The sequence below is a fragment of the Streptomyces sp. NPDC092296 genome, assembly GCF_044755465.1.
Classification (GTDB): Bacteria; Actinomycetota; Actinomycetes; order Streptomycetales; family Streptomycetaceae; genus Peterkaempfera.
Genome location: NZ_JBIVRB010000006.1, coordinates 196,596 through 253,559, shown reverse-complemented (window position 1 = coordinate 253,559; position 56,964 = coordinate 196,596). Strand labels below are relative to the sequence as shown.

Genomic DNA, 56,964 nt, shown 5'->3' with positions numbered 1-56,964 from the left:
CCAACGTCGACCTCGGCCCACGCTGTGCACTGCGGCCCCGGTCAGGTCGAAGTCTCTGGCGACCTGACCGACCGAGCGGCCACCGCGTCGGCGCGGCTCAACGGTCTCGCCCTCGAACTCAGGCGTTGAACGAGCGGCGAGGACGCGGCTTTCTCTTCCCCATGCGCTCCATGACAGACATCTTCCTTCCGGGACCGAGGCCCCTGACCTCAGGTGTCCGTCAAAAGTGCCGATCATCCCGTCCAGGGGGTCATGAAGCGCTCATGAGGGCCGAACGCGAGCCGTCGTACGGTGGAGCGCAGCCCGTCCGCGCCGACGACCCGGGCGAAGGACTCGTGGCAGCGCGTGCCGCAGAAGGCATTCTCCGGCGGCGCCACCACCGCGCTGTCGCCTTCGACGATCTCCAGGGGCGCGGTGGCCAAGCGCACCTCCATGCCGTCCTCGCCGTGGCGTCGACCGGCCGTCCTGTTCCAGGGCGCGGCTTCCATGTCGTCGCGGACCATCGCCGTCGGCCGGCCGGGCTGACCGAGCCGGCGGTGGCCCCGACGGTTCAGCGCCCACGTGGTTCCCCGCTCGCGGTTGCGGGTGTGCAGGTCATCGAGGCCCAAGCCGGCAGCCGCGCTCCTGCCCTCGGGCATCAGGTCGATGAAGCAGCCACCGGTGCGGCGACGGGGTGCCCGCTCGGTGATCACGGGGGCCATCCGGCTTCGCGCAGTCCGATGGCCGTCGGACCTGCCCGCGATGCCGAGGCCCGCGACCAACGCACGCTCCCGCATGGTCACTCCTGGGCTCCGGCCGGCCGCCTGCCGCACGGCTCTCAGGCGGCAGGCGGCCATTTCCGGGGCGGGGACCTCCGGCGCCCGCACCGGAGGCGGAGCGGGCGCCGGGGGGCAGCGGTGCTACGGGACGAAGACGAGGCGCTCGCTGGTCCGCTCGGTCCACGCCTGCGCGATCTCGGCCAGCGGTACCGCGCGGGCGTGGACGTCGAGGGCGCCCTCGGTGACCGCCTCGGCCAGCTCCGGCAGCTCCGCGATGAAGTCGCGAGGCGAGACCGAGCCGATGCCGCTGCCCAGGATCTGCAGTTGCGCCGCCCGCAGCGCCGCGGAGGGGACAGGAGCGGTCGCACCGGCGAGGGACCCGATCTGGATCCAGGTCAGCGGGGCGGAGCGGTCAGCGCGGGCGGTGAGCATCGGGAGCATGGCACCGGCGGCAGGCTCGCCCCACACGAAGTCGAGGACGACGTCGACGTCGGCCGCGACCCCGACCTCGTCGAAGGTGATCGTCCGGTCCGCGCCGAGGGCCTCCAGCGCCTTGAAACGGGTGGTGTCACGGCCCACGGCGATGACCTGCGCGGCGCCGAACCGCTTGGCGATCTGGATCGCCATGCCTCCGGCGCTGCCGGTGGCACCGAGGATGAGCACGCGCTGGCCTTCGCGGAAGGCGATGCGCCGGCGCAGCGCCACCCAGGAGGACATGCCCGGATTCATCGCGGCGGCGATGCGGACCGGGTCGATGCCGTCCGGCAGGAGCACGCTGCGGCGGACGTCGATCACGGTCCGCTCCGCGAACGTGCCGAGATTCGTGTCGTCCAGGGCCGCGTAGCGAAGGCGTCCCGAGCCATCGCGCACGACACCGTCGACGCCGGGCACGAGCGGGAAGCCGCCGGTGCTGGAGTAGTGCGTACCGTTCGCCTTCGCCCGGGTCAGGTGGTGCAGGCCCGCCGCGAGGACCTCCACGACCATGTCGTGCTCGCCGGTGGCGACCGGATCGGGGTGCTCGCCGTAGGCCGGCGGAGCGTCGAACGAGGTGATGACCGCAGCATGCATGAGGGACTCCCACTCGGGTTCGTTTGTATTGCCAAGCGAATCCAGAGTCATTGGTAAAGCAAACAATGTCAAGTAGAGTGGTGCGCATGACCACCGACGACTCCACGGACGCCCTGATCGACGGACTCGTCCGCAGCGCGTTCCAGATCATGGGCGTACTCACCCGCATCGGCGCCGAGCACGACCTGTCCCTCACCCAGCTACGGGTCCTCGGCATCCTCCGGGACCGGCGCCCCCGCATGAGTGACCTGGCGGCCTTCCTCGGCCTGGACAAGTCGACCCTCTCCGGCCTCATCGACCGCGCCGAACGACGAGGGCTCCTGGCGCGCGCCGCCAACCCGGACGACAAGCGGGTCGTCGACGTCCTCATCACCGACGCGGGCCGCGCACTCACCGAACAGCTCTACCAGCAGTCCCGGGACGCCCTGGCTCCAGCAACAGGCCGACTCGACGCGGCACAGCGCCGACAGCTCACCCAGCTACTCGAACCCGTCCTGACCCCGCCCCTGCCGTTCACACCACGCCCCACCAGCCGACGCTGAGCGCCCTTCACGGCGCCCGCAGGAGTCACCCTCCCGCCCGAACGTGATACCGCTGGCTACGGTTCCCGCCGCCGCCCCTCGAACCACAGCACCATGCACCCAACAGCCCCGTCCGGCGCAGCTCCCGGGCAACTCTTCAGCGCTGCCGGTGTTCTGCACATCGGACGTCGGCAACCCACCGCAGCGGCTCGGGTGTGCCCGGGTCATCACCGACGAGGGTGCCCAGTTCGCGCAACAGCATCGACTTGCCGCTGTTGTCGGGTCCGATGAACACCGTCATCCCGTCCGACGGCGCCTGGACCACCGTCCCCTCGATGAGCCGTATCTCACCGACACCGAAGGAAGCGCCCACGACCCACCCCCACGGTCGGCCCGGCGCCGTTGCCGGGGTGGGCGACACCGCCACCCAAGGGGAGGGCCGACCCGGCAGTGCGGGGGATCTGCGATCGAGCTTCCGCCGGACGCCCAGAAGCGGACCGCACTGACCCGGCGTCACTGCGCAGCATCAGCTGGAGGCGCCGGCCTGCCGCTGCGCGGTGGTGTCAGGGTGATCAGCTCCTGGGGGCGGTCAGCCGTGGGGAGCAGGACGGGCGCGGGGCCGACGGCGTCGGCGGGGGCGCCGGGGGTGCGGGGGCCGGTCAGGCGCAGCACGCGGGCGGCGAGGACGGTGCTGCGGGCGGCGGCCGGGGCGTCACTCCGCCCCGGCCGCCTTGCGCAGCAGTACGGACCGCTCACGGGCGTTGCGGCACAGCCGGGCGGCGAGCTCCCACTCGGCCCGAGCCTCGGTGGTCCGGCCGAGCCGGGCCAGCAGCTCGCCGCGCACGCTCGGGAGCAGGTACGACCCCGACAGGCGGCCGGAGGCGGCCAAGTCGTCGACCATGGACAGCGCCCGCTGCGGACCGCTCGCCATGGCGACGGCCACGGCCCGGTTGAGCTCGACGACGGGCGAGGGAGCCACCCGGCCGAGCGCCTCGTAGAGGAGGACGACACGCTCCCAGTCGGTCTCCCGTACCGAGGGCGCCGCCGCGTGGCAGGCCGCGATCGCCGCTTGCAGGCCGTACGGTCCCAGGCCGCGCCCGACGGCCGCGGCCCGGCCCAGCGCGGCCAGGCCCCGGCGGATCGCCGACCGGTCCCACAGGCGCCGGTCCTGGTCCTCCAGGAGCACCGCCTCCCCGTCGGGACCGGTACGGGCCGCAAATCGCGCGGCGGTGAGCTCGCACAGCGCGAGCAGCCCGTACACCTCCGGCTCACCGGGCAGCAGGGCGGCCAGCATCCGTACCAGCCGGAGAGCCTCGTGGGCGAGATCGGGGCGCAGCAGGCGGTCGCCGCTCGTCGCCGTCGAACCCTCCGTGAAGATCACGTACAGCACGCTCAGGACAGCGGCGAGCCGCTCGCGCCGCTCTTCGGAGGGCGGCAGCTCGAACGGGACGCGCGCCGCGGCGAGCGTCTTCTTCGCCCGGGTGATCCGGGCCTGCACGGTCGGCGTGGGGATCAGGAACGCCCGCGCGACCTCCTCGCTGGACAGGCCGCCCACCACACGCAGGGTGAGTGCCACCCTGGCCTCGGGCGAGAGCACCGGATGGCAGGCCGTGAACATCAGGGCGAGGATGTCGTCGTCGACCCGGTCGGGGTCCCACGGCAGGTCGTCCGCCCGCCCGGACGCGGCCCCCGCGCCTGGGCTGAACTCGCCCTCCGCCAGCCCGCCCGCGAGTACGGCGTACCGCTCGCCCAGCGCCGACCTGCGGCGGAAACCGTCGATGGCCCGCCGCCGCGCGGCCGTCAGCAGCCAGCCCACCGGACTGGCCGGCGCACCGTCGCGCGACCAGGTGACCAGTGCCTCCGCCAGCGCCTCCTGCGCGACGTCCTCGGCGAGGGCGAAGTCCCCGGTGTAGCGGGCCAGCGCACCGACGATCCGCGCCGACTCGATCCGCCAGACCGCCTCGACGGCCCGCCGCGCCGACTCGGCGACCGGCGGGCCGTCAGCGGCCCCCGGCGTCAGAGCTGGCCGGTCTGCTCGCGCCACGCCCGCTCCTTGATGATCCACTCGTTGTCCTGGGGGAACTCCTCGATACCCGGCACCCGGCGGACCTCGCACTTCGAACCGGCGACTGCCGGGAGACGCCTGGCCCACTCGACCGCCTCCTCCCTCGAAGCCACGTCGATCACGTAGAAACCACCGAACAGTTCCTTCGTCTCACCGTAAGGGCCGTCGGTGACCACCGGCGTCTCACCACTGAAATCGACCACCACGCCCTGCGACGGGTCGTCCAGGCCCTCGGCGGCGACCAGCACGCCCGCCCGGATCAGCTCCTCGTTGAACCGGCCCACCGTCTCGAGCATCTCCTCGAACGGCGTCTCCATCATCTTCGCGACGGACTCGTCCGTGCCTCGCATGATCAACATGTACTTCGCCATCATCGCTCTCCTTCACAACAGGCCGCTTCCCGACCCGCTCCACCCTAGGTCGAACAGCACGCCCGCAGATCGACACAACAGTCGGACACAGGCCACCCCTCCCCGCCGGCGCCCCGCACCCACGCAGCCCCACACCACCATCCGAACCGATGAGTGTGAACCGCAGCACGCCGGCCCGGAGTCCCACAGGGGGTCGGCCGTCCCCTCAGTTCGCGGTAGGGGCGAGCAAGGCGGCGGCGGTGTCGGCGCAACCCCAGCAGAGGGTCACTCCGGCGCCACCGTGACCGTAATTGTGGACGAGCCGGGTACCGGGCAGGGTGCGGGTGTCGGCTTCGAGACGGATGCCGCCCCGGCGTGCCGGGCGCAGGCCGACGGGGTGGCCGAGGATCTCAGCGTCGCGTAATTCGGGTGCGAGTGCCGTACAGCGGGCGAGGATGGCGCGGGCGGTCGCGGGGTCGGCGGCGGTGTCCCAGCTGCCCTCGTCGAAGGTACCGCCCAGGACGACATCGGTGCTGCGGGGGTGGATGTAGGTGTATCCGGCGGGGTCGTCCTGGACGCGCAGGGAGGTGTGCAGGCCCGGGTTGCGTACCAGGAGGAGCTGTCCGCGCACCGGCTGGAGCGCCCCGTCGCCGCAGAGCTGCCGGGCGCCGAGCCCGCTGGCGTTGACGACGGCGGGTGCCCAGGCGCGGGCTTCGCGGAGGGAGTTGATCCGCTGCTGGACGAGTTCGCCTCCGGCGTCCAGGAACCGGCCGACCAGCCAGGGCAGGTACACCGGCATCTCCACCGTCGGGACGGTGAACTCCCAGCCGCTCGCGTAGGCGGGTGCCGGCTCGGCCGGCTCCAGCCGGCGCATGTCCGGGACTGCGGCTCCCCACCAGGGCGCGGGCCCCGCCTCCTGCCGGTGCGACAGCATGCGGGTGAGGCGCATCGACACGCCGGGAACCTCGTCGGCCGCCTGGCGGGCGAGTTCGGCGAAGGTGCGCGCGGACCACGCCGCCACCCGGTCGCCCCCGTCGAATCCGGCCGGGTACCACACGGCCGCGGCCACGGCGGAGGTGGTCGACAGGGGCTCGTCGGCGGTCACCACGATGACCCGAAGTCCTTCTTCCTGAAGGCGCAGAGCAGAGGTGAGTCCGATGACCCCGGCTCCGATCACCACGACATCCAGCATGAACTCCTCCTTCTCCCACGCCACGTGCGGGCGTCGAAATGGCTGTCTCCAGGGAAGCCGGTCGGGCCAGGAGGCGTCTAAGACCTGTTGTTCCGTCAGCGATAAGCGCGACTTATCATCGCCGGATGGACCTTCGTCGGATGCGCTACTTCGCCATGCTCGCCGAAGAGTTGAACTTCACCCGGGCCGCCGAACGACTGCGCATCGCACAGCCCGCGCTCAGCCAGCAGATCAAGGCCCTGGAACGGCAGCTCGGCACCCGGCTGATCGAACGCGACAGCAAGGGCTGCGCGCTCACCCCGACCGGGACCGTGGTGGCCGAGGAGGCCAAGCAGGTACTGGAGCAGGTGGCGGCGGCCGACGAGCGGATCGCGGCCGTGATCCAGGGGCGGCAGGGGCGCCTCAGGCTGGCCTACACCCGCTCCGCCCGCGGCGGCGCCGCCGACGCCCTGGTCACCGCCTTCCGTGACCGCTACCCCGAGGTGGCCCTCAGCCTGCAGACCGGCTGGACGACCCACAACGTCACCGAGCTCCTCGCGGGGCGGCTGGACGCGGCCTTCGTCCGGCCGCCGCTCGACGTTCCGGGACTGGCCTGCCGCATCCTGGCCGAGGAGGAACTCCTGCTGGCCGTCCCGGCCGACCACCCACTCGCCCGCGACCGCGCCCGGGTCAGCCGACGCCGCATCAGCGAGGAGCCGGTCGTGCTGTGGCCGCGCGAGAACGGCCCCGGCATGTACGACTTGATCACCGGTCAGCTCTGGCCCGACCACCCGCCCCGCATCGTGCGCCAGGAACCCGACGACGAGCAACTGCTGCTCGCCGTCGCGGCCGGCTACGGCATCGCCCCGATCCCCGAGGGCCGAGCCCGCGCCTTCCGCACACCCGGCATCCGCTTACGCAGGCTCTCGGCCCCCACCCCCACCGTCACCCTGGGCCTGGCCCACCACCCCCGGACCGCGTCAGCGGTCGTGCGGCTCCTCCTCGCCATGACCGCTCCGGAGAGCCCGTCGTGACCCGGTACGGCTCCCGCCAGGTCGGCTGCGGCAGCGCAGGCGGCTTCACCGCGGTGGAGCGCTGGAACCCCCAGGGGCAGGTGCCCCGGATGCCGGCCCTTGGGTCGGCTGCGGCTTGTCCACACAGGTTCACCGGCTCGGTTGGCACGTCTAGCGTGCTCCCATGAACGCTCACAGTGTTGCTCACGGTTTCACGTCGGTGGACACGCAGCCCCGGCCCGCTGAGTGGGTTCAGGTCCTGGACCGGCTGAGTGCGGAGCCGTTCTACGCCGCTTACAAGCAGCGGTTGCAAGAGCTCCTGCGTGCCGAGCCCGGCGAGCTGTTCCTTGAGGTCGGAGCGGGTACCGGGGACGCTGCCATGGCCCTGCGCTCGCGCAGTGGGGCCGAGGTCGTCGCGGTCGACAGCTCACTGACGATGATCGCGCAGGCACGGGACCGAGGACTGCCACGCGTTGCCGTCGCCGACGGGCACCGGCTGCCGTTCGCGGCGGGTCAGTTCGACGGCGCCTGGGCCGACCGGGTCCTGCAGCACGTCGTCGAACCGACCCGGGCGCTGGACGAGCTGCTGCGGGTGGTCCGCCCCGGCGGCCGGGTCGCCTTGGCAGACCCGGACTACGACACCCAGGTACTCGACATCGACGACCAGGGGCTCGCCCGCCGGGTGCTGCGCTTCAGGGCCGACGTGGGCCTGCGTAACGGCTCGCTGGCCCACCGGCACGCCGGACTACTCGCGGCCCGCGGCATCCACGACATCGTGGTGGAAGCCCGAACCCTGGTCGTGCGCGACCCGTCGGCGGCCGACAATGTCATGGGCCTGCGCACCTGGGCGCACACAGCCGCAGCCCGGGGCTGCCTCGACCCCGTGGACGCGGACCGCTTCGTGGCCCAATTCGACGACGCCGTACGCGCAGGTCGCTTCAGCTACGCCGTCACGTTCTTCCTCACGGCGGGCACGCTGCCCTTGTCGGACCGATAGCCAGCGGGTGAGGGCGGCATGCCGCGCTTCAGGCCACGGTGGGCGGCCGGTGAGCATGCGGCGGCCGATGAGCGTGGCGGCCGGTGAGGTACGCGGCACGGGCGGCCTGGGCATACAGCAACCCCCGGTGGTCCTCTCCCGGCTCCCGGGGTCTCAGTCGCCGCTTGAGGCTCCCCGGTCTCGGGATACCCCACTGGGGGCCTGGCCAGAGCCAAGGTTCGGGTCACGCGGTCCGGCGAACGTCTTGGCCGAAAAGGTGCGGCTCGCTCCGGTTGTCTGGTGTGTCTCCCAGCCTGCTCCCGGTGTGCTGTGAGTCAAGGACAGCCCGGAAACCGCCGGCGGCCGGCGGCCGACTGTGGAGGCAGCCCCGCCGATAGAGCGCTCTCAGCAGCTTGCGCGCCACCACTTGACGGGATCATGGCGATCCCTTTACCGTCCGTTGAAGAGAGCGCTCTCAGCCTGTGGTACCAAGCCCTTCCCCCACCCGAAGGAGAGCTGTGATCACCCCATTCCGCGCACGCCACCGCGGCTCAGCACGGCGGTGGCGCAACCGGCTGGCCGGCCTCGCCGTGGCCGGTCTCACCGCATCTATGCTGTACGGCACCTCGGCACCGGCGCAGGCTGTCCCCAGCCTGGTCTCGCAGGGCCGCAGCGTCTCGGTCTCCTCGACGGAGCAGGCGGGCACACCCGCTGCCGCCGCCGTCGACGGAAACCTGGGCACCCGCTGGTCCAGCGCCCCCGGCGACGGCCAGTGGATACAGGTCGACCTCGGCACCAGCACCACCCTCAGCAAGGTGGTGCTGAACTGGGAGACCGCCTACGCCAAGGGCTTCCAGCTCCAGACCTCCGACAACGGCAGCTCCTGGACGACCATCCGGACTGTCACCGACGGCACCGGCGGCAACCAGACCGTGGACATCTCCGGCAGCGGGCGCTACCTGCGGCTGCTGGCCACCCAGCGGGCCACCCAGTGGGGCATCTCGCTCTGGGAGTTCCAGGTCTTCGGTGAGCGGACCGGAGCACCCCCGGTGGTGGTGCCGCCGGGTGCCGTACGGGTGGCGGAGTTCCTCGCCGAGTGTCCCTTCACCCACCGGCTGCCGGACGACCCGATCATCTTCCCGAGCCTGCCCGGCGCCTCGCATATGCACAGCTTCTTCGGCAACACCTCGACCAATGCGATGACCAACCTGGGCGACCTGGAGAAGGGCTCCAGCACCTGCGACCCGGTGATCGACCTGTCGTCGTACTGGGTGCCGACGCTCTATGTCGACGACCAGCCCGTCGAGCCGACCGGCACCACCTTCTACTACCTGGGCGAGGGCGTCCGCGACGATGTGATCGCCCAGATCCAGCCCTTCCCCAAGGGACTGCGGGTGGTCGCCGGCAACGCCAAGGCGACCGGGCCGGACGACCGGACCATCTCCCGCTGGTCCTGCCTGCACGCCAACGAGGCGGGGGCGTCCCATGACTTCGTCCGCTGCCCGGCGGGCACCATGCTGGAGTCGTACCTGGACTTCCCGCAGTGCTGGAACGGCCGTGACCTGGACTCGCCAGACCACCAGAGCCACATGGCCTACCCGGTGAACGGCGCCTGCCCGGCCACCCACCCGGTCCCGGTGCCCAAGCTGCGCCAGGTGCTGCGGTACCCGGTCAACGGCGACCCGTCGCGGTTCCGCCTGGCCTCCGGTCCCGGCTACACCATGCACGGCGACTTCTTCAACGCGTGGCCGACCGACGAACTGGAGCGGCGGGTGCGCAACTGCATCAACCCGATCATCAAGTGCGGGGCCAACGGCAACCCGTGACCCCGGCGGCGCCCAGCGCCCCGGCGGGGCGGGAACCGGCACCCCGGTCCCGCCCCGCCTCCGGATGCACACCCGCAGGCACACCGACCCGTGAGGGGATCGACATGAAGGCCGTCGCCGCAGCCGTCCTGCTGCTCGCCGTCGCCACCGCGGGCTGCTCGGCCGCAGCCGGCAGCGGCGCTCCGGGGACCCCGGGAGCCTCACCGACCGGAACCGCCCGGACCGCCCCGGCTGCCCCGGCTGCCCCGGCTGCCCCGGCCGACTCCGCCGGGTCCGCGTCGGCCGGGCTCAGCCCCACCGACCTCGCCTGGGTCCAGCTGATGATGCCGATGGACGACCAGATCGGCGGGATGCTGGCCCAGGCCCCCGAGCGGGCCACCGACCCCGGCGTCCGCACGCTGGCCGCCCGGCTCGCCCCCGACTGCGCCGCCGAACTGGCCCGGCTGCGCAGCGTGTTCCGGCGCACCGGGCTGCCGGAGACCCATGTGCACGAGGGCCATGACATGCCCGGCATGCTCAGCCCGGCGGAGCGGGACGCCCTCCAGGCGGCGACCGGCCCGGAGTTCGACCGGCTGCTGCTGCGCCATCTGCGGGAGTACCTGGAGCAGTCCGCCCGGCTGGCCGGCTCCGAGCGGCAGGCCGGCGGCGATGCGGCGGCCCGCAAGCTGGCCGCGTCGATCGAGCAGGCCCGCCCCGCGCAGCTGGCTGCGCTGGAGCGGGCCGGGGGCTGACCCGCCGGATCGGGACGGAACCGGGGCAGGGCTTCAGCCGGGGCCGGCGCAGCCGGCGCGGTGGGGAGGTCTGCGCGGTCGGCGGCGGCGCACGGGCGGATGGTCCCGGTGTCCATACCGGGCGCGAGCCGGCTCAGCCGGGCGTCGGGGACGAGCGCGGGGGCGATCCGGGAGCGGGTGCACCCGGCGAGCATCCGCTTCTCCAGCCGGTCCACGCGCGCGACTGCGGTGGACCGGGTGGTGGCCAGGTCCCTGATCCGAACGGGCTCGGCCTTCTCGACCACCACGGCCGGCAGCAGGACGGGACGGCTGAAGACGAGGCGGGTCCGTCCGGCCCGGCGCAGCAGGCTCGCCAGGTCAGCGCGCGTGAGTCGGCTGGCCGCGCGGGACCCCGGTGCGGCGTGGCGAACAGCGAGGGCCTGCGGGCCGCTCAGTCCCCCGCGGGTGGCCGGCCAGGCGGTGGTGGCGGCTGGCCACGCCCGCGCGAGTACGGCGCGCAGGGCGTGGGCGTGTGTGATCACGCGAAGTGCCTGCGCCTCGGGGCTGCTCTCGACGACGGGCCGGCAGACCCCTCGGCGGACCAGGCCGGCGATCATCCGCGCATCGGCGCGGTCGTTCCTGGGGATGCCCATCGCGCTGCGGTGCCGGGCGGTGCCGGGCGGGTCGACGGGGACGACCGGCATCCCGGCTGCGGCAAGGGCCCGCGCGAACGGGCTGCCGGTCTCCTCGATCCCGGTGACGGTGGCCCTCCAACGGCGGGCCAGGGGCTGGAGCAGTGCCAGGTAGGCGGCGACGGGACCGGAGGGGTCGGCGTAGACGATGCGGCGCTCGGGCAGCAGGCGGCCGGCCTTGCCGAGCACTGCGACGTCGAGCCACTTGTCCGACCACTCGCAGCCCAGAAGCTCATCGAGAGCCACCCGGGCAGACGCCGAACCATCGCTGCCGGCTCCCCGAGGCATCCCGCATCCGCACCGGCTCCTCCGCCCTGATCTGGTCCCGCCCCACCGGCAGCGGGTGGCGTGCGGCGCCCGACCCGCAACCCTTGCCACCGCAAGGAGTCGCCGTGATCGACGCGGCGGTCATCTCCTCACTCCGGCACCGACGTCCGGACCACCCCTGCCACGCACACCTCCACGACCTCCTGCCGGACTACGCCAGCGCAATCCTCGGAGGGGACGATCACCAATGACCAGTCGCGTCGGCGGCGAGCGCTCGGGCTCCAACTGGAGGTGACGGCTGCCAGTACCCCGTGGTGGGGGCCGATATGCGGCGGTTCACTCGTCCGGGGAAACAGGCGTGTGGAGCGCCCTCTCATCTGATCTTCGCAGTGAGGATGGGGCATGTGGCGAGTGGGTCTCGCTCGCCTGTCATGCCATCAGGCGGGCGCACCTGCGGGCCGATGGGGCCCAGGTGTGCCGTCGTACCCGGCGGGTACTCGATCCGAGAGCGAGGCGGCGTTGTCCTCCGACATGTCCCGTACCAAGGTCTACAGCGACCGCAGGTATCTGCACTCCACGCTGGTGCGCCACGCCGGTACCACGGTGGCGCTGGCGCTGGCGGCCGACCGCCGGATCCACTACAGCGTGCTGGACCTGGACAGCACGCCCGCCGAAGCCGCGAAGGACGTGCAGGACCCGAAGGCGGAGCCGCGTCAGCTCGATGTGCTGAGCTGGGCGGACGACCCGAGCGAGCTGCGTTTCCCGAACGAGATCGCCAAGGTCGGCTTCGCCCTGCTGGGCGCCGCCCGTCTGCCCGCCGTGCGCCGCGGTACCCGGACGGAAGCACCGGCGGACGAGCTGCTGAGCCCGGCGGAGACGGACCCCTTCCTCTCCAGCACCGCCCGTCTCACCGCCGAGGCGCCCTTCCAGGCGCTCTCGGACGGCAAGTACCTCTACGTCTTCCGCCAGTCGGTGGCGGCCGACCACGAGGACGCACTGGCGCGCACCCGCGAGGGTACCTACACCGGGGACGCGGACAGCCCCGGGCTCCGGCTCGTGGACGGGCAGAAGGTCGGCCTGGCGGTCCACGCGGTCCTGTGCGACCGGTTCATCGTGGCGGGCCCCAAGCTGCTTCCGGTACCCGAGGTGCGTTACCGGCGCAGCCGGCACCGGACCATGCCGGACTCGGCCAAGGACAGCCTGGGCACCAGCGACATGGACGGACGGGACTTCCACGAGCCCACATTGGAGCTCGGCTTCCTGGGCAAGGTGACCGGCGGCCGCTTCGCGGTGGTACTGCTGCCGACCGAGGTCGGCGACCTGCGCCGCTGGCAGTTCTTCGTCGACAAGCCCGAGGCCGGGGTGATCGACGCGGTCAACGTCGAGCAGGGCAAGGACGGGCTGTTCCACACTCAGGGTTCGCGACTGTACACCAGCCCCGACGCCCGGTACCGCGACGCCGTGCTGGAGCGCTCGCCGGGCAGGTGTCCGTTCACGGGCAAGGACCTGGTGCCGGCCGAGAGCGGGGAGGGCTTCGCCGAGACCGCGCTCTCCTTCGACGGCAAGACCGGCCTGATCACGGTGGACGCCAAGGAGCCGCTGCCGCTCGGCGCCGGCCCCTACACCATGGAGCTCTGGCTGAGCCCCCAGGCATGGGGCAGCACGCTGCTGTCCGCCGCCGGCCAGGCAGGCACCACGTCCGGGCGCTGGCAACTGGAGCTGACGGCTGACGGCAAGCTGGCCGTGCAGCACGATGCGGACGGCGCGAAGACCGCGGTGACTTCCACGGTGGAGGTGCCGACGGGCGAGGGGGTCTACACCCATGTGGCCGTGGCGTACGACGGCACCAGCGCCACTCTCTATGTGAACGGAGTCCCGGGCGAGGCGGGCGCGCTCCCCCTCGGCGGGGGCGAGCGGACGCACCTGACGGTCGGCGCCCAGGAGGCCGGCGGCAAGGCCGCGGACTGCTATCGCGGGGTGATCGATGAGATCCGGATCTGGGACCGGGCCCGTACGGCGGCGGAGCTGGCCGAGGACCGCTCGTACCGGCTGATCGGTGACGAGCCGGGCCTGACCGGCTACTACCGCTTCGACGCGGGCTCGGGCAGTCGGGTGCTCGATGCCACCGCCCGAGCGGCGCACGGTGCGATGAGGGCAGGGGTGAGCTGGGTGACCTCCCAGGCGCCGATCGGTGACCACCCGGGGATGCGGCGGGAGAGTTTCACCGTCTCCGGCCGCACCGTCGCCTCCGGACTGTCCGCTCTGCTCTACCACCAGCAGGAGGACGTACCCGCCGGACACACCCAGCAGCCCGCCCCGGCGAAGAAGCAGGCCCGGGTGCTGGTGGCGTGGGCGTCAGCGAAGGAGGGCGAGCCGGCGCCCAAGGTCGCCACTCTGGATCTCGCCGTGGCCCGGGACGGCCGGCTCGCGCAGCTCCCGGACGTCCTCACCCTGGACGAACTGGGAACTACCGCGAAGGCGGTGGACGCGCAGCAGGTCAACGCCCTGACGGCCGAAGTCGCCGCGCTGAGGAAGAAGGCGGGGCAGGCCAGGGCCAGAGTGAACCAGGTCAAGAAAGACGTGGAGGGCTATGACGAACTGCTGCAAAAGGCCAGGAGAGTCCACAAGGCCCACACCGCAGAGGTGATGGAGGAGGCACGGGCGAAGAAGGTCGACCCTGTCGTCGACGGCGCTCGTATCCTGATCCGTTTCTCCTCCGCGGGGGACGAGGACGGCACCAAGCGGGGCAACTTGGCGCCAGCGCTGCCGGCTCCCGAGGGCAGGCGGTTGCTGACCTTCGTCTCCGGAGTGACCGACGAGACGGCCCAGTGGCAGTTCGTGCCGTCTGGCAACACGGCGGACGGCCCCATCACCGGCAAGCTGAAGCATGTGGGCAGCCAGCAATGGCTCAGGGTGTACCGCTGGTACGAGGACGTGCCGCCCATGGAACTGGGCCAGGAGTGTGATGACGCCCCCATCACCCTTGAGAAGAACGGGACCAGTTATGCGCTGTTCTGGCGCGGCTCCAAGGTCTGCGCCAGGCCGGAGAAGAAGGAGGGCGAATCGGTCTTGGTGACGTCCTGTCCCAGCGCAGGGCTGCTCACCGTCATCAAGGCGGTACCTGCTGTCGACCTCGCCGCGAAGGCGAAGAAGACCCTCAGCGAGCTGAACGCACTGAACGAGCGCCTGCTTGCCGCCCAGGCGGTGAAGGAGCGCAGGGGCACCACCTGGACCGGCTACGTCAAAGCCCAGCGCAGGCTGCAGGCCAAGGAGGCCGAACTCGGGGAAGCCACCGGCGGCACTCTGGGCCGCAGCACGCTCAGCCTGACGATGCCGCACCTGGGCCGCGACAGGTCCGGTCTGGGCCGGGCGGGCTGCCTGCTCGGCTTCGCCACCACCCGGGACACGCCGTGTCTGCTGGACAGCGGCTCGGGCCAGGTAGGGCTCTACTTCCGGGACATGGGCGGCAGGTTCACCGCCGCTTACTACGACACCTCGGTGGGCCGCGCGGTCAAGCAGTTGGCGGCGGGCGACAACGTCAAGCTGCTGCTGACAGCCGGTGACCCGGGCACCGACCTGGCCCGGGTGACGGCCACGGTCGAGGCCACCGGCAGCCCCCGAAGGTGCAAGCTCACCCTGACCGAGACCGCCGCCGACGGCACTGTGACCGACCAGGAGGTCTGGGACCTGCTGCCGCGTGACGTGGGCCGGGCCGCCGACGCACTCAACGGCGTACGGGAGACGCCGCAGGTCGTCGGCGAGGTCAAGTCTCTGGAGGGCGGCACGCTGACGCTGCACGCCGGGGCCGTACGGGCGCTGGCGGCAGGTGCGCTGCTGCTGGTCGGCGAGCAGCCGTACCTGGTGACCAAGGCCGTGAAGGCCGGGGCCACCGAGATCACCGTCGGGTCCGGTCCCAAGGACGCTCCGGAGGCAGTCGGCCGTGAAGTCGCGACGGTGCACCACTCGCCCCGGTTGGTGACGGTCAGCCGGGCAGGGGCGACCAGGGCCTTCGGCTCCCGACTGGTCGAGGCCGAGCCCACCGGCCGTACCGGCACCCTTGCGGACGGCACCGCGACCGACCTGGCGGACGTCAAGCCCAACCACTGGTGGGGTGACACCCCGGGCCGGGCCTGGGAGTTCGAGGACGGAGCCGAGCCGCTGGATCTCCCGTACAGTCGGTTGGCGGGGGCCGCCGCAGCGGACGACCTGACCATGGAGGCGTGGGTCAAGCCGGCCGCGACCACCGACCTGGCCCGGATCATTGATTTCTTCTCGGAGAAGGACAGCAGGTACGCGCTGGCGCTCGGGAAGAGCACCGACGGTCGGCGGCCGGTGCTGGCCTTGGTGGGCAACCAGTCGGTGACCACCGAGGAGACGGTGCCGGACGGTGTCTGGACGCATCTCGCCGCCTGCTTCGAGCAGTCCTGGGCACTGCGCTTGGCCGGGCGTTCCTCAGCGGTGGCCGAGCACAGTGACGCGCTCAACCTCACGGGGGACTGCACCGTCGAGATGCACGTCCAGGTCGACAGCCTCACGGGCTACCAGGGGCTGATCTCCAAGGGCCGGCTGAAGGGCGGCCGGGAGCACGGCGTGCCCTTCCAGCTCGGGGTGGACGAGAGCGGCCACCTGGTGCATTCCGTCGAGCTCGCCGACGGCACGGTGCGCACCCACGTCTCCACCGGCACCCTCACCGCGGGCGAGGCGCACCGCATCGCGGTGATCCGCAAGGCGGGCCAGCAACTCGTGGAGAGCAAGGGCAAGAAAACCATCACGTACACCGAGGACGGCAAACCGGTCAGCCGCGAGGTGGACGTGATCGACTCGATGCTGCTGGACAAGTGGTACGACATCGCGTTCTCCATCGACGGCAAGGCGGCCGGCGAGCTGCGCGACCACGACCTGGTGCCGGCCAAGTCCAGCGGCCCGCTGGAGCTGGGCTGCGGCTGGTCTGGGGCCGACCCGCAGCACCTGACCGGCACGGTGAGCGAAGTGCGGTTGTGGAACCTGGCCCTCGACAAGGCCCGTCTCGGCAGCGGTGCGCGCGGTGACGAGGGCCTGGTCGCGCACTGGCGGTTCGAGGAGAACGGCGGTAACACCGCGGCCGACGAGACGGGCTCGCACACTCTGCGCCTGCACGGCGCGACCTGGACCAAGAACCCCGACCCGCTCGGCTCCACCTTCCGCGTCTACCTCAACGGCCGCCCGGTCGTGGTGAAGCCGAGTACAGACCCATCGGGTCTGCTCCGGCGGGGCGGCGCCTGGCTGCTCTGCCTGGGCGGCCGGTTCGGGTGGCGCGACGCAGCCAGGCAGGCCCCTTACCAGATGTACCGGGGCGAGCTGGAGGAGGTGCGCATCTGGCGTACCGTCCGGACGGAGGAGAACATCCTGGACAACCTCTTCGGACGCCTGCGCGGCGAACGGGAGGACCTGATCGCCGCGTACTCCTTCGACGACGCCTCCACTGAGGCCGACTCCAGGCAGATCACCGACAGCGGCCCTCGCGGCCTGCACCTGAAACTCCCCAAGGACGCCGCCAAGCGCCCCACCCCCGTGCTGTCCACCGCGCCCGTCTCCGGAGACGCGGCCGAGGTGCAGCCGGTCTTCGTCAAGACCCCCAGCCCGTACCTGGCCACCATCCAGGGCGCTCCCGCCGTGGCCGAGTACGCCGACCTGCAGCGCGACCACTACGGGCGCAGCAGCGGCGCGCTGAAGCGGGTGTACGGCTACGTGAGGGACGGTGCCTGGCATCTGGTCACCGGGTACAAGGTGGGTGACCTGGTCTCGGAGTGGGTCGCGCAGGTGCAGTTCGACCCGCAGATCACCGGCTACATCGAGGGTGCGCCGCCGGTGCCCTCGGAGAACCTGATCGCCACCAAGAGCCCCAAGCTGTTCAGCTACATCGACGCCACCAAGGTGGAGTTCGAGCGGGCCGACAGCGTGGTCAACACGCTCTCCTCCAGCCGCGAGCGCAGCGTCACGGCCGCGCTGGAGCTGGCGGTGGGCAACGAAGCCTCCGCCGACTCGCTGCTGATCAGCGCACCCCTCGGCTTCGGCATCGCCAAGCCGATCGTGGAGGGCGGCTTCGACTGGGGCGTGCGGGCAACGACGGAGTTCGCCAACGCCTGGGGCAATGAGACCGAGGTGTCCCAGGGCCGGCAGACCGGCCGGCTGACGGCCGTCGGCCTGTCCGGCGGCTGGGAAACACCGGACGCGGACAAGCAGCTCAATGCGGACAACGGGCGCCGCTTCGTGCCCTCCAACACCGGCTACGCCCTGGTGCAGTCCGAGACGGCCGATGTCTTCGCGCTGCGGCTCGCGCACAACCGGGCGCTGGTCTGCTACCGGATGCTGCCCAACCCCGACATCCCCCGCGACTGGAACCTCATCCCCTTCCCGATCAACCCCCGCTACACCAAGCAGGGCAGCCTCGACGGCTCGGTCGGCCAGGACGAACACGGCAACCGCGTGATGGAGGAGGAATACCAGGGCCTGACCACGGGCGGGGAGCTGAGCTACTTCAAACCCCGCGAAGCCTATGCGCTCAAGCGGCGCATCATCGAGGACCAGCAGCGCCTGCAGACCTTCTATGACGCCGTCTCCACCGAAACCCACCAGGCCGACCCCACCACCGAGCGGGCCCGGCAGATCCTCTCCGGCGTCATCGGTCCGATCAGGGACCCGGCCCAGCTGGACGGAAAGACGAAGCCGGCCGACGCACAGGCCAAACGCAGCCTGGTCAACACCTACGTCTGGTCAGCCGACGGCGGCTTCTTCGCCGAGACCACCGAGACCATGGACTCCGTCACCGAAGTCACCACCGGCAGCTACCAGCTCTCCGGCTCACTCTCCGGCTCGGTGGGCAGCGGAGTGAAGATCTTCGGCGTCGGCGCCAACGTCCAGTTCGACGCCTCCGTCGGCGGCGGCATCGCGGTGACCCGCACCCGCGGCAAGGAATCGACCCGCTCCTTCAGCCTCAACATCACCTGCGACGTACCCGGCGACCTGCAGAAGTACGACGCCAACGGGGACCCGGTCTACGACAAGGAAGGCGCGGCGGTCGAGGTCCCGGGCCGCGTCGACGCCTACCGGTTCATGACCTTCTACCTCGACGCCGACACCCAGAACTTCGAAGACTTCTACGGCAAAGTCGTCGACCCCCTCTGGCTCGGCGGCGACAGCGCCCACGCCGCCGCACTGCGCCAAGCCCAGCAGTCCGACAGACGGCCACCGTGCTGGCGGGTACTGCACCGCGTCACCTACATCAGCCGCACACTCGCTGACAACCCCGGTCAAGGAGCCTCGGCCCTGGACAAATCGATGGCCAAGGAGGACATCTCCAGCAACTACGAACTCATCCGCCGGATCGACCCCTACGTCCGCGACCACACCGCCGACCGCGGTGACCTGGCCACCTCCGTCAAGGAAGCACTCGCCACCCAGCTCCCCGGCCTCCTGCCGCACACCGAGCAGGTCACGGACTACCTCGCCCTGTATTACGGGCTCGACCAGTGACCGCCCTTGTCACCTGAGGCCACCGAGGCCGTAGGCGGCGCCGCCCGGAGGCTCCGGGCGGCGCCGTCATCATCCTCACCTGAGCCGTCACCGGTGCGGCGAGCCGATGACATTCGGTGACCACGGATTGCCAACCAACCAGCTGTACGTTTGACAACTACGCAGCACCACGTCCGTCGGACCAGCAACAACCCGCGTCGCTGTCTGCCGACAAGGCTGCGTGGTCACACCGGCCGGAAACGGCCCGGCCGGCACCTCCTCCACCGTCGGATCGGCGGCGGTCGCCGCGCCGCGTCCAGGGGAGCCGCAGCGCGCCGGGCACGCCGGTGGCTTCCCACTCGCCGGTGGCGGGGTCGCGTTCGAACTCCCGCCCCAGGCGGGTGTGCTGGCGGGTGTGCAGGCGGCCGATGTGGCGGTAGAGGTCCTGTCCGCCGCTGTCGAAAGCCCTCCAGCTGCCGTCTGGGCAGGGCAGCAGGTGGCGAGGGTGATGTGGGGTGTGCAGGTGGGGGATCGCCGGGCCGCCCCCGGGTGGGGCGGGCCTGGCCGTGCGGCAGGACCACCGCCAGCAGCCCCAGCCCATCCACGCGGTCCGCAGGGTGTCCACCGCCCTGGTGGCCGACCAGCCCGTGACCCGCCGGCGCCTCCGCTGCCACCACGTCCCGGGCGGCCGCGGCGACCACGTCCGCGATCCGGGGCGGCGCCAGCGCCGCCAACGCGGAAAGCGACTCGCACGACGTCGTGGGAGCTGTGTCGTCCCGTGGTACCCGTCCCCGGTGTACTACAGCCTGTCCTCCGACCCGACGTTGGCCGGCCACGTGGCACGGGCCCAGGCGTCCGGTCTGCCGGGTCGCACGTTCGAGGCCCCGCTGACACGGACGACGAACCAGAGCATCATCGACTCGAACCGGGGTCAAGCGTGCGGGGACGCACCGAGCATCGATGGGCCCAGCTGTGAGGAGTACCCGCTCGCTTCCCACCTACCAGGGGCTGCGCGCCGGCGGCACTTCGAAGCGACCAGTCCGACGAAGGAGAGCCCGCGATGGCGAGCGAATGGATTCGTGGCCGTGTAGTCGATCACTCCTTCGGTGTCCTGGACGCAGGGATCATGCCGGCTGGAGCGGCCGACTACTCGACCGGCCTGGTTCTGGACATGGCTGTCGGCGCGCGGATCTATAAGGGGATCGACACCGGGCCGGTCAGGGTGAGAGCGGTGGCTGCCGCCAGTCGCCCAGCAGAAGGTCACGACGAAGCCGGCAACTGGCCGGAGGTCGCGGAGGCAAGCGCGCAGGCTCCCCAGGGACTGCGCGCCGAGCACCACGCGCCCCTCTCATCGGCAGGAGAAGCCTGGTGAGCGCCGACACACCACCCGCCGCCACGGCCGAACCGCAGGACACCGCCGGGCGACCGCCGGTCCACGCGGCAACGCCCACCGACTCCGAGGGCATCATCCGGATGCGCTCCGAGCACGTCCTCTCCACGCCCTTGAGCGAGGAGTGGACCCGGCGGTGCACGGACGAGCTGATGCCCCGGCTGACGCCGGCGGGAGACGCGCGGGCCTCCGTCATCGACGCCCCGGACGGCATGATGGCCGCCTGCGCCCTCGGCCTGACCCGTCCCGTGCTCCCGGCACCGGCCTATCCCCGGGGCCTGGCGGCCCGCGTGCACGTGGGCGGCGCCCTGTCCCAGCGGTACGTGCGCACCGAACTCGGAGTGGAAGGCCCTGATGCCGCCCCGCGACTTCGCGCACCTGAGCGCGGTGGCAGAGGCCCGCCGCACCGGCGAGGCCGCGTACTTCGGCACCTGTTCGCTCCCTGCTGCCGCCGATCCCGACACCCCGTTCGGAGACCTCCGATGAGCCTGGGTGCCAATGCTGCCGAACAACAAGAGGACAACGGCGTGTTGCCGAGCCTTCTCGCCATCGTCGCGCACCCGGACGACGAAGCGCTCGTGTGCGGGGGCGTCCTCGCCCAGCACGCCGAATCGGGCGCCCGAACCGCTGTCGTCACCGCCACCTGGGCGTCGGACAGCGCACGCGCCGGTGAGCTCGCGGCATCGGGCCGTGCGCGCGCCTCCGTCTGACGGCCCCCGTCACAGAGATCGGGCCGGCCGGGGTGGATCCGGCCACCGGCCGCACTTTCGCCCGACTGCTCGCCACCCCCGACCAAGCGGCCGCGCTCCTGGGCTGGGGCGAGAGCGGTTATCAGCAGGCCGACCTCGCCGCGCGCTGGGCGCACGAACGATGGGGCATCCCCTACGCGGCGCCTGTCCCGATCAGCGAACTCCGCGCGGCCGGCTCGTGAGCGCGTTGTCCCCCCGAGCCGAGGACCGCCCCGCTCGTCGCAGCGATCGAGCATCGCGCGCGGGTTCAGCGGCACCCGCGCCCGCCAGAACCGCTACCGACAGGAGGGGAACTGTGTATTCCACCCGTGCCATCGCTCACCCATAGCCGTCCGCCGTCTGAGCGGGATCCGGCTCGTCGCGTCCCGACCCTGCTCGGTCGCCGCGTCGGGAGCGGGAGCGGGAGGGCAGCATGACGCTGCTGCGGATCACCTCCTACACCACGCTCTTCGGCGGCTGGGAAGAAGACGGTCTCGGTAGCGAGGCCCACTGGACGGCGGCTGCGCGGTTCCTCATGTCCCTCGCCGATGACCTGTACGCGCTCCGGGAATGCAACTTCTGGCAGCTGCTCGGCCAACGGCGACTGCACCAGGCCCGCAGCCAACTCGGCATGATGTCGGGGTACTTGGCCAGGGCGAACACCACCACTGCCGACCACCAGTTCCACACCGCCCTGCTGGCCAATCCCCGCTGGGGTAGGGAGGACGCTGTCGTGATTGGCCTCGCGGGACTTGCTCGAAGCCATGGGCGCTGCAGATCTTCTCGCGTTCTGTGCGGGTCACCGCACCGCGACCGAGGACCAGGCGCTGGGCGGCCAGTCACTTCCCGGCATCCTCGTAGGTGCGGGCAGCCAGGCAAGTTCGACCGCGTCGTAGTAGCCGTCGACGGCGCCGTGCATCTCCGCAGTGGTGGCCGGAAGCGGGCGCGGCGGGGCGCGCGCACCGTCAGCAGCGCCAACCCCCCGGGTCGTGAGCCCCTCATCATTCTCCCGCCCCTGCTGTCGCCGTGGTCCCCATCGCATCGGAGTGGACGATCGTGCCCGGCCACTCCGGTGCGACGAATCCGCAGGGCCTGGCAGGCGCCGCACCGGCCGCTTCCCCGGGCGACGACGGACCGGATGGCGGTGACGCCGAGGCCGAGGGGAAGCTCTGAGGCACGGCCGCCGGGCTCGCTGTCACAAGGCTTGGGAACGTCGCCTCAGGTGTCTGCGGCAGGCCGAGAGTGTCGGCCTGCCGCAGGCACCGAGGGGTGGGGTCAGCTCACGGGATGGAGGTAGAAGGCCTCGTTGTCGGCCGGGAAGGGCAGCGGTCCGTACTGCTGTGCGTACTGGATGACGGGGGTGCCGTCGGCGGTGCCGTTGCCTGCGACATTCAGCAGGTAGGAGGTCGCCTCGTCAGTGATGGTCGTGAGGTTCGGGAAGAGCGGGAGGGGGTGTTCCAGGATGAAGTTCTGGGTGTCGGTGGTGTTGCCGTTCCGGTGGCAGGCCCAGATGTTCATCCGGGAGCCTTCCTTGCTGGCGGTGCCGTTGTCGACGTCCAGGCACTTGCCGCTGTTCACGCTGACGATGCGGTCGGACCTGTTGCGGTAGCCGTCGGGGCGCAGCGTCCACAGCTGGTTGGTGCCGCCGTCGGGGTGGTAGAGGATGATGTGCGTTCCGTTGGCCTTCCGTGCCTGGTAGACGTCCAGGACGCTGCCGTTGCCTCCGTTGTCCCCGAGGGTGAACCGGGCCGGGCCGGCTCCGGCGCGCAGCGAGGAGAAGGTGATGGGCCAGTGGTCGCTGCCCCGGGGGTTGCCCCTGGCGGCCTGCCAGTTCTGGGTCAGTACGTTGGAGACGGCGTAGTCGAGGCGGCCGCCGCTGAGCTGGGTGGGTCCGCCGCTCTCGTAGATGTGCGAGTTCGCCGGGATGCCGGTGCTGCCGCCGACGGGCAGGGAGCGGGGGGCGCGGTTGAAGTCGCCCAGCACCACCCAGTTGGCCAGGCCCAGCGCCCTGGTCCTGCTGCTGACCCGGCGCACGAGGGAGGCGGCGTCCGTGCCGCCCTGGGCGCTGGCGTGGATGGAGGCGAACAGGGTGTTGTCCGCACTGCGGACGACGCCGAGGGCGGACCGGTGGACGCCGGGGATCTCCTCGACCCGGTCCGGCCGGAAGGAGGTGATCATGGCCGGGTTCACGCCCCGGGCCGGATGGGCGCCCTGGTGGAGGATGTACAGGTACCGCTCGCCCCGGGTGCGGGTGGCGGGAATCCGGTAGGCGCGGATGTTGCGCCCGATGCGGCCGAGCGATACGGCCCCGGCGGGCGGTGTGACGGACGCCTCTTGCAGGGCCACGACGCTTGCGCGGTCGGACAGGTCCAGCGCGTACGTCCACCGGCCGGCCAGCCGCTGCATGTTCCAGGTCGCCATGCGGTTCGTGTCCGGCGGCGCAGCGGACGCGCTTCCGCCGGACGCCAGCAGGAAGGTGGCGCACAGGGCGCCCACCACCAGTGCGATCAGCCCCCGCCGGCCACCGACGCGCCGTACGGCTCGTTCTGTGCTCTCATCTGGATGCTGCATACCCGCCAATGTCCTGCTCCTCGGCCGCAACAGCAGCGGTATGCACCGCAGTTGACCCGGACGAGTGCACGGCCCCCGTTCAAACAGCTCGATCGGGGGACGACGGACACCTTGCACACCGCAACGGCCTGACCCCGTCACCAGGAGGCGGTGAGGGTGGCGGCGCCGATGAGGGGGGCTCGGGGGCCGAGGGTCGGGGGGTGGATGGGCGGGGGGTTGGGGCGGCTGCGGGTGGTGTGGGTGTAGGCGGTGTGCAGGGCGGTGTGGAGTGGTCCGGAGGTGGTGCCGAGGCCGCCGCCGAGGACGATCGCGGTGGGGTCGAGGAGCCGGACCAGGTGGGCGAGGACGGTGCCGAGGGCCTGGCCGGCGGTGGTCAGGATGTGTGCGGCGGTGTGGTCTCCGCTGTGGGCGAGGTGGCTGACCTCGCGTGCGCCGGGGGTGGGGGTGCCGGTGGCGGTGGTGTGCCGCTGGGCGATGCCGCGGCCGGAGCAGTACTGCTCAAGGGTGCCGTGCCAGTGGGGGTCGACGGAGGCGGGCACTTCGAGTTCGCCGAGTGCTATCGCTTCGCCGCGCCGTCCGGTGAGGGGCCGGCCGTTGATGACGAGGGTGGAGGACAGTCCGGTGCCGAGGGAGATGTAGAGGAAGTCGGGCAGGTGCCGGCCGGCGCCGTGCCGTGCTTCGCCGAGGGCGCCGCAGCGGACGTCGGAGTCGACGGCGACCGGTAGGCCGGGCGGGGTGTGGGCGGTGAGCAGGGCGGCGGGCTGGGTGTCCCAGTCGAGGACTTCCCGGCTGGTGAGACGGCCGTCGGCGTCGACGTACTCGGGGAAGCCGGCGCCGAGGCCGGTGACGGTCAGGCCGAGTCGGGCGGCGTCGGCGAGGATGGTCCGGGCGGCTTCGGCGGTGCCGGCCAGGCCGGGGTCGCGCAGGTCGCCGGTCGTGCGGGGGGTGGGCAGTTCGCGGTGGTGCAGCAGGGTGCCGTCCGGGGCGACGAGGCCGGCGGCGATCTTGGTGCCGCCGATGTCCAGGGCGGCGACGGCCCGGTCGGCGGGGGGCCGGGGGCGCGCGGGGGGTTGGCTGGTGTTCACGGGGCGCGTGTTCTCCGGAGGTGCGGGGCGGGTGCGGGTGCGGGCGGGGGGTCAGTCGGAGTTGCGGTGCAGGGTCGCCTCAAGGCGGTAGGCGTCACCGCGGTAGACGGCCCGGCCGAGGAGTACCGGGGTGTCGTTCTGGTCGTAGGTGACCTCTTCGCCGACCAGTACCGGTGTGCCCAGCGGTACGCGCAGCAGTTCCGCCTCCTCCTGCTGGGCGCCGTCGGCCCGCACCGTGTACGTGCTGTGCATGACGCGCACTCCGGCCCGCTGCTCCAGCTCCGCGAAGAGTGAGCGGTCCGTCAGGTCGACGTCCTCCAGGGCCCGGGTGCGTGACCGCACCAGCACGGTGGTGTCCACGCACACCGGTACGTCGTCCAGACCGCGCACCCGGACGATCTCCAGGACTTCGGTGGCGGGTGCGATCCGCAGCCGGGCCGACTCCTCGTAGCCGGCCGGGCGGACGTGGCGGCGCAGGAGGCGGGCGGTGGCGGTCAGGCCCCGCTCGCGGGCGATGTCGGTGAAGCTCCTCAGCACACTGGGCGGTTCGCTGACCATGTCGGTGGCGACGAACCAGCCGCGCTGCGGGGAGGAGTGCACCCGTCCCTCGGCCTCCAGGAGGGCGAGGGCCTGGCGCAGGCTGCTGCGGCTCACCCCGACCCGCTCGGCAAGGGCGCGTTCGCCGGGCAACTGGCTGCCGGGGGCCCACGCCCGGCGGTCCAGGAGCTGCCCGAGCGCACGGCAGGCGATCTGGACGGCGGGCCCGGCCGTCGCGGTGGGGGCGGGGAGGGCCGGCGAGGCCGGTGCGTCATGCGTGGTCACGGCTCAGGACCGTACCAGAGCAACCAGTTTCCGGACCAGATAAAAATCTGGTCTAACCACTGGACTGACTGGCCTGACGTAGGACATGATCCCGGCATACCCAAAGCGGAAGGCAATCTTCCGTCTGAGGTGTGCGCCCGCCTTCCGGCAGCCACCCACCCCTGAACCACCCACCCCTGAGCCACCCACTCCCGTGCCACCCCACATCCGGGACTGCGACCGCGCCGACGCCGCGCGCCGCACCCGAGCCGAGGAGCCTCGATGCCGCCACGTCCACCGGTCCGTCTCGCCGTCATCGGCGCCGGGACGATCTCCCAGTCGGTCCACCTGCCTGCCGTCCAGCGCCTCCACACGCTGTTCGAACCAGCCGTCGTGTGCGACCTGTCGCCCTCCCGCGCGGCGCAGGTCGCCGCCCGCGCCGGCGTGGGCGTACGGGCCACGCACCGCTACGAGGACGTGCTGGCCGACGACTCGGTCGACGCGGTGCTGCTGGCCACCCCCGGCACCCACGCCCAGGCCGCCCGCGCCGCACTGGAGGCGGGCAAGCACGTCCTGGCCGAGAAGCCGCTCTGCCTGACCGTGGCCGAGGCCGCGGAGCTCGGCGCGCTCGCCGAGGCCGAGGGTCTGGTCCTCCAGGTCGGCTACATGAAGATGTACGACCCGCTGACCGAGGTGGCCGCCGCCGAGCTCGCCGCGCTGGACACCCCCCGCACGGTACGGGTCACCGTGCTGCACCCCGCGGACGAGCCGCAGGTGGAGCATCTGCGGATGGCCCCGCCGGCCGATGACGCGGACACCTCCGTGATCGCCGAGGCGATCTCCTACGAGGCCGCGCGGACCGTGGACGCCCTCGGCGACGTCCCGGCCGAACTCGGCCGCTACTACCGGGACGTGCTCAACGGCTCGGTGATCCACGAGCTGTCCGTACTGCGTGCGCTCGGCTTCACGCTGCCCACCGCCTTCGACACCGCCCAGCTGTGGCCGTGGCCGGTCCAGGGAGAGCCGCCGTGCCTGCTGGCCACCGCGCCGCTGGGCGACGGCGCCCGGCTGGTCCTGAACTGGAACTGGCTGCCGGACCACCCCGAGTACGGCGAGGAGATCGCCGTACTCGCCCGCGACGGCCGGCTCCGGCTGGACCTGGCCGCCCCCTACCTGGCGGACGCCCGCTCCACCCTGCGCGTGGAGCGCGCCGAGGGCGCGCTGCGCCGGGACACCACCGCGCGGCACGGCTATGACACCGGGTTCGTCCGCCAGTTGGAGGAGTTCGCCAAGGCGGTGCACGGCCAGGCCCCGGTCCGCTCCGGCGCCGCAGGTGCCGCCGAGGACGTGCGCTGCCTCCAGGCGCTGGTCGCCGCGCTCGCCGCACAGGCGGGCATCGCGGTCGGCGGCGAGGCCGCGAAGGAGGCCACCGCATGACCGGCCCCGCCGCGCCCCCCGCCGCCGGCCTGCCCGACGGCATCCTGATCGGCAACGCACCGGTGAGCTACGGCGTGTACGGCGACGCCGCCGGCGGCCCCGGGGCCGCCCCGGGCGCCCTGCTGGCGTCCATGGCCGAGGCCGGCTACCAGGGCAGCGAACTCGGCCCGCCCGGCTTCTTCGGTACCCCCGAGCAGACCGCCGCGCTCTTCACCGAGCACCGGCTGGCCGCGGTGGGCGCCTACATCCCCGTGCACTACGCCCTCGGCGACGACGTCGTGGAGCACGATCTGGCCCGCATGGAGCTGACCTGCCGTGAACTGGCGGCCTGCGCCGAGGCCGCAGGGGTCGGCGCCGACCAGGCACCGCTGGCCATCCTGGCCGACGAGGGCAGCGAGACGCTGCTGCACCACCCCGCCAGGCCCTGGGACGACCGCTCCCTCGCCCTGGACGAGGCCGGCTGGGAGCGCCTGGCCCGGCTGTCCGAGCGCGCCGTCGCGATGGCCCGCTCATACGGGCTGCGCCCCTCCTTCCACCCGCACATCAGCACCTTCATCGAGTCGCCGTGGGAGGTCGAGCGGCTGCTCGCCCTCACCGAGGTCGGCCTCACCCTCGACATCGCGCACATCCAGCTGGCCGGCGGCGACCCCGTGCAGTGCCTGCGGGCCTGGCGCGAACGGATCAACCACGTGCACGTCAAGGACGTACGCACCGCCGTGCTCGCCGACGCCAAGGCGACCGGACGCACGGACTTCGACGAATGGTGGGCGCAGGTGTGCGTGCCGTTCGGCGACGGCGATGTCGACATCGACGCCTTCCTGGCCGACCTGCTGCGCGGCGGCTACCGGGGCTGGCTGCTGGTCGAGCAGGACCGGGCGCCCACCCCCGCCGCCGATTACCCGCAGGTCGCCGCCGAGCAGGCGGCCAACCGGGCCTGGCTCGCCGCCAAGGTGGCCGCCCACTCCTGAATCACCCCCGGTGGCCCGGGGCACCCGCCCGCCGCGCGGCGACGCCGGCGGCCGGCCGCACGCCCCGGGGCACCTTCCCGGTCCGCCCATGCGGACCCGAAGTGGAGCAAGGATGAAGAATCTGCGTTGGGCCGGGGCCGCGGGGGTGGCCCTGGCCGGACTGCTGGCCTCCGGCTGCGGAGTCCCCGGCGGCGGCGGAGCCGCCGTCTCCGCCGGGATCACCGGCCCCAGGATCACCCGGCCCGTGACCGTCCAGGACGTCGCCGCGCTCGGTCCCACCACCCTGCGGGTGCTCGCCGACTCCGGAGAGGACGCCACCCTCAAGGCGCTCGTGCCGATGTACGAGAAGAAGTACCCCAACGTCAAGGTCGACGTGGTCACCAAGGGCTTCGACGACCTGATGAAGACCGTCGTCAACTCGATGTCCGGCAGCGACGCGCCCGACCTGGTGCAGGGCAACCAGGGCTACGGGACCGACGGCCCGCTGGTCAAGGCGGGCCTGATCCGCCCGCTGGACGACGTGATGCGCGCCTACGGCTGGGAGAACACGTTCACCGACGGGGCCCTCAAGCAGTACCGCTGGACCCCCGACGGCGCGATCTTCGGCTCCGGCAGCCTGTACGGCATCTCGCCCGCCACCGAGTACGTCGGGGTGTTCTACAACACCGACAAGCTCGCCGCGCTGGGTCTCAAGCCGCCGACCGGCTACGCCGAGTTCACCGCCGACCTGGCCCGCGCCAAGGCCGCCGGCCAGCAGCCGATCATGATGGGCAACGCCGAGAAGTACCCGGCCAGCCAGATCATCGGCCTGGTCCAGGCCCAGAACGTGCCCAGCCGCGACGTACGCTCCTGGATCAGCGGCGTGCCCGGCGCCACCATCTCCGACGACGGCACCAAGGCCGCCGCCCGCACCGTGCAGGACTGGGCGAAGCAGGGCTGGTTCGGCAAGGGCTACGACGGCATCAGCTCCGACGACGCGGTCGCCAAGTTCAGCCACGGCCAGGGCGTCTTCCTGGTCGCCGGGTCATGGAACGCCCCGGCGCTCCAGCAGAGCATGAACGGCCGGGTCGGCTTCACCCTGCCCACCCGGCCCGACGGCACCCGCGCCACGGTCGGCTCGCTCGGCCTGGGCTGGCACATCAACTCCAGGACCAAGGAACTGCCCGCGGCGACCGCCTTCCTCGGCATGCTGATGAGCGACGGCTTCGCCCAGACCATCGCGGACGTCGGCCGCACCCCGGTCACCGGCCAGGGCGGCGTCAAGGCCGCCAGCCCGGTCGTCGACCAGGTCAACCGGATCGGCCTCAGACTGCTCGCCGACGACGGCCAGAACTTCTACCTCGACTGGGCGTCCACCACGATGCTCGACACCGTCGGCGCCAAGACCCAGGACCTGCTCGCCGGCCGCCTCTCCCCCGGCGGGTTCACCGACGGCCTGCAGAGCGACTGGCAGGCGTTCCAGAACCAGCAGCGCGAGGACGCGGCGGCCGCCGGAGGCACCCCGTGACCGCGCCCTCGGCCCCCGAGCGGGCCGCCACCAGACCCCAGGCCCCCGACCGGGCCCCCGCCACCGGCACGCCGCCGCGCCAGAACCGGCGCTCCATCCGGAGCTGGGCCGCCCGCCAGTACTGGCCCGCCTTCTGGTACCTGCTGCCCGCCGCCGTGTTCTATGTGCTGTTCGTCCTGCGGCCGCTGGGCCAGACCGCCTGGATCTCGCTGTTCCGCTGGGACGGCATCACCGAGGGCCGCTGGGTGGGCCTGGGCAACTACCGCGCGCTGCTGTCCGACACCCGCATCCCCGCGGCGATCGGCCACTCGCTGGAGTTCGTGGTCTTCTACGCGCTGCTGCCGGTCGCGCTCGGACTGCTCCTTGCCGCCCTGATGTCCCGCATCCGGGTCCACGGCCTGAGCTTCTTCCGCGCGGTGCTCTTCCTGCCGCAGATCCTGGCCACCGTCGTGGTCGCCGTCTCCTGGCGGTGGATCTACGACATCGAAGGCCCGCTCAACGCCGTGCTGCGCGCCGTCGGCCTCGGCTCGCTGGCCCGCGCCTGGCTCGGTGACTACCACACCGCCCTGCCGTCGGTCGGCCTGGTCGGCACCTGGGTGATGTACGGGCTGTGCATGGTGCTCTTCCTGGCCGGCACCCAGAAGATCCCCACCGAGCGCTACGAGTCCGCCCGGATCGACGGCTGCGGCCCGATCCGGGAGTTCTTCGCCGTCACCCTGCCCGCGCTGCGCGGCGAGATCTCCATCGCCCTGGTCCTGACCATCACCTACGCCCTGCGCAACTTCGACCTGGTGTGGAACACGACCACCGGCGGCCCCGGCACCTCCACCACGGTGCCCAGCGTCTTCGTCTACCAGGGCGCGTTCCTCACCCACGAGGTGGGCGGCGCCGCCGCGATCAGCGTCTGCCTGACCGCCGTCGTGCTCGTGGTGACCGCAGTGGTCATGCGCCTGGTCCGTGGAAAGGAGGGCTGACGGATGCTCGCCAGCCGCCGCCAGACCGTCATCGGACACGCCATCCTGGCCGTCGCCGCCGTCGTCGCCCTGTACCCCTTCCTCTCCGTGGTGCTGCTGGCCCTCAGCAAGCCAGGCACCCGGCAGAGCGGCCTGACCCTCCCCACCTCGATCAGCTTCGACAACTTCTCCCAGGCATGGACCCGGGGGCTGTTCTCCCAGGCCCTGCTCTCCAGCCTGATCGTGGCCGCCGCCGTGGTGGTCGGCACCATCGTGCTGGCCGTCCTCGCCGGCTACGCCTTCGCGGCCCTCCCCTTCCCGCTGAAGGGCCTGCTGCTCGGCCTGCTGCTGCTCGGCCTGGTCATGCCCTACGAGGCGACCGTGATCCCGCTCTACTACCAGCTGCGGGCCTGGCACCTGACCAACACCTACGGCGCGCTGATCCTGCCGCAGATCGGCCTCTCCCTCCCCTTCGCCATCTTCTGGATGCGCACCTTCTTCGTCTCCACACCCCCCGCGCTGCGCGAGGCCGCCGCCGTGGACGGAGCCTCCAAGCTGCGCACCCTGCGCTCGGTCCTGCTGCCCATGGCCATGCCGGCCATCGGCACCCTCGCCACCCTGCTCTTCCTCTTCGCCTGGAACGAGTTCCTGCTCGCCCTGGTCCTGGTCCCCGACGACCGCAGCGTGCAGACCGCACCGCTGGCCCTGTCGTTCTTCGCCGGCGACCGGCGCAACAGCAACCCGGGCGTCACCGCGGCCGCCGCCGTCCTCGTCGCCCTGCCCGTACTCATCAGCTACATCGCCCTCCAGCGCCGCATGATCAGCGGCATGCTGGCCGGCGCCGTAAAGGAGTGACCCCCATGTCGGCCCCCCTTCCCCCGCGCGTCTTCGACAGCCCCGCCCACCTGGGCGCCGAGCTGGCCGGTGAGATCGCGGACGGGATCGCCGAGGCGGCAGCCGCCGGCCGGAGCTACGTCCTGGGCTGCCCAGGCGGCCGCAGCCCCAAGCCCGTCTACGACGCGCTCGCCGCGCTGACCGCCGAGCGGCGGCTGGACCTGCGGCACGTCGTGATCGCCATGATGGACGAGTACGTGCTGCCCGCACCCGGCGGCGGCTTCCAGGACATCGACCACGGCGCGCACAACAGCTGCCACCGCTTCGCCGCCGAGGAGATCGTCGCCCCCCTCAACGCCGCCGCCGGCCCCTCGCGGGGCATCCCCGCCGACGCGGTGTGGTTCCCCGACCCCGCCGACCCGCCGGCCTACGAGCAGCGCCTGGCCGACTCCGGCGGCGTCGACCTGTTCATCCTGGCCTGCGGCGCCTCCGACGGGCACATCGCCTTCAACCCGCCCGGCACCGCCCCCGACAGCACCAGCCGCATCGTCGAACTCGCGGAGAGCACCCGCGTCGACAACATGGGCACCTTCCCCGGCTTCGCCTCGCTGGAGGAGGTGCCACGGCACGGCGTCACCGTCGGCGTGCACACCATCGTGGCCCGCTCCCGGCGCGCGGTGATGGTCGTCCACGGCGCCCACAAGCGCGAGGCGGTCCGCCGCCTGACCGCCGCCCACGGCTACGACCCCGCCTGGCCGGCCACCCTGGTCACCCGGTGCGCCGACGCCGGCCTGTACGTCGACCGGGCCGCAGCGGCCGGCGAGGCCGCCGCATGAGGTACGACCTGATCACCCTCGGACGGGTCGGGGTCGACCTGTACCCGCAGCAGAGCGGCGTCGGCCTGGCCGAGGTCCGCACCTTCGCCAAGTACCTCGGCGGCAGCGCCACCAATGTGGCCGTCGCCGCCGCCCGCCACGGCCTGCGCAGCGCGGTGGTCACCGGCGTCGGCGACGACCCGCTGGGCGGCTTCGTCCGCGACGCGCTGCGCGGCTTCGGCGTGGACGACCGGCACGTGGTCACCATCCCCGGCACGCAGACCCCCGTCGTGCTGTGCGAACTCTTCCCACCGGACGACTTCCCGCTCTACTTCTACCGGCCCGACGCCCCCGACCTGCGGCTGCTGCCCGAGCACCTGGACCTGCCGGCCCTGCGCACCGCACGCGTCGTCTGGGCCACCGGCAGCGGCCTGTGCACCGAGCCCTCGCGCGGCACCACGCTGCGCGCCCTGGCCGAACGCGACCCGGGCACCGACACCGTGCTCGACCTGGACTGGCGGCCGATGTTCTGGGAGCGGCCCGGCGACGCGCCGGAGCAGTACGCGCGGGCACTGGAGCACGCCACCGTCGCGGTGGGCAACCGGGACGAGGTCGAGGTCGCGGTGGGCACCCGCGACCCGGACCGGGCAGCGGACCTGCTGCTCGCCCGGGGCGTGCGGCTGGCCGTCGTCAAGCAGGGGCCGCACGGGGTCCTCGCCCGCACCGCGACCGAGGAGGTACGGCTGCCGCCCAACCCCGTCGAGGTGGTCAACGGGCTCGGCGCGGGCGACGCGTTCGGCGGCGCCCTGGTCGCCGGGCTGCTGGCCGGGCTGCCGCTCACCGACACCCTGGCCGCGGCCAACGCCGCCGGCGCGATCGTCGCCGCCCGCCACGCCTGCGCCGACGCGATGCCCACCCCCCAAGAGATCGCCGAGCTGACCGGCCGCCCGTCCGTGGGCGCCGCCGGCGGCACCATGACCGGAGGACGCAGTTGAACACCCCCGCCACCCCCGCCGCCCCTGCCTGCCGCGACCTCGGCGCCGTCACCCGCACCCGCCTGACCGACCCCGACGCCATCCGCCGCGCCGCCCAGGACCGGCCAAGGTTCGACAAGGCGGGCCTGGCCCGGCCGCTGTTCATCCTCGCCGCCGACCACCCCGCCCGGGGCGCGGTCGCCGCCGGCGGCAACCCCACCGCGATGGGCGACCGCCACGACCTGCTCGCCCGCTGCGTCGAAGCGCTCTCCCGGCCCGGCGTCGACGGCTTCCTCGGCACCCCCGACCTGGTCGAGGATCTGACGCTGCTCGGCGCGTTGGACGGCAAACTGGTCCTGGGCTCGATGAACCGGGGCGGCTTCCCCGGTGCCACCTTCGAACTCGACGACCGCTTCACCGGCTACGACGCCCGAGGCATCGCCGAAGCGGGACTGGACGGCGGCAAGATGCTGCTGCGCGTCGACCCCGCCGACCCGGGGACCGCCGACACCCTCACCGCCACCACCCGCGCCGTCAACGAACTGGCCGAACGCCGGCTGCTCGCCCTGATCGAGCCCTTCAAGTCGGTGCGCGCCGACGGCCGGGTCCGCAACATCCTCGAACCCGACGCCCAGATCTGGGTCAACAACATCGCCGCCGCGCTCGGCCGCACCTCCGCCTACACCTGGCTGAAGGTCCCCGTCGTCCCCGAGATGGAGCGCATGATGGCCTCCACCACCATGCCCACCCTGCTGCTGGGCGGCGAGGGCGGCGGCGACACCGACGCGATGTACGCCTCCTGGGAGCGGGCGCTGCGCATCGAGCACGTCCGCGGTCTGATCATCGGCCGCACCATGCTCTTCCCGTCCGACGGCGACGTGGCCGGCGCCGTGGACACCGCCGTCTCCCTGCTCGGCCGGGGGGCCTGATGGCGCGCCGCCTGCACCTGCCCGACGGCACCGCCGCCGCCGACGGCTTCCGGCTGCGGATCACCCCCGAGGACGCGGGCTGGACCTACAGCCAACTGCGCGTCCTCGACCTCGCCCCGGGCGCCTCGCGGACCCTGGACACCGGCGACTTCGAGACCATCGTGCTGCCGCTGTCCGGCGGCTGCCGCGTCGAGGTCGACGGCACCGCCTTCGACCTCCGGGGCCGCCCGGACGTCTTCAGCCGCGTCACCGACTTCGCCTACGCCCCGCGCGGCGCACGCCTCACCGTCACCTCAGCGGGCGGCGGGCGGTTCGCGCTGCCCGCCGCCCGCTGCGAACGCCGCCTGGCGCCCGCCTACGGGCCCGCCGAGTCCGTACCGGTCGAGATCCGGGGCGCCGGACCCGCCACCCGGCAGGTCAACAACTTCGCCTCACCCGAGGGCTTCCCCTGCGACCGCCTGGTGGCCGTCGAGGTGCTCACCCCCGGCGGCAACTGGTCCTCCTACCCGCCGCACAAGCACGACGAGCAGCGCACCGGAGAAGCCGTCCTGGAGGAGGTCTACTACTTCGAGATCGGCGGCCCCGGCCCGCACGGCTTCGGCTACCAGCGGGTGTACGAGCACGGCGCGGCCCCGGTCGACGCCCCGGTCGGCGCCCCGGTCGACGTACTGGCCGAGGTCCGGCAGGGCGACGCGGTGCTGGTCCCGCGCGGCTACCACGGCCCCTCGATGGCCGCCCCCGGACACCCCATGTACTACCTCAACGTCCTGGCCGGGCCGGACCCGCAGCGCACCATGGCGTGCTGCGACGACCCGGACCACCACTGGGTGCGCGCCTCCTGGGACGGCCGGGCCCCCGACCCGCGACTGCCGATGTGCGACGCAGGAGGCCCACGATGACCGCGACCCCGGCGCCCCGGCCGACGCGCCGCCTGACCACCGCCCAGGCGCTGGTGGCCTTCCTCGCCCAGCAGCACACCGAACGGGACGGCACCGAGCAGCGCCTGATCGAGGGCTGCTTCGGCATCTTCGGCCACGGCAACATCGCCGGCCTCGGACAGGCGCTGCTGGAGCGCCCGGACGACCTGACCTACTACCAGGCCCGCAACGAGCAGGCCATGGTGCACGCGGCCGTGGGCTACGCCCGCACCCGGCGCAGGCTCTCCACCCTCGCCTGCACCGCCTCGGTGGGGCCCGGTGCCACCAACATGGTCACCGGCGCCGCCCTGGCCACCGTCAACCGGCTGCCGGTACTGCTGCTGCCCGGCGACACCTTCGCCTCCCGCGCGGCCTCCCCGCTGCTCCAGGAGCTCGAACAGCCGTACGCGGCCGACATCACCGTCAACGACGCCTTCCGGCCCGTCTCCCGCTACTTCGACCGGATCTGGCGGCCCGAACAGCTGCTCTCCTCCGCCGTGCGGGCCATGCGGGTCCTCACCGACCCCGCCGAGACCGGGGCCGTCACCCTGTGCCTGCCGCAGGACGTGCAGGCGGAGGCCTGGGACTTCCCCGAGGAGTTCTTCGCCCGCCGGGTCTGGCACATCCGCCGCCCCGTACCGGACGAGGCGTCCCTGACCGCCGCCGTCCGGCTGCTGCGCGGCGCACGGCGTCCGCTGATCGTGGCCGGCGGCGGCGTGATCCACTCCGACGCCACCGACGCGCTCGCGGACTTCGCCCGCACCACCGGCATCCCCGTGGCGGTCACCCAGGCCGGCAAGGCCGCGCTGCCGCACGGCCACCCCGCCGCCGTCGGCGCGATCGGCCACACCGGCAGCACCGCGGCCAACGCCCTCGCCCGCCAGGCCGATGTCGTCATCGGCATCGGCACCCGCTGGCAGGACTTCACCACCGCCTCACGCACCCTGTTCACCGACCCCGACGTGGCATTCGTCAACCTCAACATCGCCGCGTTCGACGCCGCCAAGCACGCCGGGTCGGCCCTGGTCGCGGACGCCCGAGCGGGTATCCAGGCGCTCGCCGCCCAGCTGCCCGGCTGGTCGGCGGAGCCCGCCTGGCGCGAGCGGGCCGAGACCCTGGTACGCCGCTGGGACGCCGCCGCCGACGCCGCCTTCACCCGGGGCCACCAGCCGCTGCCCAGCCAGAGCGAGATCATCGGCGCGCTGCGCCAGGCCATGGGCGAACGCGACGTGGTGCTGTGCGCGGCCGGATCGATCCCCGGCGACCTGCACAAGCTGTGGCGCCCCAGCGACCCGCTGGCCTACCACGTCGAGTACGGGTTCTCCTGCATGGGCTACGAGATCGCCGGCGGACTGGGCGTGAAGATGGCCGCGCCCGACCGCCAGGTCGTGGTGCTGGTCGGTGACGGCTCGTACCTGATGATGGCCCAGGAGATCGCCACCGCCGTCGCCGAACACCTCAAGCTCGTGGTGGTGCTCGTGCAGAACCACGGCTACGCCTCGATCGGCGCCCTGTCGGAGTCGGTCGGCGCCGACCGGTTCGGCACCCAGTACCGCTACCGCGATCCGGCGTCCGGGCACCTGGACGGCGGCATGCTGCCGGTCGACCTGGCGGCCAACGCCGCCAGCCTGGGCGCGGATGTCCTCCGGGCCCGGGGCCTCGACGGGTTCCGCGACGCGATCGGCGCGGCGCTCGCCGCCGAACGCACCACCGTCGTCCATGTGGAGACCGACCCCCGGATCGGCTCGCCGGACTCGGACGCCTGGTGGGAGGTACCGGTCGCCGCGGTCTCGGCGCTGCCCACCACCACCCGGGCCCGCGCCGAGTACGAGCAGCACAAGGCCGCTCAGCGCCCTCTGCTCGCTCCGCCCCCGGCCTGACCACCGGCCTGCCCGGCCCGCCTCCTCGCGGGCCGGGCGGGCCGGCGGCCCGTGCCGCGCTTCGGCGGGCGCTCAGAACCTGCCGATGGCCACGAAGAGGGCGAGGAGCAGGAGGACCAGGTTGACGCCGAAAACCTGCTTGTACTCCCGCAGGCTCCAGTGCGCGATGGCCGCGCCGATCATGACCGCGATGAGGCCGACGGCGGCCAGCGGGGTGAGGACCGGGACTATGCCGGTCAGCCGGGGGGCGATGAGCCCGAGCGCGGCGGCGATCTCCAGTGCCGCGACCGTCCGGATCACCGGCAGGGGAAAGGGGGCGACGCCGGTCTGGCCCGACGCGATCAACTTGGCTTTCGTCTGTGTCGACTTCATGATCCCCGAGGCCAGGAAGACGGCGGCCAGCAGGCCCTGCGTGATCCACAATGCGATGTTCATCGTGCCACTCCGATTGTCTGTGTCGTGATCAGCTGTGCGGGGACCGCTCAGGAGCCGGGCCGCTGGAGGAGCCCTTCGGCGAGATCCACGAAGGCGGCCACCATGCGGTCCTCGTCGAGGCCGCTGGGATGGGTGCCGAACACGTCCCGCAGCAGCCAGAAGTGCGAGATGGCCCCCACGAGCACCACGGCGAGCGCGTCCCAGTCCCGCTCCCCGGGGCCGGCCTGCATCCGCAGCCACTGCGCCACCCCGGCGTGGATGCGGCGCATCTCGCCCTCGCGGACCTCGGCCAGCAGCGCCGGGAAGGCGGCCAGGTCGCGCACCACGATCCGGTTGAGGTCGCGCTCCCCATCCAGGCGGCGCAGTCCGGCGCGGGCCAGCGCCGCCAGCCGCTCGCGCAGGGGCAGCGCGGCTGCGGCCTGCGGGTCACCGAGGAGTGCGAGCAGTCCGGCGTTCCCGGCGACCTTTGCGCGCACGCCCTCGGCCAGCAGCTCCTCTTTCGAGCGGAAGTGCCGGTAGAGCGCTCCGGACCCCGGTGAGAGCCCGGCTGCCCGTTCGATCTCGGCGATCGTGGTCTTGGTGTAGCCCTGCTCGCCGAAGAGTCGCATGGCCTCCTCCACGACGCGGGTACGGCTGTCCATGCTCACCCCATAAGTAAGTACTTACTTATGATCATAGTGGAGACGGCCGGGCACGCAAGAGCGGGGACACGCTCAGTGGGAGGCGTCAGCCCGACGGCAACGCAGCACGCGCGTCACCAGCCGGGAGCCGGGGGGCGCCGAAGCCGTCGCGCACGGCGGGCGCGTTCAGCAGGACGACCCCGTCCGCCTGGACGACCGTCCGATAGCCCGCCGCGCGGTAGGCGGCGAGTACCCGCACCGGGCTCCCGCACAGCGGGAAGCCGTCCGAGTCGGTGCGGTCCGCGACCACCCAGTCGGGTCGCCGGTCCGGCAGCGCCACCGGCGACCAGGGCCCCGGCGGAGTGGCCCCGCAGGCTATCCCGACGACGGACCGGCCGGTGAGCTGGGCGGAGAGGCGATTGGTGGCGGCGACCCGGGCTCCGTCCGGGATGCGGCCCAGCACCGCCCGAGCGCTCCGGACATGGGCCGGGGTGCGCCAGCTCGACGGTGTCACCAGCTCATGGAGCGGGTAGAGCGCCGCGGTCACCGCCGTGAACGCGGCGCAGGCCGTCAAGGCGACCCGCGCCCGGCCGGGCGAGCAGACCCGGGGGCGGCGGCCCAGTACGTCCACCAGGCCGCCGAGGACGACCGGCATCAGCAAGGCGCTGTAGTGGTAGTGCAGGCTCCAGTGGTGCGGGTTGTCGGAGAGCAGCCGCCAGGCCAGCGTCGGCACGCACAGCAGGAGCAGGGACGAACGCAGCCCCAGCAGAGCGGTCGGCGCGGCCACCATCAGCAGCAGCAGCCACTTGGACGGCGGCCACAGCACCCGCAGCAACTGCGCCGGGCCGCCGCCTCCGCCGCCGTCCGACATCTGACGCCAGTAGTCGAAGGTGCCATGCGGATTCACCGCAGGCAGCAGTACCGCCATCTCCAGCGCGGTGCCCGCCAGCCCCGCCGCCACCAGGACCCAGCCCCACCGTCGCGGCCCCCGCCATACGATCAGGGCGCCGACCGCCGCCACGGTCAGCCCCAGGTCCTCCTTGACCAGCAGCAGCGGAAGCGTCCAGCAGGCCGCCGCCCGCCACCGGCCGTTCCCCAGCGCCTCCACGGCGAAGGCGAGCAGCGGTACGGCGAAGCACACCTCGTGGAAGTCGAACGAGACCGCCGAGACCATCCCCCAGGAGGCCCCCACTCCGCAGCCGACCACCAGCCCGGCGCCCGGCCCGACCGCCCGGTGCGCCCATCGGGTGAGCGGCAGGCAGGCGGCTGCCATCAGCGCGGCCTGCGCCACCAGCAGCGTCACCGGTGACGGAAAGGCCCGGTAGAGCGGCGCCAGCACGACGAGCACCGGATGGAAGTGGTCGCCGAGCAGATTGAAGCCCGGCCCCTTCAGCTCCACCACCGGGGCGTGGCCGTGGGCGTAGGCGCGTACCGCCTCCTCGAATATCCCGAGGTCGTAGCCGGCGGTGGCCATCCGGCGGTGCCTCAGCACCGAGACTGCGGCGTACAGGGCGAAGAAGACGGCCGTCACCACCCAGGCGGCGACCGTCGGACGGGTGCGCAGCCAACGTCGCATGGGCGCCCGCGCCCGGGTGGACGGCTGCTGCGGAAGGGCGCTGAGCCATGGGCGCTGGTCGACGCTGGAAGTCACTGGCCAAGTTGACTAGTGGACGTGCGTTCCCGTCAAACGACGCCGTCAGACCGGGGAGGGCCCGGGGCGGGCGCCGTAGCGGAGTCCGTCGACGAGCAGGGCGATCATGCGCTGGGTGTAGCCGTGGTCGTCCGGCGCGACGATGTCGCTCATGGCGCGCAGCAGGCCGCGCTGCGCCGGCGGCTGCCCGACGAGCGCTCCGCCGCCTGACCGCTCGCGGCGGCCCCCGGTGCTGCGGGGCGCGGGGCCGGAGGCGGTGCCCACGCCGGACCGGCCGGCTCCGCAGTGGTCGGCTCCCGGCGGATGGCTGATGTCGGGGGGGCCACCAGGGTTACCGGCCGCCGGGCGGCGTGACCCGCCTGCGGCCGGGCCGTTGGGCAGGTCATGAACACTCGACGCATGACCACGGTTCTCAGTGCGCTCGCTGCCTCCGCCCTGCTCTCGCTGACCGTACCGACGTCTGCCCAGGCCGCCCCGGCGGGCTCGGCGGCGATGGTCGCCCCCGCTGTCGTCGGTGCCGGGAACGCCGCCGCGACGACCGGTGCGCGTGCGCTGACGGAGAGCCGGAACCCGAAGACGGTCAAGGCCGCCGCCTACAACCAGGCGCGGAGCATCCTGGCCCACGCCGGGAGCCAGACGGCGGCCAAGTCGCACCCCGCCCATGGGAAGGGGGACGTGCCGGTCAGCCACGGGACCAGCCTGCTGGCCGAGGCGCGTGACGAGTTCCGGGCCGCCGACCGGAACCTGCCGCCGAAGGACAAGAAGTCCGACCTGTCGATCCCGCACTACAACGCCATCCACGACGCGGCGAGGGTCATGGGCATCGACCGGTGGTGACCCGGTAGGCGACGGCGGGGCGGGGGTCGCGACCAGTCGCGGCCCCCGCCCCGTTGTCGTACGCCCATCGGCGTCACCGTGGCCGCAGCGAACAGCTGTGGCGGCCGGTCAGGGGATGGAGTCGGGCCGGGTGGCGTCCAGGGCCAGCCAGACGGTGTCCGCACGCAGCGGCAGGGTGGTGAAGCGGATGCCGGTCGCGTCACGCAGGGCGTTGGCCAGGGCGGGGGCGACCGGGTTGAAGGGGGCCTCGCTCATGGGCTTGGCGCCCAGTGCGCCGCCCGGGTCATGGGTGCGGGCGAAGTGGATCTCGGTGCGGGGCAGGTCGGCGGCGCCGGGGATCGGATAGGTGCGCAGGCTGGGGGTGGTCACCCGGCCGTCCGGGTCGATGCGCAGCTCCTCCAGCAGGGTGGTGCCGATGCCCTGGGCCACGGCCCCCTCGATCTGCCCTCGGCACTGGGCCGGGTTGAGGACGGTCCCGGCGTCGGCGGCGTGCACGCTGTCCAGGATGGTGACGGCGCCGGTGGCCGGGTGCACGGCGACGCGGAACCACTGCACGGTGGACGCGACGGACCGGGCTTCGGCCTCGGCGCGGCCCTCGGCCGTCAGCGGGTGCCCCAGGGCGCGGGCGGCGCGGTGGAGGTCGGTGAGCGGCAGGCGGCGCCCGGCGCAGCGGACGGCGTCCGGCTCCAGGTGGCAGGCGGTGCGGTCCGTGCCGGTGTGGGCGGCTGCCAGGTCCAGGGCGGTGTCGCGCAGGTCCTGGCAGGCGTGGTGCACCGCGCGGGCGGCCACGGCGGTGCCGGCGGAGGCGAAGCCGCCGCTGTCGTGGGTGAGCAGGTCGGTGTCGGCCTGGTGGACGTGGATCTGTGCGGGGGTGGTGGCCAGGGTGGCGGCGGCGAGCTGCCGGTGGGCCGTGGTGCTCCCGCTGCCGAACTCGGGCGCGCCGAGCGTCAGGTCCCAGGCTCCGTCCGGGCGCAGGCTGATCCGGGCCTGGGCGAGGTGCCCGTCCGAGGGTGCGCTGGGGGTGATGCAGGCGGCCATGCCCTCGCCGGTCAGCCACTCGGGGCCGGGCGCGGGGGCGGCGGCGCGGTGCAGCCGTGCGGTGCGGATGGCGTCCAGGCACTGGGTCAGGCCGGTGTCGGCGGTCAGCTGGTGGGCGCCGTTCTCGCGGGCTCCGATGGGGTCTGCGGGGCGGAGGTAGCAGCGTGCGCGCATCTCCAGCGGGTCGAGGCCCAGGGTGCGGGCGAGTTCGTCCAGTGCGGACTCCAGCGCGAAGACGACCTGTCCCTGGCCGTAGCCGCGGAACGCGCCGGAGGGCAGGGTGTGGGTGTACACGGCGTAGGCGTGGATCTCGGTGCGGGGGCAGCGGTAGAGGGAGAGGCTGTCCAGGGAGTTGCGCAGGACGGTCGACGCGTGGTTGCCGTAGGCGCCGGTGTCGCAGAGGACCCGTAGCCGGAGGGCGGTCAGCGAGCCGTCGGAGCGTGCCCCGGCCTTGACGCGGACGCTGAAGGGGTGGCGGACGGTGGCCGCGGTGAACTGTTCGGCGCGGGTGTACTCCAGTCGGACCGGGCGGCCGGTCCGCAGCGCGGCGAGGACGGCGATGTCCTCGACCAGCATCTCCTGCTTGCCGCCGAAGGCTCCGCCGAGACGGCCGGCGGTCACCCGCACCCGGTGCGGCGGCAGTCCGAAGACGGTGCAGATGGTCCTGCGGGTCAGATGGGGGGCCTGGGTGGTGCTGTGGACCGTGAGCCGTCCGTCCTCGGCGGTCCAGGCGGTCGCGGCGTGGGTCTCCAGGGCCGTGTGCTGGGCCCGCTGGGTGCGGAAGGTCGCCTCGTAGACGGCGGCCGCGTCGCGGAAACCGGGCGCTGCGGCGCCGGTGTGGAGTTCGTCCAGGACGTTGCCGCCGGGGTGCACCCGTACCGCGTTCGGCCGCAGGGCCTGTTCGGCGTCGGTGACGGCGGGCAGCACCCGGTAGGTGACCGCGACGCGGCGGCAGCCCTCCTCGGCCGCCGCTTCGTCGGCCGCGACGACGGCGGCCACCCGCTGCCCGACGTGGCGCACCACGTCGTCCAGGACCCGGGTGTCGGCGGGTTCCTGGTCCTCGCGCTCGTGCAGGGCGGTGGAGAAGCGTACGGTCGGTGCGTCGCGGTGGGTGAGCACCAGGTGGACGCCGGGCACGGCGAGGGCGTCGTGGACCCGGATGTCCAGGACGCGGGCGTGCGCGTGCGGGGAGCGTACGAGTCTGATGTGGAGCAGCCCGGGGAGGTCGGTGTCCACGGTGTAGCGGGCGGCGCCGGTGACCACCTCGCGGGCGGCGGGCTGCGGGCAGTTGCGGCCGATCGCGTCCGCTCCGTGCGGGGTGTCCGTGGCGGCTTCCCGGTCGGGGCACCGCCCGTGCAGGGCGTCCTCGATGGCGCGGTATCCGGTGCAGCGGCAGAGGCTGCCCCGGAGTGCCTGCTGCGGGTCGGTCAGCTGCTCGGGGGTCAGCGCGGCGGCGGTCATCACGAAGCCGGGGGTGCAGAAGCCGCACTGGAATCCGTGGGCGTCCAGGAAGCGCTGCTGGACGGGGTGGAGGTGCTCGCCGTCGGCCAGTCCCTCCACGGTCGTGACGGCCCGGCCCGCCGCGCGCACCGCCGGGTACAGGCAGCTGTGGACGGGGACGCCGTCGACGTGCACGGTGCAGGCGCCGCAGTCGCCGGTGTCGCAGCCCTTCTTCACCCCGGTCCAGCCGCGCTCCCGCAGGTAGCCGCGCAGGCACTGGCCCGGGGCCGGGGGCTGGTGGGTGGGTTCGCCGTTGACGCGCGTCCGGAAGCTCACGGTCTACCGGCCGGCCGACAGCTCACTGCGGACTTCCTCGGCCAGGTGGGCGGTCAGGTGGCGGCGCCATCGCGGTGCCCCGTGGACGTCGTCCACGATCATCGCGGGTGGTACCGCCCGGTGGACGGCCCGCCTCAGGCCGTCGGCGGTGGGGAGGCGGGGGAAGGCGAGTCGTACGGGTCGCGGGGTGGCGGCGGTCACGGTGATGGCGCAGCCGCCCCGGCGCGGGTCCAGGACGCCGGTCACCAGCACGGCCGAGCGGCCGTGCGGCCGCAGGGCGGCCCGGCGGAAGGCGGTGTGCCCGTGCAGCGCGTCGGCGGGCAGCGTGACCGAGCGCAGCAGTTCGCCCGGCCGCAGGGCGGTGCGGCCGGGCCCGGTGACGAACCGGTGCACCGGCAGGCGCCGGGACCGGCCGGCCGGGCCCCGGAGCAGGCAGACGCCCCCGAGGGCGGCGGCCAGCGAGACCATGGGGGCGGCGGGCAGGGCCAGGCAGACATTGCCGCCCACCGTGGCGGTGTTCCAGACCTTGAACGAGGAGGAGAACGCCGCACAGCACTGTGCGATCAGGGCGCGTGCCCGTGGCCAGTGGCCGCCGTCGGCCGTGGCGAACGCCAGCAGTTCGCCGACGGTGCAGGTCGCGGCGATCTCCAGGCCCTGATCGGTGGCGGTGAGCGGCGGCCAGCCCATCGGGCCCAGGTCCCAGAGCCTGCGCAGCCCGGGGTCGGGTTCGGAGAACAGGTGGGTTCCTCCGGCGAGCCAGGCGTCCCCCGGCTGCCAGGCCGTACGGCGCCGGGCGTCGCACACCTCGCGTACCGTCGTCAGATCCACTCGCACCGCCTCACCCGCAGGCTGCGCCGGCTCACCGGGCGGCCGTCCGCTCGGACGGACCGTCACCCACGGTAACCCCCGTGCTGGGCCGGGCGGCGCTGCCGCCGGCGGGGAGTCACTCCTTCGGCCGTCCGCGCGCGGGCCCGAGGGGGGTGTCCCGGTCGGCTGACGCCGCATCGCACGGCCGCCGCCGGTGTTCCGTTCGAACCGTTTCCGCAGCCTCGGGAGGGGGAATGCAAATGCGGGCGAATCACGTCCAAGAGGAGAGAACCGGCAGGGGCGAGACATGGCTATCACCGACCTGCCCGAGCGGGACGTCCTGAAGGTGCCTCAGGACTTCCCGCCCGGACCGCTCTTCACCGTCCCGCCCGTCCTGGCCGAACTCCGGGACAACCGACCGCTGTGCCCGGTCGAGATGCCCAGCGGCAACCGGCTCTGGCTGGTCACGCGGTACGCGGACGTCCGATTCGTGATGCATGACCCTCGGTTCTCCCGGGACCTGGTCTTCCCCGGGGCGCCGCGGATGGCCGGGGACGACCTCACCTCGGTCGAAGGGTCGCTGTTCAACATGGAGGGGGACGACCACACCCGCCTCCGGGCCGTCCTGGGCTCCTACTTCACCCGCCGGTCGGTGGAGCAGTGGCGCGCCGCGGCGCGGCAGCACGCGCACGACCTGCTCGACCGGATGGAGCGTGCCGGGCGGGCGGCGGATCTGGTCAAGGACTTCAGCGAGCCGCTGGTGGCGCGGTTCGCCGGCGAGGTGATGGGCATCGACGCCGCCGAGCACCGCTGGGTGCAGGCGCGCATCCGGGAGCAGCTGGACCTGCTCGGCACCGAGGAGCAGGTCGCCTCGGCCACCGCCGCCGTCGCGGAGCTGGCCGGGCGCCTGGTGGACCGGGCCGGGGACGCGGAGGACGTCTCGCCGGGGCCGGTGGCGACGCTGGTGCGGGCCGTGCGGGACGGGGCGATCTCCCGGCAGGAGGCGGTGAGCACGGTGGGCCTGCTGCTGATGAACGTGACCGATCCGCTCGTCCCCCCGCTGACGGTGGGCGTCATGACGCTGCTGCTGCACAGCGGCCAGCTGGCGGACTGCCTGCGGGACCCGCAGCTCTGGCCGGAGGCGGTGCGCGAGGTGCTGCGCTACCACAACAACGGCATCACCAACTTCCCCCGGGTGGCGCTGGAGGACGTCGAGCGGCACGGCGTCCGCATCGCCAAGGGCGAGGGGGTCATCACCTCCGCGCTGGCCGCCGCGCACGACCCGCGTGCGTTCACCGATCCCGGGGTGTTCGACCTGCACCGGGAGGAGAAGGGGTCCGTCTTCTTCGGTGCGGGGCCGCATTTCTGCCTGGGCTCCGTGCTGGCCGTGGCGGTGCTGGCCACGGCCTACGCGACGCTCTTCGAGCGTCTCCCGGGGCTGCGGCTCTCCGTGGAGCCGCACGCGGTGGAGAAGGCGGACGGCGGCTTCTTCGCCTGCCCGGCGGCCCTCCCGGTCAGCTGGTGAGCGGCCCGCCACCGGGTACGCTCCGCGCACCGGCCCGCGCCGAGGACCCCTGGTGACGGCCGCCGCGCAGCGGACCGGTCGCGGCGCCGGGGGCATCACGCACCGCACGCTGCTGCTGATGGCCGTCGCCACCGGTCTGTCCGTGGCCGGGAACTACTTCGCGCAGCCGCTGCTGGACACCATCGCGGACCGGTTCCGGATCGGCTCCGGTACGGCGGCGCTCCTGGTGACCGCCAGTCAGGTGGCCTATGTGTGCGGGCTGCTGCTGCTGGTGCCGCTGGGCGATCTGCTGGAGCGGCGGCGGCTCACCGTGACGCTGTGCGCGGCCACCGCCGCCGGGCTGGCCTGTACGGCCGCCGCGCCGAACACCGTACTGCTCTTCGCCGGGCTGGCCCTGACCGGACTGTGCTCCGTCGGCGCCCAGGTGATGGTGCCGTTCGCCGCGACCATGGCGGCACCCGAAGTGCGCGGCCGGGCGGTGGGCACCGTCATGACGGGGCTGCTGCTGGGCATCCTGCTCGCCCGGACGGCTGCGGGCGGCCTGGCGCAGCTCGGCGGCTGGCGGACGGTCTACTGGGCGAACGCCGTGCTGATGCTGACGATGGCGCTGCTGCTGCGGCGTGCCCTGCCGCTGTTCCCCGCTGCCGACCGCACTCCCTACCTGCGCGCGCTGCGCTCGACGGCCCGGCTGTGGCGCCGGTATCCGGTGCTGCGCCGGCGGTCCCTGATCGGCGCGTCGAGCTTTGCGGCGTTCACCGTGCTGTGGGTCTCGCTGACCTTCCTGCTGTCGGCCGCGCCGTACGGCTGGTCCGTCTCGGCCATCGGGCTGCTGGGGCTGGCCGGCGCCGCCGGGGCCGGTGCGGCGTCGGCCGCCGGGCGGCTGGCCGACCGGGGACTGGCGCACACCGTGACGGGCGGCGGCGCGGTCCTCCTGCTCGCCGCCTGGGCGCTGCTCGCCGCCGGCGGGCACGGGCTCGGCTGGCTGCTCGCCGGAATCCTGCTGCTCGACCTGTCCGTGCAGGCGGTGCACATCAGCAACCAGAACGTCGTGTACGCGCTGGAACCGCAGGCGCGCAGCCGGCTCAACTCCGTCTATATGACGACGTACTTCCTCGGCGGTGTGACCGGCTCGGTGTGCACCTCCCTGGTCTGGCCGCACGCCGGGTGGCCCGGGGTCTGCGTCCTGGGCGCCGCCTTCAGTGCCGTCACCGTGCTCTGCTGCCTCGGGGAGCGGTTGGGGCGCCGGGCACATGACCGGGCGGGAGAGGCCCCCGGGGGCTGAGCGGCGGCCGCCCCGGCGGTCCGGGCCATGGGTGTCCACCGGTCAGGCGGTTGATCCGCCCGGTGTCCGGATCGGCTGCCATCCACAGCTTGGTGAATTGAATAGTTCTTCAATTGATGGCATGGTTTGTTGCGCATGTACTGGATTCGCGACGGCGCCCAGCGGGCCCCGGCGGGGCAGACGACGAGGAGCAAGGAGTTGAGGACCGTGCCGGTCCCGCTGTGCCAGGCCGAGGCCACCTGGGAGCAGACCGACTCGGGGCGGGTCGCGTGAACGCCGCGCGCATCGGCACCGGGCTGCTGGACCGCCTGCGGGCGGTGCTGCCCGACCGGTACACCCTGGGCACCATGGGCCGATCGCCGCGCAAGGACCTCCTCGCCGGGCTGACCGTCGCGATCGTCGCGCTGCCCCTGGCGCTGGGATTCGGGATCTCCTCGGGCGCCGGTGCCCAGGCCGGGCTGGTCACCGCCGTGATCGCCGGCGCCGTCGCGGCGGTCTGCGGCGGCTCGAACCTCCAGGTCACCGGCCCCACCGGGGCGATGACCGTGGTCCTGGTCCCGATCGTCCACCGCTACGGCACCAACGGGGTCATAACCGTCGGCCTGCTGGCCGGGGCGATCCTGGTCGCCCTCGCACTCGCGCGGGCCGGCCGCTGGATGGCGTACGTGCCGGTGCCGGTGGTGGAGGGCTTCACCCTGGGCATCGCCGCCGTCATCGGCCTACAGCAGATCCCCAACGCGCTGGGCGTGAAGGCCCCCGCCGGGGACAACCCCGCCGTCGTCGCCGCCAAGGCCGCCGCCGACTTCGCCACCCACCCCCACTGGGCCGCCACCGCCATCGCGGTGACCGTCGTCGCCGCCATGCTGCTGGGCGCACGCCTGCGGCCCGGGGTGCCGTTCTCGCTGGTCGCCGTGGTGGGGGCGACCGTCGTCGCCCAGGCCGCCCAGCTGCACGTGGCGACCATCGGGCACCTGCCCGCCGGAATCCCGGCCCCCTCGCTGGGCTTCTTCGAGACCGGCCACGTCCCCGCGCTGCTGCCCTCCGCGCTCGCGGTCGCGGCGCTGGCGGCCCTGGAGTCGCTGATGTCGGCCTCGGCCGCCGACGCGATGAGCGTCTCGGAGCGGCACGACTCCGACCGGGAGCTGTTCGGGCAGGGCCTGGCCAACCTGGCCGCCCCGCTGTTCGGCGGCGTCGCCGCCACCGGCGCCATCGCGCGCACCGCCGTCAATGTGCGCAGCGGTGCCGTCTCGCGGCTGTCCGCCCTGGTGCACGCGGCCGTGCTCGCGGTGATCGTGTTCGCCGCCGCCCCGCTGGTCGCGGACATCCCGCTGGCCGCGCTGGCCGGGGTGCTGATCGCCACCGCCGTCCGCATGGTCGAGGTCGGCTCGCTCCGGGCCCTGGCCCGCTCGGGGCGGGGGGAGACGCTCGTCATGGCGCTGACCGCGATCGTGACGCTGGCCTCCACCCTGGTCAACGCCGTCATCGCCGGTCTCGTCCTGGCCGGTGTGCTGGCCCTGCGCCAGGTCGCCCGCGCCGCCCGCCTGGAGCAGGTGCCGCTCCATGCCGACCTGCCGCCGGCCGATCACCACGAGGAGGAGCAGCGGCTGCTGGCCGAGCACATCGTGGCCTACCGGCTGGACGGCCCGCTGCTCTTCGCCGCCGCCCACCGCTTCCTGCTGGAACTCACCGCGGCGGCGGACGTGAGGGTGGTGATCTTGCGGATGTCGCGGGTCAGCGCGATCGACGCCTCCGGTGCGAAGGTGCTGGGCGACGCGATCACCAGGCTGACCCGCCGGGGCACCCTGGTCCTGGTCTCCGGGGTCCGCGAGGACCACCGGACCTGCCTGGACGCCCTGGGTGTCCTGGACGAACTCCACGCCACGGGCCGGACTTTCGCCACCACCCCGCAGGCCCTCGCGTTCGCCCACGCCCACCTCTACGGCACCGGCCTGATCCCCGCGCCTGCCGCCGTGCCGCCGCTGGAGCGCGGCAGCGCCGGGTATGTGGACGTCTGAATCTGACGGTCCGCCCGCCGGCCGGCCCGCGCGGCTACCATGAGGCCGTTTCCGCCAGGTGGGAGAAACGGGGCACAGTGGCAGGTCACGGCGGTACGGCATGGGACGAGTACCTGTTCAGGGGATCGGCCGGCTTCTACGAGCGCGGACGGCTCCCGTACGCGGACGCGCTGGGGGCGACCCTGCGGGACGAACTCGGCCTGGACGGCCGGGGCACGGTCGCCGACCTCGGCTGCGGGCCGGGCACCCTGGCGCGGACCCTGGCCGGGTACGTCCAGCGGGTCATCGCCGTGGACCCGGACCCGGACATGGTCGCCAACGGCCGGGCGCTGAGCGTCGCCGCCAACATCACCTGGCGCACGACCACCGCCGAGGACGCCACCTTCGCCCCCGGCGAACTGGACGCGGTGGTCCTCGCCCAGTCGTTCCACTGGATGGACCGCGAACGGGTCGCCGCACAGCTGCGCACGGCGCTGCGGCCCGGCGGGCACGTCGTCCTGGTGGCCGACGTGAAGACCCCGCCGGCCGCGCAGCCGCCGGGCACCGTCCCCGTCCCGGACGCCGCGCTGAACGCGCTGATCGCCGAGTACCTGGGCAGTCAGCGCCGCGCGGGCCGCTCGGTGCTCCCCGACGGCACGCCGAGCGGCGAGGAGGAGATCCTGGCCCGTGCGGGATTCCTCGGTCCGAAGCGGGTGGTGGTCCCCGCGACCCGCGTCCTGGTGCGGCCGGTCGACGACGTGGTGGCCGAGGTCTACTCCAAGTCGTTCTCCGCGCCCCACCTGTTCGGTGACCGGCTGAGCGACTTCGACGCCCGGCTGCGCGCCCTGCTGGCGGAGCACGCGGTGGACGGGCACTATCCGACGCTGCCGCCGGACACCGCCGTACGGATCTGGACCAACCCGCCGGCCGACGCCTGAACCGCCGGCCCCCGCCGCCGCCCGGGGTGGCTCACTCGCGGATGTCGAGCGCGGTGATCAGTCCCTCCTCGACCGTGAAGTGGCTGCGCCTCGCCCGCCGATTCACCGCCCTGGTCGGCCGGCCCCCGCTGGACTATCTGACCTGGTGGCGGATGACCACCGCCGGCACCCTGCCGCGCCTCGACGGCACACCCCTGCACACCCTCGCCCAGCGCACCGGCTACACCTCGGAGCCGGCGTTCAAGCGCGAGTACGGAACCACGCCGGGCACCTACCGCCGCCACCACCTCCCGTCCGCCCAGCGCGCGGTAGGCGGCCGTCATCGGCGGTGGCAGCGGGCAACAGACGGCGCGCACACGGTCGGCCGTCGAAAAGCGGAGGCGGCGGCCCCGGGGCCGCTGACAGGATGGCCGCGCTTCCTGACCGACCAGAAGGGACCGAGACAACCGTGAGCCGTGCCGTCACCCTGATTCGCTCCGCCTCCCTGTCCACCGCCGCCGAGTACGCCTATGCGGCCACCGCGCCCGCCGAGGCCCGGCTCGTCTTCCTCGCCGGTGCGTGTCCGCTGAACGAGGACGGCTCCACGGCGGCGATCGGGGACTACGCGGGCCAGGCGGCAAAAGCCGTCGAGAACATGCGGATCGCCCTCACCGCCGCCGGTGCGTCGCTGGAGGACGTCATCAGCACCCGGGTCCTCGTCGCGTCCAGCCGGCGGGCCGACCTGGTGACCGCCTGGAAGGTGGTCCGCGACGCCTTCGGCGACCACGATGTCCCCAGCACGCTGCTGGGGGTCACCGTGCTCGGCTACAACGACCAGCTGGTGGAGATCGAAGCCGTCGCCGCCGTCCTCGACTCGTAGCCGCTCGACCTGCGGGGCCGGGTCGCCGCCCATGCGGCGCGGCTGCCGGCCGGAGCCGGCGGTGAGCGGTGGCGCGGCGAGCTTCGGGCCGGTCCGGGGCGCTATCCGGGCCGGGTGCAGCGGATCGTGGGGGCCGAGGACCCGCTGACCGGCGAGGGCCGGGCGCTGCCGGACACGCTCGGCGTGCGGGCGAGCGTGACCGTGATCAGCGGGGCCGGCCGCCATCCGCAGCTCACGCCTGGCACGGAGGTGGCGCGGGCGATCGGGGACCAGCTGCCGGGCGCCCGCGACCGACCCCGGGTGCCCCGGGCTGGTTCAGCCGGCGGTCACCGGTGGGCGCCGGGCCGCCCATACGGTCCGTTCGGTGCGTACGACGAGATCGTCGCGGTGCAGGACGCTGTCCGGCCCGTCGCTGTCGATGAGGCGGTCGAGCACGGACAGGTCGCCGGTGCCGAGTCGGCCCTCCAACGCGGCCCGCGTGCGGCGCAGCACCGCCTGGGCGTAGCGGCCGGCGGCTTCGGGGAGCGGGGCTCGCAGTTCGAGGGTGAACGGCCGCTCGGCTTCGACGGCGAATCCGGCGCGGGACAGGCGCGGGCCCCAGTCGGCGCCCAGGTGCGGGACGGCTTCGGCGTGCCGGTGGGCCAGCGCGGTGCGGCAGCGGGCTTCCAGTCCGGGGGCTCCGAGGCCGAGGTCGTCGGGGAGGAAGCGCGGGAGGCCGTCCAGTTCGATCACGGCCAGGAGTCCGCCGGGGCGGAGCGCGGCGTACATCTCGCGCAGGGCGTGGACGGGGTCGGCCAGGTGGTGCAGGGAGGCCGATGCCCACACCAGGTCCACGGCGCCGAGGGCCGGCCACTGCGCCGCGTCGAGGTCGGCCTCGACGGTGCGCACCCGGTCCGCCAGGCCGAGTCGGTGGGCGCTGTCCCGCAGGTGGTGCAGGAGGTACGGGGAGCTGTCCACGGCGGTCACCTCGGCGTCCGGCAGGTGCCGGAGCAGGGTGAAGGTGCCGGTGCCGGTGCCGCTGCCCAGGTCGAGGGCCCGGCGTACGGGCGGCTCACCGGCCAGCTCCAGCAGCCAGGCGGTCAGCTCGGAGAGGTGGGTGTGCAGGACTTCCGCGTCGAGGTCGAGCAGTGCGGCCAGGCCCGCTTCGTCCGGTCCGGCGGTGGGTGCGTGGTGCGGGTGCGGGTGCGGGTGCGGTGGGTGTGGCATGCCCCGACCCTATGGGCGCTTTGCGCCAGTCGCATAGCATCTTGCCCATGACGCAAGATTTCGGGGAGCTCGACGGCCTGGTGCGCAAGCGGATCAGGGGGCTGCGGGCGGCCATGGGCCTGTCGCTCGACGAGCTGGCCTCCCGCTGCTATCTGAGCCCGTCCACCCTGAGCCGCATCGAGACGGGCCATCGGCGGATCAGCCTGGACCAGCTGGTCTCGATCGCCCGCGCCCTGGGCACCACCCTGGACCAGCTGGTGGAGTCCCCCGACGACGACGTGGTGATCAGACCCCGGCACGACGCGGCGCGGGGGCTCACCATCTGGACGATGAATCGCGAGTCCGGCTCCAGTGTGGCCAGGATGCGGGTCACCAGGCCGGCCCCGACCGGTAGCGCGGCGTTGAAGGCCCATCCCGGCCGGGACTGGTTGACCGTGCTGTCCGGCACCCTGGTGCTGCTGCTCGGAGACCGGCGCATCCTGCTGGAGACCGGCCAGGCGGCGGAGTTCTCCACCATGATCCCGCACGCGTTCGGGGCGCACGGCGGCCCGGCGGAGATCCTGGGCGTCTTCGACCCCGACGGGCAGCGCACCCATCTGCGCCCGGCCGACTGAGGGGCCCCGACGGCCGTCGGGGCCCCTCAGGTGCTCGGCTACCTCCCGGTGTCCGCCCAGCCCGACGCAGCCGTGGCCGATGGCGCCGTGGCCGACGCCGCCGGGTCGCGGGTGCGCAGGGCGTTGAGGCCCACCTCGTCGTCGGGGCGGGCGTCGGGCACCTCGGTGTCGAAGCGGGCGAGGGCGGGGTGGCGGCGGGCGAGCAGGACTCCGGCGGTGAGCAGCAGCGCGAACAGTACGTAGGTCAGGGCCAGGCCACGGCCCGGACCGGTGCCGACGACTGCGCCGACCGTGCCCGCCAGCGCGCCGCCGGGGCTGACCGCCGACTGGAGCAGGGCTGCGGCGCCGGGGCCCAGCAGGACGAAGCCGATCGGCATGGTGCACCAGGCGAAGACGGTGTTGACGGCGAACACCCGCCCGTGGAAGCGGGCCGGGACCTTCACCTGGATGATCGTGGCGTAGATGGTGTTCATCACGGTCAGCCCCGTCACCGTCTCCAAATAAACTGGCAGGCAGTCACCAGCCCACCCCAGGTCACGCCTCCGCTGCCACCAGAGCCCGCTTCGGCAACCACTCCGGCTTCGGCTCCCACCGCGCCCACACCCGCACCGGGTCCGACGTCTTCGGGAACAGGTACACCCCGTGTACCAGCGCCCCGAGCAGATCCTGCTTCGTCCCGACCAGAAGGGTGTCCCACATGCGCGCCAGCCCCTCGATCACATCCCGGTACGACGCCGCATCACGCCGCTCCTGGCCCACCTCGTCAAGCTGCTCCAGCTCGGCCTCGGCCTCGGCCTTCGCCGCCCGGTGCCGGTCCCGGGCCCGCTGCCACTCGTCCCGTTCCACATCGCCAAGCGTGTACATCTCCTGATTGCGGTCCAGGGCAACCGCCCGCCGTGCAATCTCCCTCACCAGTTCGGCACGCCGCCTCGAAGTATCCACTGTCGCAGGCTGCGCGGACTCGACCACGACGCCCTCAGCAACCGCGTCGATGCCGCTGGCCCAGCACTCGATGTGGCGGCGCACTCCCTGCTCCACGGTCGCGCGTTGCACCCAGGCGGGCGCCGGGCAGTCCAACAAGCCTCGCTGCCTGCGACCACAGAAGAGCGCATAGCCGCGGTGGCCGCTCCTGCCGATATGCACCGCGGCGTACCCGCAGCCGCCGCACTTGGCGACGCCGGTGAGCGGGTAGGTTGCCATGCGGGCCCGTGGTGGTGTGGTGCGGCGCTGGGCCCGGCGTGCCTGGTATGCCTCCCACAGGTCGTCGCCGATGACAGGGGTATGCGCGGCGGGGATGTGCTCGTAGTGGTCGCGCCACTTCGTGCAGTGGGCGCGGTCTGGGCAGTGGATGTCCCGCTTGTGGACGTGGAGGTACCCGGCGCCGAACCCGCCATCGAGTGTGCGCTTCAGGCCGTTCTGGGACCAGGGCCGGCCGTGGGCATTGAGGTGTCCCCCGTCGTTCAGCTTGACGGCGAGAGTAGCGAACCCGCAACCGCCGTCGGCGTAGCGTTCGAATTGCTCGGCCTGCAGTCGCTCGATCTCGGGGTTGGGGTCGTAGCCTTCGATTTGGATCTGTCCGTCGTCGGCGACGCGGGGCGTCCAGAGGTAGCCCCAGCGCTGCCCTCCGGTTGCGGGCAGACCGTGGTCCAGGCGGTACTGGTGGGTCTCCCGCCATTGCTCCGAGGCGCGGTTACTCTCGAACGCTGCCACCGCGAAAAGCATGTCCCTGGTGAACTCGCCGGTCGCTGTCGAGGCGTCAACGTCCTCGGTGGCGGAGAACAGCTGGCCGCCGGCGCGTTCGATCCGGGCGAGGTTGATGGCGACGCCATGCCTGGTGCGGCCGAATCGGGAGAACTTCCAGACCCAGATCTCCTTCGCGCCTTCGCACTCGCCGGTCTCGATGGCCTGGATCGCCCCCATGATCTTCCGGCGGAAATTTCTGCCAGTGGCATCAAGATCGGTGACCCATGAGACGACGTGGCGGCCCTTACGTCTAGTGGACTCGGCTATGGCCGCCCTCTGGAGCTCGTCGGAGATTTTCTCCTCGAACCAGCTCGATACTCGGATGTAGCCGATGACAGGGATCAACTCCGACCCCGCCACCGCAGACAGCAGCGGTACCACTGCGCCCCCTCCTCTGATGTCAGCCCGTTGTCTTCCGCTGGAGGCTAGCGGCACGCCTCCGCAGATCCACGACCGGAGCCAGCGGCACGTCCGGCGCCGAGGACCGCGCCTCGACCCATGCGGCTCGCATCCCCAGGTCTGCGTAATGCTGTCGTTCTGCCTCGCTCGCGCTCGCGGCTGCGATCACAATCTCCGTCAGCCTGGCCTCCTGCATCTGGAGGCACCCCAGAAGTACGCCGCCCACGCCCAGTACCAGGGCGGCGATGCCGGCCCGGTACGTGGCGTGGGCGTTTGCGATCAGGCCGTGCCCAACGAGTCCTATCCCGGCCAGAGCTACCGCTGTCGATGCTATCGAGACTGCGCGTGCGATCCGCATACGGTCACTCCCCTGACGCGACGGCGCCCCCGCCGCCCTTGTCGGCTCGGTTGTGCCTCCGGTGCCGACGGACCATCGCCGTGAACCAGCCTCGGTCCTCGGGGTCGACTCCAGCGACGACCGCTACCTCCTCCGGGGTAAGCGGTTGCCGTGACGGTACCGGATGTGGCTCGTTCGCACCCGCCGTTAGCGGAAGGTCGTCCTCCGCAACTTTGCCGGACTGGATGAGCATGTCTCTCAGGGTGGGAGCAACCGGGCCAATCTTCCCCTTCAGGTGCCGCGCGAGGATGGCCAGCGTCTCGGTCTTGGGGACCGATCCGGCCAGCATCCGCGAGATAGTGGCAAGGGGGATGCCGGACTCCTCGGACAGGCGGACTTTGTCGCCTCGTGGCGAGTCGATGTCGTAGCCGGCGCTGCGGATGGCGTCGCGGACCCAGTGTTCCCAGGTCGGCGGTACGTTTCCGCTGGTCGTAGGGGTGGTGTGTCTCCGCATGCGGCGAGAGTACCGCCCGCAGATGGATGCTATGTCGACAATCCACTCATGGATATTGCCTGGTCAGCTCACCTATTGAACATGCCCAGGTCAAGCGGCAATCGAACGCATGTCTAGTGCTGGATTTTCATCAAATTGAGGCATCCCCTCTAGCTTCCATCCATGGATGGTTGCTGCTAGATTCATCCATGAACGCACCCCATCCATCCATGGAAGGAGGAAAGCTCGTGGTCATCCACATCAAGCGCGACGCCTACCTGAAGCTCGCCGACGCCGCCGGACACCAGACGATCGAAGACCGGGCGCGCGCAGCAGGCATCGGCTTCGGCACCGCGTGGCGCATTTCCACCGGTGCCACCGAGTCCGTGAGTGCCAGCACCATCGCCAACCTGCTCGGCACCTACCCCGCCACGTTCTACGAACTCTTCGAGATCCAGCCCGTCGTCAGGGCGGCAGCATGACCACCCGCGACCAGGCCATCGCGAACGCCGCGCGAGCGCTCATCCGAGCCGTTACCGCGCAAGCCGCCATGGACCCCCGAACTGCCGCAGAGGGAGCCTGGTACCCGGGCCATCCTCTGACGGTAGAGGAGATCGAAGCCAGGATCACCGCTCGCCGGCAGCGCGCCGCGCGCCTGCGCACCACGTCGGCCGCCAGCCAGAAGGCGGCAGCGTGATGGAACCCGCCGCCAACGCTGTCTCATCCGCCCGCTTCCTGTACGTCATCGGCTTCGCGGACGGCGTGGTCAAGGTCGGCCAGACCCAGAACATGCCCCAGCGCTTCAGGGCGCACCAGTGCTACGGGCGGCGGAACGGCGCCACCATCGAGCGATTCGAGATCGGGCTCCGCCACGGGTCGGCCCGGCCGGACGAGAAGCGCCTGATCGCCTTCTGCGCTGAGCGCTGGCCTGTGGTGCCCGGCCACAGCGAGTTCTTCGTCGGCGCCGACTTTGACGAGGTCGCCGACTACTTCTGGGCGCTCGAATGGCGAGCCCGTGACGTCGGCTACCTCACCAGCGAGATCGAGTGCCAGGCCGCCTAGCCCTATGCGGGCAGGGCCGCCACCGGATGCGACCCCAGGTGACGGCCCTCGGCCCACCCCAACCCCAAAGATGAGAGGTGGAGACGTGTCCCCCAACAGTAATGGCAGGACCCCGGTTCCTTTGAATCCGGGCCCCGACGAGTCCCGTCGGCAGCTGGCCGCCGCGCTGGCGCTGGCCGAGTACATCGTGAGCGAGGCGCCGGTGCTGCCCGCCTCGGTGACGCTGCATCAACCGTTCGGCCTGCCGGGCGAGATCGATGTCGATGTGATGGCGGCGACTGTCGATGACGTCACGACGTTGCAGCGCTTCCTGGGCGGAGAGCTGACCGTGACTCCCCACGCGGACGGTCGCCTGTTCACGGAGGCGCGCGGGTGTGCGATGGGTGCGGCCTTCCGTGTGTGGCGCCTCGGGCCCGCGACCCCGAAGGCGGTGGCGGCGTGACGGGCCACTACAGCGGGCCGGTGTTCCGCACGGACGCGGAGTGGATGCACGTGGTCCTCAGTGACCAGCACGTCCGCGAGGAGACGCTGCGGGGTCTGGCCCGGTCGTGGGTGGAGGACCCGGCGGTGGTGGCCGAGCAGTTGGGGCTGCTGGCTGAGGCTGACGGGCACGCCGATCAGTTCAGCAGCGCGTGCCTGGATGCGGAGGTC

General features: G+C 72.7%; 49 protein-coding genes and 3 pseudogenes (1 of these 52 cut by a window edge). 33 read left to right on the top strand and 19 right to left on the bottom strand.

The features are described 5' to 3' along the window. Window positions 1-233: 233 nt before the first annotated feature. Window positions 234-692, bottom strand: a complete 459-nt coding sequence (locus ACIQGZ_RS17795) for a hypothetical protein (protein ID WP_402602795.1) — start codon at window positions 690-692, stop codon at window positions 234-236. A 207-nt stretch (window positions 693-899) separates the two neighbouring features. Beyond that, complete coding sequence (locus tag ACIQGZ_RS17790; protein ID WP_402602794.1) at window positions 900-1,826, bottom strand: zinc-binding alcohol dehydrogenase family protein; 927 nt, start codon at window positions 1,824-1,826, stop codon at window positions 900-902. Window positions 1,827-1,912: 86 nt separating this feature from the next. On the opposite strand from ACIQGZ_RS17790, the gene ACIQGZ_RS17785 reads away from it, so the two are divergent. After that, a complete protein-coding gene (locus ACIQGZ_RS17785; RefSeq protein WP_402602792.1) occupies window positions 1,913-2,368 on the top strand; it encodes a MarR family winged helix-turn-helix transcriptional regulator in 456 nt (151 codons plus the stop codon). 136 nt (window positions 2,369-2,504) lie between these two features. Here ACIQGZ_RS17785 and ACIQGZ_RS17780 read toward each other — a convergent pair whose 3' ends face one another. The 4 genes from ACIQGZ_RS17780 to ACIQGZ_RS17765 all read right to left on the bottom strand — a co-directional run bounded on the left by ACIQGZ_RS17780 (window position 2,505) and on the right by ACIQGZ_RS17765 (window position 5,954). After that, a complete protein-coding gene (locus ACIQGZ_RS17780; protein WP_402602790.1) occupies window positions 2,505-2,720 on the bottom strand; it encodes a hypothetical protein in 216 nt (71 codons plus the stop codon). A gap of 339 nt (window positions 2,721-3,059) precedes the next feature. Continuing rightward, complete coding sequence (locus ACIQGZ_RS17775; protein ID WP_402602789.1) at window positions 3,060-4,391, bottom strand: RNA polymerase sigma factor; 1,332 nt, start codon at window positions 4,389-4,391, stop codon at window positions 3,060-3,062. Then, the gene (locus tag ACIQGZ_RS17770) at window positions 4,364-4,783 is read right to left on the bottom strand and encodes a YciI family protein (RefSeq protein WP_402602787.1); all 420 of its coding nucleotides are present in this window, start codon (window positions 4,781-4,783) and stop codon (window positions 4,364-4,366) included. The genes ACIQGZ_RS17775 and ACIQGZ_RS17770 overlap by 28 nt, the downstream gene beginning before the upstream one ends. Window positions 4,784-4,988: 205 nt before the next feature. After that, on the bottom strand, window positions 4,989-5,954 hold the full coding sequence (locus tag ACIQGZ_RS17765) for an FAD-dependent oxidoreductase (protein WP_402602785.1): 966 nt from the start codon (window positions 5,952-5,954) through the stop codon (window positions 4,989-4,991). Between the two features lie 125 nt (window positions 5,955-6,079). Here ACIQGZ_RS17765 and ACIQGZ_RS17760 point away from each other — a divergent pair, with 125 nt between their 5' ends. From ACIQGZ_RS17760 to ACIQGZ_RS17740, 5 genes and pseudogenes are all read left to right on the top strand, one after another. Then, window positions 6,080-6,967 carry a LysR family transcriptional regulator gene (locus tag ACIQGZ_RS17760; RefSeq protein ID WP_402602784.1) on the top strand — a complete coding sequence of 296 codons (888 nt, stop codon included), beginning with the start codon at window positions 6,080-6,082 and terminating at the stop codon, window positions 6,965-6,967. A gap of 199 nt (window positions 6,968-7,166) precedes the next feature. Continuing rightward, window positions 7,167-7,943, top strand: a complete 777-nt coding sequence (locus tag ACIQGZ_RS17755) for a methyltransferase domain-containing protein (RefSeq protein ID WP_402602782.1) — start codon at window positions 7,167-7,169, stop codon at window positions 7,941-7,943. Window positions 7,944-8,533: 590 nt separating this feature from the next. Then, a pseudogene (locus ACIQGZ_RS17750) lies at window positions 8,534-8,875 on the top strand (discoidin domain-containing protein); the annotation flags it as partial. Window positions 8,876-8,890: 15 nt separating this feature from the next. Next, the gene (locus tag ACIQGZ_RS17745) at window positions 8,891-9,748 is read left to right on the top strand and encodes a DUF1996 domain-containing protein (RefSeq protein ID WP_402602826.1); all 858 of its coding nucleotides are present in this window, start codon (window positions 8,891-8,893) and stop codon (window positions 9,746-9,748) included. 104 nt (window positions 9,749-9,852) lie between these two features. Next, complete coding sequence (locus ACIQGZ_RS17740; protein ID WP_402602780.1) at window positions 9,853-10,479, top strand: DUF305 domain-containing protein; 627 nt, start codon at window positions 9,853-9,855, stop codon at window positions 10,477-10,479. A 515-nt stretch (window positions 10,480-10,994) separates the two neighbouring features. On the opposite strand, the pseudogene ACIQGZ_RS17735 reads toward ACIQGZ_RS17740, so the two are convergent. Beyond that, window positions 10,995-11,438, bottom strand: a pseudogene (locus ACIQGZ_RS17735) (transposase); the annotation flags it as partial. Between the two features lie 510 nt (window positions 11,439-11,948). Between ACIQGZ_RS17735 and ACIQGZ_RS17730 the strand changes: the two are divergent. The 3 genes and pseudogenes from ACIQGZ_RS17730 to ACIQGZ_RS17720 all read left to right on the top strand — a co-directional run. Continuing rightward, the gene (locus tag ACIQGZ_RS17730) at window positions 11,949-18,929 is read left to right on the top strand and encodes a LamG-like jellyroll fold domain-containing protein (RefSeq protein ID WP_402602778.1); all 6,981 of its coding nucleotides are present in this window, start codon (window positions 11,949-11,951) and stop codon (window positions 18,927-18,929) included. 1,039 nt (window positions 18,930-19,968) lie between these two features. Beyond that, window positions 19,969-20,280, top strand: coding sequence for a hypothetical protein (locus ACIQGZ_RS17725; protein WP_402602777.1), 312 nt, complete (start codon window positions 19,969-19,971; stop codon window positions 20,278-20,280). A 500-nt stretch (window positions 20,281-20,780) separates the two neighbouring features. Beyond that, window positions 20,781-20,978, top strand: a pseudogene (locus ACIQGZ_RS17720) (PIG-L deacetylase family protein); the annotation flags it as partial. A 1,323-nt stretch (window positions 20,979-22,301) separates the two neighbouring features. Here the strand turns inward: ACIQGZ_RS17720 and ACIQGZ_RS17715 are convergent. The 3 genes from ACIQGZ_RS17715 to ACIQGZ_RS17705 all read right to left on the bottom strand — a co-directional run bounded on the left by ACIQGZ_RS17715 (window position 22,302) and on the right by ACIQGZ_RS17705 (window position 25,504). Then, window positions 22,302-23,597, bottom strand: coding sequence for an RICIN domain-containing protein (locus ACIQGZ_RS17715; protein WP_402602775.1), 1,296 nt, complete (start codon window positions 23,595-23,597; stop codon window positions 22,302-22,304). 137 nt (window positions 23,598-23,734) lie between these two features. Beyond that, on the bottom strand, window positions 23,735-24,682 hold the full coding sequence (locus tag ACIQGZ_RS17710) for an ROK family protein (protein WP_402602774.1): 948 nt from the start codon (window positions 24,680-24,682) through the stop codon (window positions 23,735-23,737). A gap of 51 nt (window positions 24,683-24,733) precedes the next feature. Next, a complete protein-coding gene (locus ACIQGZ_RS17705) occupies window positions 24,734-25,504 on the bottom strand; it encodes a GntR family transcriptional regulator (protein WP_402602772.1) in 771 nt (256 codons plus the stop codon). A 261-nt stretch (window positions 25,505-25,765) separates the two neighbouring features. Between ACIQGZ_RS17705 and ACIQGZ_RS17700 the strand changes: the two genes are divergently transcribed. The 10 genes from ACIQGZ_RS17700 to iolD all read left to right on the top strand — a co-directional run bounded on the left by ACIQGZ_RS17700 (window position 25,766) and on the right by iolD (window position 36,697). Beyond that, entirely contained in the window at window positions 25,766-26,920 is a 1,155-nt protein-coding gene (locus tag ACIQGZ_RS17700; protein WP_402602770.1) for a Gfo/Idh/MocA family protein, read from the top strand. Further along, complete coding sequence (locus ACIQGZ_RS17695) at window positions 26,917-27,888, top strand: TIM barrel protein (RefSeq protein WP_402602769.1); 972 nt, start codon at window positions 26,917-26,919, stop codon at window positions 27,886-27,888. Before ACIQGZ_RS17700 ends, ACIQGZ_RS17695 begins: the two co-directional genes overlap by 4 nt. Before the next feature lie 112 nt (window positions 27,889-28,000). Then, window positions 28,001-29,395: an ABC transporter substrate-binding protein gene (locus tag ACIQGZ_RS17690; RefSeq protein WP_402602767.1), complete on the top strand. Its 1,395-nt coding sequence runs from the start codon at window positions 28,001-28,003 to the stop codon at window positions 29,393-29,395. Beyond that, window positions 29,392-30,369: a carbohydrate ABC transporter permease gene (locus ACIQGZ_RS17685; protein WP_402602765.1), complete on the top strand. Its 978-nt coding sequence runs from the start codon at window positions 29,392-29,394 to the stop codon at window positions 30,367-30,369. Before ACIQGZ_RS17690 ends, ACIQGZ_RS17685 begins: the two co-directional genes overlap by 4 nt. Before the next feature lie 3 nt (window positions 30,370-30,372). After that, the gene (locus ACIQGZ_RS17680) at window positions 30,373-31,203 is read left to right on the top strand and encodes a carbohydrate ABC transporter permease (RefSeq protein ID WP_402602764.1); all 831 of its coding nucleotides are present in this window, start codon (window positions 30,373-30,375) and stop codon (window positions 31,201-31,203) included. 5 nt (window positions 31,204-31,208) lie between these two features. Further along, entirely contained in the window at window positions 31,209-32,018 is an 810-nt protein-coding gene (locus tag ACIQGZ_RS17675; protein ID WP_402602762.1) for a 6-phosphogluconolactonase, read from the top strand. After that, window positions 32,015-32,992: a 5-dehydro-2-deoxygluconokinase gene (gene iolC, locus ACIQGZ_RS17670; protein ID WP_402602761.1), complete on the top strand. Its 978-nt coding sequence runs from the start codon at window positions 32,015-32,017 to the stop codon at window positions 32,990-32,992. Before ACIQGZ_RS17675 ends, iolC begins: the two co-directional genes overlap by 4 nt. Continuing rightward, window positions 32,989-33,900 carry a deoxyribose-phosphate aldolase gene (locus ACIQGZ_RS17665; protein ID WP_402602760.1) on the top strand — a complete coding sequence of 304 codons (912 nt, stop codon included), beginning with the start codon at window positions 32,989-32,991 and terminating at the stop codon, window positions 33,898-33,900. Before iolC ends, ACIQGZ_RS17665 begins: the two co-directional genes overlap by 4 nt. Then, window positions 33,900-34,799, top strand: a complete 900-nt coding sequence (iolB, locus tag ACIQGZ_RS17660; RefSeq protein ID WP_402602759.1) for a 5-deoxy-glucuronate isomerase — start codon at window positions 33,900-33,902, stop codon at window positions 34,797-34,799. The genes ACIQGZ_RS17665 and iolB overlap by 1 nt, the downstream gene beginning before the upstream one ends. Next, window positions 34,796-36,697, top strand: coding sequence for a 3D-(3,5/4)-trihydroxycyclohexane-1,2-dione acylhydrolase (decyclizing) (gene iolD / locus ACIQGZ_RS17655; RefSeq protein ID WP_402602757.1), 1,902 nt, complete (start codon window positions 34,796-34,798; stop codon window positions 36,695-36,697). Before iolB ends, iolD begins: the two co-directional genes overlap by 4 nt. 72 nt (window positions 36,698-36,769) lie before the next feature. On the opposite strand, the gene ACIQGZ_RS17650 is transcribed toward iolD, so the two are convergent. The 3 genes from ACIQGZ_RS17650 to ACIQGZ_RS17640 all read right to left on the bottom strand — a co-directional run bounded on the left by ACIQGZ_RS17650 (window position 36,770) and on the right by ACIQGZ_RS17640 (window position 39,403). Then, a complete protein-coding gene (locus ACIQGZ_RS17650; protein ID WP_402602756.1) occupies window positions 36,770-37,132 on the bottom strand; it encodes a DoxX family protein in 363 nt (120 codons plus the stop codon). A 47-nt stretch (window positions 37,133-37,179) separates the two neighbouring features. After that, window positions 37,180-37,773, bottom strand: a complete 594-nt coding sequence (locus ACIQGZ_RS17645; RefSeq protein ID WP_402602754.1) for a TetR/AcrR family transcriptional regulator — start codon at window positions 37,771-37,773, stop codon at window positions 37,180-37,182. 85 nt (window positions 37,774-37,858) lie between these two features. Then, window positions 37,859-39,403 (bottom strand): DUF2079 domain-containing protein, encoded by a 1,545-nt coding sequence (locus ACIQGZ_RS17640; RefSeq protein ID WP_402602752.1) that lies wholly within the window; start codon window positions 39,401-39,403, stop codon window positions 37,859-37,861. Between the two features lie 399 nt (window positions 39,404-39,802). On the opposite strand from ACIQGZ_RS17640, the gene ACIQGZ_RS17635 reads away from it, so the two are divergent. Beyond that, entirely contained in the window at window positions 39,803-40,240 is a 438-nt protein-coding gene (locus ACIQGZ_RS17635; RefSeq protein ID WP_402602750.1) for a hypothetical protein, read from the top strand. A gap of 108 nt (window positions 40,241-40,348) precedes the next feature. Here ACIQGZ_RS17635 and ACIQGZ_RS17630 read toward each other — a convergent pair whose 3' ends face one another. Beyond that, complete coding sequence (locus ACIQGZ_RS17630) at window positions 40,349-43,054, bottom strand: molybdopterin-dependent oxidoreductase (protein WP_402602749.1); 2,706 nt, start codon at window positions 43,052-43,054, stop codon at window positions 40,349-40,351. A 3-nt stretch (window positions 43,055-43,057) separates the two neighbouring features. After that, window positions 43,058-43,882, bottom strand: a complete 825-nt coding sequence (locus ACIQGZ_RS17625) for an FAD binding domain-containing protein (protein WP_402602748.1) — start codon at window positions 43,880-43,882, stop codon at window positions 43,058-43,060. A 286-nt stretch (window positions 43,883-44,168) separates the two neighbouring features. Here ACIQGZ_RS17625 and ACIQGZ_RS17620 point away from each other — a divergent pair, with 286 nt between their 5' ends. The 7 genes from ACIQGZ_RS17620 to ACIQGZ_RS17590 all read left to right on the top strand — a co-directional run bounded on the left by ACIQGZ_RS17620 (window position 44,169) and on the right by ACIQGZ_RS17590 (window position 50,459). Beyond that, entirely contained in the window at window positions 44,169-45,386 is a 1,218-nt protein-coding gene (locus ACIQGZ_RS17620) for a cytochrome P450 (protein WP_402602747.1), read from the top strand. 52 nt (window positions 45,387-45,438) lie between these two features. Next, window positions 45,439-46,668 carry an MFS transporter gene (locus ACIQGZ_RS17615; RefSeq protein ID WP_402602746.1) on the top strand — a complete coding sequence of 410 codons (1,230 nt, stop codon included), beginning with the start codon at window positions 45,439-45,441 and terminating at the stop codon, window positions 46,666-46,668. 135 nt (window positions 46,669-46,803) lie between these two features. Continuing rightward, on the top strand, window positions 46,804-46,941 hold the full coding sequence (locus ACIQGZ_RS17610; protein ID WP_402602745.1) for a hypothetical protein: 138 nt from the start codon (window positions 46,804-46,806) through the stop codon (window positions 46,939-46,941). Window positions 46,942-47,015: 74 nt separating this feature from the next. After that, window positions 47,016-48,683 (top strand): SulP family inorganic anion transporter, encoded by a 1,668-nt coding sequence (locus ACIQGZ_RS17605; protein WP_402602824.1) that lies wholly within the window; start codon window positions 47,016-47,018, stop codon window positions 48,681-48,683. 77 nt (window positions 48,684-48,760) lie between these two features. Continuing rightward, entirely contained in the window at window positions 48,761-49,600 is an 840-nt protein-coding gene (locus tag ACIQGZ_RS17600; protein WP_402602744.1) for a class I SAM-dependent methyltransferase, read from the top strand. A gap of 53 nt (window positions 49,601-49,653) precedes the next feature. Then, window positions 49,654-50,052 carry a helix-turn-helix domain-containing protein gene (locus ACIQGZ_RS17595; RefSeq protein WP_402602743.1) on the top strand — a complete coding sequence of 133 codons (399 nt, stop codon included), beginning with the start codon at window positions 49,654-49,656 and terminating at the stop codon, window positions 50,050-50,052. Then, window positions 50,049-50,459: a RidA family protein gene (locus tag ACIQGZ_RS17590; protein WP_402602741.1), complete on the top strand. Its 411-nt coding sequence runs from the start codon at window positions 50,049-50,051 to the stop codon at window positions 50,457-50,459. Before ACIQGZ_RS17595 ends, ACIQGZ_RS17590 begins: the two co-directional genes overlap by 4 nt. A 315-nt stretch (window positions 50,460-50,774) precedes the next feature. Here the strand turns inward: ACIQGZ_RS17590 and ACIQGZ_RS17585 are convergent, their stop codons facing one another. Further along, window positions 50,775-51,665, bottom strand: coding sequence for a class I SAM-dependent methyltransferase (locus tag ACIQGZ_RS17585; RefSeq protein WP_402602740.1), 891 nt, complete (start codon window positions 51,663-51,665; stop codon window positions 50,775-50,777). Between the two features lie 47 nt (window positions 51,666-51,712). Between ACIQGZ_RS17585 and ACIQGZ_RS17580 the strand changes: the two genes are divergently transcribed. Beyond that, complete coding sequence (locus tag ACIQGZ_RS17580; RefSeq protein WP_402602738.1) at window positions 51,713-52,279, top strand: helix-turn-helix domain-containing protein; 567 nt, start codon at window positions 51,713-51,715, stop codon at window positions 52,277-52,279. Window positions 52,280-52,317: 38 nt separating this feature from the next. On the opposite strand, the gene ACIQGZ_RS17575 is transcribed toward ACIQGZ_RS17580, so the two are convergent. The 3 genes from ACIQGZ_RS17575 to ACIQGZ_RS17565 all read right to left on the bottom strand — a co-directional run bounded on the left by ACIQGZ_RS17575 (window position 52,318) and on the right by ACIQGZ_RS17565 (window position 55,272). Further along, window positions 52,318-52,770 (bottom strand): hypothetical protein, encoded by a 453-nt coding sequence (locus ACIQGZ_RS17575; RefSeq protein ID WP_402602737.1) that lies wholly within the window; start codon window positions 52,768-52,770, stop codon window positions 52,318-52,320. 43 nt (window positions 52,771-52,813) lie between these two features. Beyond that, the gene (locus ACIQGZ_RS17570; protein ID WP_402602736.1) at window positions 52,814-54,403 is read right to left on the bottom strand and encodes a recombinase family protein; all 1,590 of its coding nucleotides are present in this window, start codon (window positions 54,401-54,403) and stop codon (window positions 52,814-52,816) included. A 380-nt stretch (window positions 54,404-54,783) separates the two neighbouring features. Beyond that, window positions 54,784-55,272 (bottom strand): transcriptional regulator, encoded by a 489-nt coding sequence (locus ACIQGZ_RS17565; RefSeq protein WP_402602735.1) that lies wholly within the window; start codon window positions 55,270-55,272, stop codon window positions 54,784-54,786. Window positions 55,273-55,499: 227 nt separating this feature from the next. Here ACIQGZ_RS17565 and ACIQGZ_RS17560 point away from each other — a divergent pair, with 227 nt between their 5' ends. The 5 genes from ACIQGZ_RS17560 to ACIQGZ_RS17540 form a co-directional block, all read left to right on the top strand. After that, window positions 55,500-55,733, top strand: a complete 234-nt coding sequence (locus ACIQGZ_RS17560; protein ID WP_402602734.1) for a hypothetical protein — start codon at window positions 55,500-55,502, stop codon at window positions 55,731-55,733. Beyond that, window positions 55,730-55,948, top strand: a complete 219-nt coding sequence (locus ACIQGZ_RS17555; protein ID WP_402602733.1) for a hypothetical protein — start codon at window positions 55,730-55,732, stop codon at window positions 55,946-55,948. The genes ACIQGZ_RS17560 and ACIQGZ_RS17555 overlap by 4 nt, the downstream gene beginning before the upstream one ends. After that, complete coding sequence (locus tag ACIQGZ_RS17550; protein WP_402602731.1) at window positions 55,945-56,313, top strand: hypothetical protein; 369 nt, start codon at window positions 55,945-55,947, stop codon at window positions 56,311-56,313. Before ACIQGZ_RS17555 ends, ACIQGZ_RS17550 begins: the two co-directional genes overlap by 4 nt. An 85-nt stretch (window positions 56,314-56,398) precedes the next feature. Next, the gene (locus tag ACIQGZ_RS17545; protein WP_402602730.1) at window positions 56,399-56,755 is read left to right on the top strand and encodes a hypothetical protein; all 357 of its coding nucleotides are present in this window, start codon (window positions 56,399-56,401) and stop codon (window positions 56,753-56,755) included. Then, a protein-coding gene (locus ACIQGZ_RS17540) for a hypothetical protein (RefSeq protein WP_402602729.1) crosses the window boundary here: on the top strand, window positions 56,752-56,964 show its 5' portion. It continues 141 nt past the right edge of the window; only the first 213 of its 354 coding nucleotides appear in the window; its start codon is at window positions 56,752-56,754; its stop codon lies off the right edge, out of view. The genes ACIQGZ_RS17545 and ACIQGZ_RS17540 overlap by 4 nt, the downstream gene beginning before the upstream one ends.

What these genes read in the sequence shown, in the direction of transcription:
- ACIQGZ_RS17605 (WP_402602824.1), top strand. Translation starts at nt 47,016, where the DNA reads ATGGGCCGATCGCCGCGCAAGGACCTCCTCGCCGGGCTGACCGTCGCG.
- ACIQGZ_RS17770 (WP_402602787.1), bottom strand. Translation starts at nt 4,783, where the DNA reads ATGGCGAAGTACATGTTGATCATGCGAGGCACGGACGAGTCCGTCGCG.
- ACIQGZ_RS17565 (WP_402602735.1), bottom strand. Translation starts at nt 55,272, where the DNA reads ATGCGGAGACACACCACCCCTACGACCAGCGGAAACGTACCGCCGACC.
- ACIQGZ_RS17785 (WP_402602792.1), top strand. Translation starts at nt 1,913, where the DNA reads ATGACCACCGACGACTCCACGGACGCCCTGATCGACGGACTCGTCCGC.
- ACIQGZ_RS17790 (WP_402602794.1), bottom strand. Translation starts at nt 1,826, where the DNA reads ATGCATGCTGCGGTCATCACCTCGTTCGACGCTCCGCCGGCCTACGGC.
- ACIQGZ_RS17645 (WP_402602754.1), bottom strand. Translation starts at nt 37,773, where the DNA reads ATGGACAGCCGTACCCGCGTCGTGGAGGAGGCCATGCGACTCTTCGGC.
- ACIQGZ_RS17725 (WP_402602777.1), top strand. Translation starts at nt 19,969, where the DNA reads ATGGCGAGCGAATGGATTCGTGGCCGTGTAGTCGATCACTCCTTCGGT.
- iolB (WP_402602759.1), top strand. Translation starts at nt 33,900, where the DNA reads ATGGCGCGCCGCCTGCACCTGCCCGACGGCACCGCCGCCGCCGACGGC.
- ACIQGZ_RS17555 (WP_402602733.1), top strand. Translation starts at nt 55,730, where the DNA reads ATGACCACCCGCGACCAGGCCATCGCGAACGCCGCGCGAGCGCTCATC.
- ACIQGZ_RS17715 (WP_402602775.1), bottom strand. Translation starts at nt 23,597, where the DNA reads ATGCAGCATCCAGATGAGAGCACAGAACGAGCCGTACGGCGCGTCGGT.
- ACIQGZ_RS17610 (WP_402602745.1), top strand. Translation starts at nt 46,804, where the DNA reads ATGTACTGGATTCGCGACGGCGCCCAGCGGGCCCCGGCGGGGCAGACG.
- ACIQGZ_RS17635 (WP_402602750.1), top strand. Translation starts at nt 39,803, where the DNA reads ATGACCACGGTTCTCAGTGCGCTCGCTGCCTCCGCCCTGCTCTCGCTG.
- ACIQGZ_RS17580 (WP_402602738.1), top strand. Translation starts at nt 51,713, where the DNA reads ATGACGCAAGATTTCGGGGAGCTCGACGGCCTGGTGCGCAAGCGGATC.
- ACIQGZ_RS17585 (WP_402602740.1), bottom strand. Translation starts at nt 51,665, where the DNA reads ATGCCACACCCACCGCACCCGCACCCGCACCCGCACCACGCACCCACC.
- ACIQGZ_RS17740 (WP_402602780.1), top strand. Translation starts at nt 9,853, where the DNA reads ATGAAGGCCGTCGCCGCAGCCGTCCTGCTGCTCGCCGTCGCCACCGCG.
- iolC (WP_402602761.1), top strand. Translation starts at nt 32,015, where the DNA reads ATGAGGTACGACCTGATCACCCTCGGACGGGTCGGGGTCGACCTGTAC.
- ACIQGZ_RS17620 (WP_402602747.1), top strand. Translation starts at nt 44,169, where the DNA reads ATGGCTATCACCGACCTGCCCGAGCGGGACGTCCTGAAGGTGCCTCAG.
- ACIQGZ_RS17760 (WP_402602784.1), top strand. Translation starts at nt 6,080, where the DNA reads ATGGACCTTCGTCGGATGCGCTACTTCGCCATGCTCGCCGAAGAGTTG.
- ACIQGZ_RS17730 (WP_402602778.1), top strand. Translation starts at nt 11,949, where the DNA reads ATGTCCCGTACCAAGGTCTACAGCGACCGCAGGTATCTGCACTCCACG.
- ACIQGZ_RS17680 (WP_402602764.1), top strand. Translation starts at nt 30,373, where the DNA reads ATGCTCGCCAGCCGCCGCCAGACCGTCATCGGACACGCCATCCTGGCC.
- ACIQGZ_RS17675 (WP_402602762.1), top strand. Translation starts at nt 31,209, where the DNA reads ATGTCGGCCCCCCTTCCCCCGCGCGTCTTCGACAGCCCCGCCCACCTG.
- ACIQGZ_RS17650 (WP_402602756.1), bottom strand. Translation starts at nt 37,132, where the DNA reads ATGAACATCGCATTGTGGATCACGCAGGGCCTGCTGGCCGCCGTCTTC.
- ACIQGZ_RS17690 (WP_402602767.1), top strand. Translation starts at nt 28,001, where the DNA reads ATGAAGAATCTGCGTTGGGCCGGGGCCGCGGGGGTGGCCCTGGCCGGA.
- ACIQGZ_RS17695 (WP_402602769.1), top strand. Translation starts at nt 26,917, where the DNA reads ATGACCGGCCCCGCCGCGCCCCCCGCCGCCGGCCTGCCCGACGGCATC.
- ACIQGZ_RS17700 (WP_402602770.1), top strand. Translation starts at nt 25,766, where the DNA reads ATGCCGCCACGTCCACCGGTCCGTCTCGCCGTCATCGGCGCCGGGACG.
- iolD (WP_402602757.1), top strand. Translation starts at nt 34,796, where the DNA reads ATGACCGCGACCCCGGCGCCCCGGCCGACGCGCCGCCTGACCACCGCC.
- ACIQGZ_RS17765 (WP_402602785.1), bottom strand. Translation starts at nt 5,954, where the DNA reads ATGCTGGATGTCGTGGTGATCGGAGCCGGGGTCATCGGACTCACCTCT.